This window comes from Verrucomicrobium sp. BvORR034 (assembly GCF_000739635.1).
Lineage (GTDB): Bacteria > Verrucomicrobiota > Verrucomicrobiia > Verrucomicrobiales > Verrucomicrobiaceae > Verrucomicrobium.
In genome coordinates, this window is record NZ_BATQ01000106.1 from 1 (window position 1) to 57,312 (window position 57,312).

Here is a 57,312-nt window from a genome sequence, read left to right on the forward strand (position 1 = left end):
GCCTTGTTCGTAAAAAGAACGTGCTGAGCGTGCTCGCCCAGTGCCTTGCCATCGCCGGTTTGGTCACCATCCTCTGGTGGGCAGTTGGCTACAGCCTCTCCTTCGGCGCTGGCGCTGGCGTTACCAAGGCTTTCATCGGCGACCTGAGCTTCAAGTTCCTTGAAGGTGTGGACGCTGCCAAGACCGGTGCCGGCTTCGCCTGGATCTCCGATGCCATGTGGTGCATGTTCCAGCTCACCTTCGCGATCATCACCCCGGCCCTTATCATCGGTGCCATCGCTGAGCGCATGAAGTTCATCTCCGTGATGCTCTTCGTCACCCTCTGGATGTTCGCAGTGTACTTCCCCTTCGCCCACATGGTGTGGAGCGGCACGGGTTTCATGTGCGGTCCGCTTAACCCGGACGCTGGCATCAAGGCCATCGACTTCGCTGGTGGTACCGTCGTTCACATGACCTCCGGTTGGAGCGCCCTGGTGCTTTGCATCATCCTTGGCAAGCGCAAAGGCTACGGCAAAGAGCCGATGCCTCCGCACAGCATGGTGCTTTGCATGGTCGGCACCGGCATGCTCTGGGTTGGCTGGTACGGCTTCAACGCCGGTTCCGCTCTTGGCGCTGATGCCATCGCTTCCAACGCCTTCGCTACCACTACCCTCGCAGCCGCCGTTGCAGGCTTTGTGTGGGGCATGCTTGAGTGGGTGCTGCGTGGCAAGCCGAGCGTGCTTGGCTTCTGCTCCGGCATCGTAGGCGGCCTGGTGGTTATCACCCCTGCTGCTGGTTTCGTGACCATGAACTCCGCAGTCATCATGGGCGTCCTCGCCGGTGTGGTTCCCTACTTCGGTGTGTCAATCCTCAAGAAAGCACTTGGTTACGACGACGCTCTGGACACCTTCGGTGTGCACGGCATCGGCGGCACTCTCGGTGCCATCCTGACTGGTGTGTTCGCCTCCGAGAAAGCCAACGCCCTCGTTGGTCCGCTTAAGGAAGGTCTTCTGGTTGCCCAGTTCAAGGCCGTCGCTCTGACGATCGTCTGGAGCGTGGTGGCTACCACCGTGATCGCCCTCGTGGTCAAAGTGGTCGTGGGTCTCCGCCCAACTCCAGAAGTGGAAGAAGAAGGTCTCGACATTCCGGAGCACGGCGAGGCTGGTTACGAGCTGCACTAAGACAGCGTTCGTTTCATCAACCACACTCTCCCATCCTTGGCCGGGGCACTGCAAAGCGCCCCGGCCTTTTTGTTTGGGGGGCATTCAACCGCGATCTGTGTGTCCAGCCCGGCTCTGTTCGCAGTTCAGCACTTCAGTGCGTCAGTCGCGTGACTTCGCACTACTTTCAGCAGCCATCGCGGGCGTAGTGCGGTTGTCCCAACCGGCTGGTGAGCGAAGCGATCTATAAGCCATTTCCCTGACACCACCGCCGCCCTCCGGACTCCGCTTTCGCCCGCTCTCAATGAGCTCAAGCACCACTCAACAATGCGAGCGAGGCTCTGCTCGGAGTACAGTCCCGCCTGCGGGACTGCTCAGTCGAGCGCCCATGCCGATTACCAATCTACGCTACCGGTCAACAGCCGCCGTTCACTTGCTCCGGTTCGATCCCTGCACAGGACTCTCAGCTCCGCATTACTCCATTACCCCATTACCCCATCTCTCCCGTACATCCCCCACTCCATCACGCACAAAGCGGGCACACCCCAAAAAACTCCAGCTCGTGATAGAGCTTCTTGAAGCCCGACTGCTTGGAGATCTTCGCCTCCAGCGCTTCCACCGGGCACGCGATATCCAGCTTCTCGATTACTCCGCACTCCGTGCAGATCAGATAGTCACTGTGCTTCCCGGGTACGTTCAGCGTGTAGTACGCCGAGCGGTCGTGCAGCCCCAATCGACGCAGGATCCCCTGCTTCTCAAGCCGTACCAACAACCGGAACACGGTCGCCCGGTCACAGCGGTCCTTCAGCGTGGGAGAATCCGCCAGATCCGCCAGCGTCAGCGGCTTGGCGGTCGCGATCAACAGGTTGAGCAGTTCCTCAAGGGCCCAAGTTCTCCGCAGACCTGCCTCCCGGCATCGGGTGATGGTGTCTTTGAGCAGGGTATCCTCTGGAGACGGCATAAATTTAACGTCGCAAACGTCACGCTCTTGCGCAAGCCCCACCTACTCTTCTCCCTCGTAATAATCGGCATCCGAAACCTGCACCACGCGGTACTCAGGCTTGAGCATTTTCCTCCCGGAGCGGGGGTAGCTGATGACATCCGCCCGATGATGATCGGCCAGCACGTAGTAAACCAGCGCCTCCCCACCCTCATCGGCGATGATCTGATGCACCTCGCCAGGATGGCAGATCACGTGATCCCCCGCCCCAATCACCTCCTCGGTCCCTTCGCCAATCAGGCGACCGCGACCGGAAATGATGAGGTAGTACTCCGTCTGTGCGGCATGCGCATGCAACGGGAAGTTGGCCTTGCCAGGGGGCAGCGTCACCAGTTCGACGTCAAAGGGGTGTCCGCCACCCCACGGCCCGGTATCCTTGATGCCACCCAGCGCCAGCGAGACATTCTGCCGCCGAAGTTCAAATCGACCACCCGGAGACCGGCGGTGTTCCACCGGTACCGAGTGCACGTTGACCTTCTCCATGGCATTGAGACGTTCTAGACGCCCCTCAAATCACTCTCAAACTCAATCCAGATCCAGCTCCGGCTTGAAGTCCGCAGCGTGATACGAACTGCGTACCAGCGGCGCACTGGCCACATGGCGGAAGCCCTTCTTCAGCGCGATCTGTTTGTAATTCTCGAACGTGTCAGGGTGAACGTACTCCACCACCGGCAGGTGATTGGCAGAGGGGCGCAGGTACTGCCCCAAGGTCAGCACAGTCACGCCGTGCTCCAGCAGATCGTCCATGGCCTGGAAGAGTTCCGGCTCTGTCTCACCGAGGCCCAGCATGAGGCCGCTCTTGGTGGCCACCTTGCCACCCAGTTCCACAGCCATTTCCTTGGCCCGCTTCAGCACGTTCAGACTGCGGTGATACTTGGCGCGAGAACGCACCAGTGGAGTCAGACGCTCTACGGTCTCAAGGTTGTGGTTGAAGATCTCCGGCTTCGCCTTCATCACGGTCATGAGGGCGTCGTCCTTGTCGTTGAAATCGGGGACGAGAATCTCGATGGTGATGCCCGGCTGGACCTCACGGACCGCCTCAATCGTCCTGGCAAAGTGCTCCGCGCCACCGTCCGGCACATCATCGCGGGCCACCGCCGTGATCACGATGTGGTTGAGCTTCATCCGCTGCACCGCCTTGGCCACCCGTTGGGGCTCGTCCGCCTCCAGCGCAAAGGGTTTGGCCGTCTTTACGGCGCAGAACCCGCAGGCCCGTGTGCAGCGGTCTCCCGCAATCATAAAAGTCGCCGTCCCCTGGCTCCAACACTCCCAGCGGTTGGGGCATTGGGCTTCCTCGCAAACGGTGTGCAGGCGCAAATCGGAAATCAGGGACTTCGTGCTCCAGAACACGGGGTCACGCGGGAGCTTCACACGAATCCAGTCAGGCTTCTTTTCCGTGTGCAGCGCAGGGTCAATCTTGGGCGTCATTGCAATGGTGATCGTACGCAGGAAGTACGGCTCCACAAGGACGGAAGGTGCCGGAAGTTCAGAGAACCGAACTTCCACACCTGACCACCGCCGTTTCCAGGTTGACTCTCAATGACCGCGAACCCGGGGGTGGGACGCCCTCAAGCCCGAATCATGCTCGCCGCCAGCCCATCGTGGGCGGACTCCTGCCGGCTTTGGGGTGCAGTCGTGCCGGAGGTTGCCAGGCGGCCGGTCCAGTCCTCCACGGCATCCACGAAGTGCCCTACCACCTCTGCAAATGCGGCTCCAGTGATGCCGTCGCCCTCCAGAGTTCTAAACAGGACAATCTCCCGCTCCAGCGGGTCCACCGCCAGCACGGCACCACCCGTTTCAGTGCCGAACAGATTGCCCTCCAAGAGGATCTGGAACACGTGCTCCTTGTTTTCCACCGGCACCTTGCCAATGACCGAGTAGATTTGGAGTCGAGAGCTGCCTGCTTCGTGTTCCAGGTTGAGGGTCACGGCTCCATCAAAGACGAGCCGGGCACAGCCCTGCGCGTCAAATTGGAGGCCGCTGATCCCCATAAGGGAACCAAGTTCTGAGAGGAGATTCGCTGCGTTCATTTTCGAAATGTTGGCTTAGGCCTTGTTGGTCATGGCGAGAACAAAACCGGGAAGAATGGCCAGTTCCAGAAGACTGATAATGTGGTCTTTCCCACCGGAAAACAGGCGGGTCAAATCGCTGCCAGTGAGTTGATCGGCACCGGGTCCGTTCAAAGCCTCAAGCAATGGTCTCACGAAGGAATCGTCAAAATTCAACTGGAGCTCGGAGGCACCACCCACATACTTGCCAACCAGTTCGCGGGCTCCCTCCAGCGTGGGAGCTGCCACGAACTTCGCGTGATCCTCAAGGAAATCGAGGTTTTCCTCCGCCTGACGCCCCTTGGCATACTCCCTAAAGTCCTGACGCAACACCTCACTATCGCTGGTCAGCACCTCAGTTATGTGCTCCGGCTTTGGGTAGGGCTTGAGCCAAGTTTGGGGCTTGAGGTTGTACTCAAACTCGGGCCGGCCGACCATGGAGACCGACTTGTCCGGGGCGATATCCATGGCGAACCCCAGGCTGAAGTGGCTCTGATCCTGCTCCAGTTCCTTGGGGGCCGAACCATCCAGTGCATAGTAGTGGGTGGCTTCGTCGACGGACTGATGATAGACCGCGCGGAAGCCCCCCTCGGGCTTTTTTCTCGAAGGTGAAGCTCTTGTGTTCCTCCCCGCTCAGCATCACAGGCGTGCCATCTTCCAGGCGGATAAAGCCGTCTACGGGTGAGCCCATCGCGAGTTGGAAGCACGCCACCGTGCCTTGGTGCACATATTGCGAGACCGCCCAGAGCATCTCGTCATCATTCCCAAAGAACTCGCTGAGCCGGTTCAGCGCCTCCTTCATAGCCTCATCCTTAAGCCGGGTCACCTCGGATTCCGGCGCATCTTTGGGAATCACGGGGAACTTGTAGACGTTCTCCACGCCTTCTGCGGTCTTGATCTTGAAGGCCCCGCGTTCCAGGTCGCGCTTGAAGATCGTGGAGATCCCCAACTCCTCGCCGCTGAAAAGCTTGCCCTTTTCGACTTCCGTCCCGGAGCGAGGCTCAGACAGAGATGTCTGGAGACGTCCCAGCGCCCCGTCAGGCACAGAGCCTTTGACCAGCCGGACGCCTTTTATCAAGCCCATTTCCACACCGAGCATCCCCTTGATGGCCAGGCGTGCTGCTCCGGGAAGATCTCTCTGCAACGGGACTTCATCCGTCTTCTGGAGGTCAGGCAAACCGCGGCGCTCCACCTCGATCTCTACTTTTTCCTTAATCCGGGCCAGATTCGTCCCCAGATTGGTCAGCTCCTTGGAAAGCGCATCATGGCGAAGGTCCGTTTCATCGTAACCGGCAAAGCGTGATCCAGCATCCACCAGACATTCGCCAAAAGACTGCATGCCTTTTGCCTGGAATGCTTTGAATACCTCCGCGAGTTCCTCACCGGAAGCCCCGGCCAGAGCGGCCGCGCCCGCCTCAGCCCGCCAGCGGTAGATCGCATCCGGATCATCCAGCTTACGGCCCAGTTGCATCCATCCATTCCGCACCTCATCCTCCATGGTGGCGAAGTCTGTCAGCGCCGCGATCACCCCCGCGTAGTCGCCGGAGTTCACCACCTTGGCGACCAGGAGCAATCCTGCGGTGTATTGCTTCTCCAGCTCCACCTCGCGTTTCCGGATCTCTGCCGTCAGCGCTTTTTCAGGGCCGGTCACGCCCAGAGCCTTCAGTGACGACTTCAGTTGATGCAGCTCGCGGTTCGTCAGGCCGGACAGGTCATGCGCCCCCTCTGTGAGCAGCTTCTCCATATGCGGCTTCAGGTCCTGACGTTGGGTCTCCACCTGACCATCTTCCACCAGGTCATGGATTTCACCGTGAGACTTGAGCACTCCCAGATGGCGCGTGGTGGCGTGCAGATCCTGGATCAGCTCCCCGAGTTCTGCAGTCGTCACACTCTCGCGACCGAGGATGCTGGTGGCTCCGGCGATGAACCCCTGTTCAGCGTCGATCTGCCTGCTCTCAACCAGACGGCCTATCGTGTGACGCACTTCAAACGTGGATGCACCAGTCCAGGTGTCTGGTGCCTGACGCAGTTCCAGCAGCGTTTCACTGCTCAGATGAGTCAGCGCATGCTTGAACTGGGCCAGCGGCACCGGCCCATGCTCCGGCGTGTTGACCAGCTCACTCACCGTCTCTGTCACGAGAGCGAGCGCCAGATCCGTATTCTCGCCATACTGGCGCAGTGCGTCTTCGGCGAAGGACTTCATTTTGGCGAACTCTTCCTCCACCGGATCACGCGTCACGCCCTCGGTGACCACCAGTTGACGCAGCTCTTCCAGCACGGGAGCGAATGCGGTCTTCGTCCTCTCAAGCACCCGCGATTGGATCTCCTGTTTCACTGCTTGCTGGATCACATCCAGGTGGGACTTGATGCCTTCGTCCTCAGTGAGCCCGCTCAGTTGGGCCTGCGCCACCCCGTCGCGAAGGCCTGCCAGCTCTGCCGGCGTCATGTTCTCCAGATTCACCGCAAGACGATGCGCAAAGACCTCGCTGTACTCGCCACCCCGGCGCAGCACCGGCCCCATCACCTCCGGCAGCTTGGCCAAGACGCTGCGCACCTTGGGTTCATCCACCGCATGGTCGTTGGCCTGACTCAGTGCCCCGAGCAGATTGCCCACCTCTTTGCTGGTGGCGGCCAGCCCACGGCGAAACTTGTCTTCACTTCTCACCCCGCTGGGTGTGATCGCATTCAACACCCGGCTTGCCAGATTACTCACCTTGTGCGCAAATTTCTGGAGGGACGCTCCAAAGGAACGCGGCGCCTGCGGCTGTCCCAGTTCTACCCGCCGCTTCCCGAGTTTGCCCAGGGCGTGGTCGCCGAATCCGGTATTCAGCGGAGTGGCATTGAACTGACCGATTACGGTGGGCATCGAAGGCATGACAGGAAGAGGATCGAGATTGAAACGGAAGGGACGGACGAGCCGTCAACATTCCTATCACTCCCCGTTTGCTCGCCGGAGTTACGAAGATTCCACCGATACCGTCATCAACACGATCTGCAAAAAGTTGCACTTGATCCCCGTCTGGAATGCGTTTCAGAGTCACCTTATGAAGAGAAAAGCATCTGCGATCTGGAATGGTGGCCTCAAAGACGGCAAAGGCACCCTCACCACGGAATCCGGCGTCCTCGACTCCACGCCCTACTCTTTCTCCACGCGGTTTGAAGGAGAAAAGGGAACCAACCCGGAGGAGCTGATTGGCGCCTCCCATGCTGGCTGTTTCTCCATGGCCCTCTCCATGATCCTTGGTCAGGTGGATCTTACCCCTGAGAAGATCGAGACCACGGCAACCATCACATTGGAGCAGGTTGCGGGTGGATTCTCCGTGACCGCCAGCCATCTGGATGTGACCGTGACCATCCCTGGCGCAGATGCAGCCAAGTTCCAGGAGGCAGCTGAAACGGCCAAAGCCAACTGCCCGATCTCCAAGCTCTTGAACGCCAAGATCACGATGGACGCCAAGCTCATTGCCTGAGCCAGATCATCCGATTCCTGCCGGGGTCCGCGAATTGACCCTGGCGGGACTCACTTGGTTCACATTGTCACTTGCCATTTGTGTTTCCCTTTGGGAAAACCACCACATGCCAAAGAAAGTCTCTGCCCGTCCTGCCAGTCCCACGTCCAAGCCATTTTGGATCGGATTTGACCTCGGAGGGACGAAGATGCTGGCCTGCGTGCTGGATGAGAATTACCAGGTGCTGGGTACCGCCCGCAAATCTACCCAGGGATCGCAAGGAGCCGCCAAAGGCATCAAGCGCATCGTCGCCACCATTCAGGAGGCCATCCAGACTGCCGGGGTGGATCCCGCCAATCTCAAGGGCATTGGCATCGGTTGCCCTGGCACAGTGAACTCGGCCAAAGGCATCCTGATTCATGCGCCCAATCTGGGCTGGAACAAAGTTTCTCTCGGCCCCACTCTGAGCAAGACCTTGGGCTGCCCGGTGATCATACTGAACGACGTGGATGCCGGCACGTACGGCGAGTACACGCTGGGTGCAGGTCGCGGCTCCCGCTCGCTGCTGGGTGTATTTCCCGGAACCGGACTGGGTGCAGGCTTCGTCTATGACGGCCGCATCGTCCAGGGGCGGAACGTCTCCTGCATGGAGCTGGGCAATCTCTGGCTGCCTGGAACTCATCTCGGTTCCGAGAAACCCGGAGCAGTGCTGTTGGAGGACCTCACCAGCCGGCTTGGCATTGCATCCGCCGCCAGCGTGGAGTGCTACCGCGGAAAGGCACCGGCTCTTGAACTCAAGACCGGCGCCGCCCTCAAGGAAATGAAGAGCAAGGCTCTGACCACCTCCTACAAAGCGGGCGAACCCGGCACCGTGGCCGTCTTTGACAACTCCCTCCACTTCCTGGGCATGGGCATCGCCATGGTCGTGAACCTCCTCGGCCCGGACCACATCACGCTGGGCGGCGGCCTCGTGGAGGAGATGCCTGCCCTCTATCTCAAAAAACTGCGTGAACACGTGGCCCACTACGCCATGCCTGAGATCTTCCTCGGAGTGAAGTTCTCCGTCGCCAAGCTGGGTGGCAACGCTGTCGCCATCGGCTCGGTCGCCTGGCTGCGCAATCAACCGTCCTGATTCATGTCCCAAGTCAAGTCTCCTCCCGTCTCCTCGATCCCCGTGGAGACCTCGGCGGTCGTGCACTTTGGTGCCACCTCTGTGACTCTCCTCGTCGGTGAGAAAGATGCGTCGGGGGTAGTTTCTATTCTCGACTATCTGGAGAAGCCCCTGCCTCTGGCCCGGGACATCTTTCGCAATGGCTTGGTGTCCCGCCCGGTCATGGAGCAGGCCGCCACCATCCTCAAGGAGTACCAGCTCACGCTCGAGGAGTACGGCGTGCCCGCCTCCACCTTGCGCTGCTTCACCACGAACATCCTTGCGGAAGCAACCAATCATGAGATTTTCCTGAACCGCATGCAGGTCACCAGCGGGACGCCCGTGGACCTCATCGATGATGGCGACATGACCCGCCTCATCTACCAGACTGCGGTACGTCTGCTGAAGAGCAATCCCGCGATCGCGAATGCCAACACCCTGGTATCCCACATCGGTCCCGGCAACACCCGCGCCCTGCATTTTATCAAGGGTCGCATCATCGCCTACAGCAGCTACCGCCTTGGCATCTTCCGCACCCGTGAAGCGGTCTCCCGTAGCGAAGCAGGTGCCGCCCAGCATCTGGCGCATATTGAAGAACAGATCCGTGGTGTGGTGGACCATCTCGCCACGGACTACACCGAATCCACCCCGGACTTCCACGTCGCCATTGGCTCGGAGATCCAGTCAGCCGCGCCTTTGATCGTCAAGCCGGAGCAGGGTGCCTCCCAGATCACGCTCAAGCAGTTGGAGAAATTCACCGAGGGCATCGCCGCCATGTCCGCCGATGAGATGGTGCGCAAGCTTCATCTTCACTACACCGGCAGTGAGGGCATGACGGCCGCCCTCCAGACAAACCTTGCCCTGGCCCGTCGGTTCAATGACAAAGTCATCGTCGTTCCTGAAGGCGACTTTCAAAAAGACCTTCTCATGGATCTGCTGGCCAACAACCAGCAGACCAAGACCTTCCAGGATGAGGTGTTGCAGGCGGCACGGGAGATCGCCAAAAAGTACAAGACCGACCACAGGCACGCCGAGCATGTGGGCAAGCTGGCCCAGCAGATTTTTACGGAACTGCAAGACCTGCATGGACTGGATGCCAAGTACGAACTGCTGCTCCGCGTGGCCGCCATTCTGCACGAGACCGGCATGTTTGTCAGCGCTCGTGAGCATCACAAGCACAGCCTCTACCTGATCATGAACACGGAGATCTTTGGTCTCAGTGCCAAAGATCGCACCTTCGTGGCTCTGCTTGCCCGCTACCACCGTCGCTACAACCCAGACAACAACCACCCGCACTTCTCCGATCTGTCCCGTGCCGACCGCATGACCGTCTTCAAGCTGGCCGGCATCCTCCGCGTGGCGGATTCCCTGGACCGCAGCCACTCCCAGCGTATCAAGGTTGCCAGATTCCGCAGGGAGGGTGACTCCTTCGTCATCGAGACCCCCGGGGTCGAGGACACAACTGTGGAGCAGTACGCCATCAGCGCCAAGTGCGACATCTTCCAGGAGATCTACGGGTACGAGGTGATGCTGCGTTCCACCCCCGCCTAAACGAGCCTTTTTTGCCAGTGTGAGCATGAAACCCGACCAATTCTTCAATCGTGAACTGAGCTGGCTTGCGTTCAATGAGCGCGTATTGGAGGAAGCCGTCAAGGACTCCCTGCCCGTGCTGGAGCGCGTCAAGTTCCTCGCCATCACCGCGTCCAACCTGGATGAATTCTTCATGGTCAGGGTGGGAGGACTGCAGTTCCTGAAGGACGCCAACAAACGCGTGCGGGATCTGGCGGGACTCACACCCACCCAGCAGCTCGCCCAGATCCGCGAGCGCACGCTGCATTTCATCGACACCCAGTACAAGATTCTCAATCTCCACCTGCGCCCCCTGCTGCGTGACAAGGGCATTCGCCGCATGATGCCGGATGAGCTCACTCCCGGCCAGCGCACCTATCTTCACGAATACTTCAACGAGCAGATCTTCCCGGTCCTCTCCCCCATCGCCGTGGATCCAGATGAGGAGCGCATCGCCCTGCCCGCACTCCAGATTCTGCTGATGAGCGAGGTGCGCGCCCGCGAAGAAGAGAAGGCACCGGAGACTGTCCGCTATGTGGTTTTCACCTTGCCGCCCAGCCTTTCTCGCCATGTGGTGATTCCTGATGTGGAAGGCGCCACGCATTCCTACATCAATGTAGAGGATCTGGTGGAGATGTTCATTCACCAGTACTTCCCTCAGGAGCAGGTGCATGGCACAGCCCGGTTCCGCATCAGCCGCAACAGCGACATCACCCTGGACGATGAGAGCGCCCAGGATTTGGCGGCGGAGATGGAGCAGATCTTGGTTGCCCGCCAGTCCTCCAGCACCATCCGGCTGGAGATCGAGGAGGAGAGCGACGTCACCCCCAGCCTGGTCAAGTCCATCCAGAGACTCTGCGATGTGAACTCCAGCCAGACCTACATGATCCCTGGTGAGCTGGACCTGCGCTCCTGCTTTGGGCTGGCCTCCCTACCGGGCTTCGAGAATCTCAAGGTCGCCCCCTGGCCCACCTCAGAGATCCAGGAGGCGGAGGACGCCGAGAGCATCTTCGATCTCATCCGCGAGGACGACTTGCTCCTTCACCATCCCTACGAGTCCTTTGAGCCCGTTCTGCAACTCGTGGAACAGGCCGCCGCGGACCCAAATGTGATCGCCATCAAGCAGATCCTCTACCGCACGGCCAAGAACAGCCGCATCATCAGCGCCCTCATCAAGGCCGCCCAGGCGGGCAAGCACGTGACCGTGCTGGTGGAGTTGAAAGCCCGGTTCGATGAAGCACGCAACCTGGAGCGTGCGGAGGACCTGCTCAATGCCGGCGCCCAGATCATCTACGGCGTGCGAGGTCTCAAGACACATGCCAAGATCTGCCTGGTCCTGCGGCGTGAGTCCGGGCGCATGATGCGATACTGCCACTTCGGCACCGGCAATTACAACGAGGCCACCTCCCGCCTCTACACAGACATCAGCTACCTCACCTGCCGGCCGGAATATGGGGCAGATGCCACCTCCTTCTTCCACACCGTCACCGGCCGTTCTCGCTTCGTCCACTTCCAGCGCATCAGCATGGCCCCTTTTGGCCTGAGGGAACGCCTCGTGGAAATGATCCAGAGCGAGACCGAACGCGCCCGCCAGGGCGAGGCAGCAGAGATGAAGCTGAAGATGAACTCCCTGGAGGATCCCCAAATGATCCAGGAGCTCTATGCCGCCTCCAAGGCCGGCGTGAAGGTCCACCTCTGCGTGCGGGGCATCTGCTGCCTCCGCCCAGGCGTCAAAGGCCTGAGCGAGAACATCCGAGTCATCAGCATCATCGACCGCTATCTGGAGCACGGCCGCATCTTCTGGTTCCGCCAGGGTGGCAACCCGGTCGTCTTCATCGCCAGTGCGGATTTCATGAACCGCAACCTCAGCAAGCGCGTGGAACTGTTGACGCCCATCGAGGATGCCGATGCCCGCAAGCGCCTGGAAGAGATCCTGGACACCCAGTTCGCAGACACCGTGCAAGCCCGTGATCTGGACAAGGATGGCGTGTATCTCCCGGTGAAAACGCTCAAACGCAAACCGCTGCGTTCCCAGGAGTACTTCGCCAAACAGGCTGCACGTCGCCATCGTTCCAGATCCCAGTCTCCAGATCTGTTGGTGCCTCACGTGCCGAAGTAAGGTGGCCTCCCGATGAGTGACACCCCACGCGGCCTGGCGCGACAGGCAATAGCCTCCACCCCCGAGACAACGAAGTACCACACCTTCTGGCCCCGCCTGTGGGCCTTGGTGCTGGACGCCCTCATCATGATCCCGGTTATCAGCCTGGGACAGTATCTGATGCGCCCTGAGCGAGGGCATTCGTCGATGATCTCGGGTCTGGCTCTCGCCTCATTTCTCCCGATCTGCTACCGCACCCTCATGCATGCCCGCTTTGGCCAGACCGTCGGGAAGATGGTCGCGCGGGTAAAGATTCTCGATGCCTCAGAATCCCGCCGTCCCTCGTTCTGGCAATGCCTGGTGCGGGACCTGCCGGAGTACCTTGTCGCCACATTGACGGCCTATCATACGGTTGAACTGTTCCAGTTGGGCCAGTATCAACCCGACCAACCAGACCGGAGCACCTTTGCCCAGATGGTCGATCTCAGCTACATCACGTGGTGGTTCGCGCAAGGGATGATCCTCTCCGCCAACTTCCGCCGTCGCGCCATTCACGACTGGCTGGCGGGGACGGTGGTGGTCAAATGTCCGCCCAAACGCAGAAGTCAGGCGCCAAAGGTTTGATGCGCCTCTGCCCCATCCGTCATCCCCATGTCGTCCCTCGACCTTCCCATCCGCGCTGCTACCGAAACTGCCCAGCGTCATGGCATTCAACCTGATCGCTGTGACATCCTGCAAAATGCCAGCACCCTGGTCCTTCGATTGACAGAAGACCTTGTGGCCCGGGTGGTGACGGATGTGGACGGTCCGCGCCAGGGCACAGAATGGTTCGCGAGAGAGAACGCCATCGCCGCCCACCTGACCCGTCACGGGGCGCCTGCCATCCCGCTCCATCCAGCGCTGCCCCCCGGACCCCACGAGCACTTGGGTTATACCTTGAACTTCTGGCAGTTTGTCACCATCACAGAAGACCCACCCACCAACGAGGACGTGGGCCGCACGCTGCATCAGTGCCATGCCATCTTGAGCAGCTTCGCCGAGCCACTTCCCAGCCTCGCCATCGTCCGGGAGAGCATCGATCTACTGCAGACGCTCCGTGACAAGTCGCTGCTCCCGGCACCCACCATCGAGATGCTCCGGGCCCGCCTTGAGGAAGCCCTTCAAGTCCTGGGCCACCATCCCCAGCAGGCGCTCCATGGCGATGCCCATCCTGGCAATCTGCTAAACACCACCGGTGGCCTCCTCTGGACCGACTGGGAAGATGCCTTTGCCGGGCCTGTGGAGTGGGATGTGGCCTCCTTCATCTGGAATCCCCTGCTGCTGGACAACGATGTCAGCACCGCGAACCAAATCGTAGCTGCCTATTGCAAGGCCGGTGGCGTTCTCAATCTTGAGGCGATGAACCAGTGCCTGATGGCACGCGCGGCCGTCATCACGGCCTGGTATCCGGTGCTCTACCCCAATCCCAACTCAGACCGTCAGAACAAGCTGCAGCGCCGCATCCAGTGGCTGGAAAGCCTTTCGTCACACGGCACCAATGACTTCGGCTTGATCTTGCCCTGATGGCCTCTCACTGTTGGCACCTCGCCTATGAGAACATTGAAATGGATCCAGGTCTTGCTGGCAGGTATCTCTCTCCACGGTTCAAACGTCGATGCCGCTGAGCCTGTTCGGATTTACGGGTCAGACACGTTGGGAGCCAGGCTAGTTCCCATGCTCTGTGAGGGCTACAGACGCGCCCATCCCGAACTGCGTCAGGGATTCGAGATTGTTGCAGAGGGTTCCGGCTCCGCCTTCAGTGCCCTGCTGGATGGCACGGCGGATTTGGGCATGAGCACGCGCGAAGTCCGGTCTGAGGAATCAACCGCCTTTACAGCCAAAGGTCTGAAGTTGGACCGCATGACACTCGCCATCAATGCCTTCGCCATTGCTGTCCATGAGTCAAACCCCGTTTCCGATCTCACTTCCTCCCAGCTCGAGGGCGTCTTCACTGGCGACCTGACAAATTGGAAACAAGTCGGAGGCCATGACCTGCCCATCGTGGTGATCACCCGCAACACGTCCTCCGCGAGCTACCAGGACTTCAGCGCTTTGGCCATGTCGGGTCGTCCATACGCCAAGACAGACCCAAGCTTGGTTGGGGCGGATCACCCAGCACACACCTTGGCGAGCACCCCAGCGGCCATCACCTACCTGCCGTTCGTTTACGCCAAGGCCAAAGGCATCCGAATGCTCACCCTCAACGGCAAGCCTTTCGACCCAGCCCAGCCATTGGCATACCCTCTGGCCTGGCCGAACTTTTTCTACGTTCGCAAAGACGTGTCCCCTGCCGCGAAAGCGTTCGCCGACTGGTGCTTGAAGTCGCCTGAGGCCCAAAAGATGGTCGTCACGGCAGGGTTCTTCCTGCCAGGTGAGAAATCACCTGCCAAAGATAAAACCGGTGCCCGTTGAGGGCACCGGCTTTCCTACAACACAACAACAACTTCAAGCTAACAACTGAAAAGGGTTGGGCACTTGGCCTCAATAGTAGTATCCGCGGTTGCCGTAGTACCCACCATCAGAGTAGTACCCGCGGTTCGCATAGTAGCGGCGGCGGTCATAGTTCCGCTGGTCCTGGGAATCACCGATCATGTTGCCGCCCAGGGCTCCCAAGGCACCGCCAATGGCTGCGCCTTCCAGCCCGCGACCGCTTTGGTGACCAATGATGCCCCCCACGGCAGCACCGCCCAGACCACCCACGACCGTGCCTGTTCTGGCGTTCGGACCTGAGGCGCATGAGCTCATCATCAGCGCCGCCAACGCGGCTGCTCCAAGGACGGGCATGCGGTGAAAGAGTCGGATGTGAAGGGAAGCGGTTTTCATGGCAAGTCGGGGGTTGAATTTGGACGACTGACCTCGGATCCGTGATCGACGTGATTCGCGTTAGGGTTTCCACCGCTGGCTGACGTGGGATTCTGTTCCGTTGGGAACGTATTGATTTTCGCGGCGGAAAAGCCAGGACGCACGTAGTCGGGCAGAAAACTGGGGAACTCACGGTGGACGGATTTGATCAATCGCATGCCCTCCTATGCGCAAAGCACATGCCAGTCTTGCTAAGGAAGCCTTAACACACTTATTATGAGCATATTGCAACTCAACACCACTCCGCAAGACTCCAGGGAATTGCTCTCAAGACGAAGCAATTGGCACGGTCCCAAGTGCAGTTTGCAAGATGCTTTCCTCGACGCAGGGGCGATTGTCCGGTATTTTTCGGCGATCTGCCATAGTCGCAGTGATTTTTGTCATTCCTGTAGTGAGGAATTTGGTGTTTAGAGGCCTGTGACGATGGGTGTTGCCTTGGCCAGTTCTGCTTCCAATGGGTTCCGATGGACGGGCTTTCTCAGCCGGTCTTGCGGACTGGTTGCGCTTGCCTGTTCCGTTCCTGGGACTTCGGCTGCCCAAAGTGCAATGGACCCCGCCGATTTTTCGTCAGCAGGCCCCGCCTCTGCCTTTGTCTGGCAAGCCCGATCAGACACCCCTTGGGCCACTGGCCTTGTGGCGGCACTGGGTGCGGGGGCCATCGCCGGATATCTCGTTCACCGGGACCGCAGAAAGCGCTTCGAGGTCGCCCTGGAGGGACGGCTCCGCACGGAGAAGTTCATCTCCGAACTTTCCGTCTCGTTGATCAACGTTTCCGCCGATCAGATCGATCAGGAAGTCATCCGCGCGCTGGAGAGGATCCAGAGCGTGATGTCCATCGAGCATTGTGTCCTGTTTACCTATTTCTTGAGCGCGGAGGCTCTGGTGATCACCCACGAAGCCGGCGATCCGCAGCATCCGCCGCTTTCCCAAATCAATGGCTCGAAGTTCCCATGGGTACTTTCCCAACTGACTGAAAAAGGAACCATCCGACTGAATGACACCTCACAAGATCTCCCTCTGGAGGCGCAATCTGAGCGCGCCGCCTGTGATGAGCTCGGCGTACGGTCTGCCTTGATCGTTCCTCTGCGAACGACAGACACAGAAGTGCGAGGCATTGCCTACATCACCACCAGCGGGACGCGGCAATGGTCGGACGATCTCGCCTCAAGCCTGCAGTTGATTGGGGATGTGCTGCTCTCCTCCCTTTCGGCCAAGCAGGCGGAAACGGCCCTTCGCCAGACGGAGACCAGCATGACCCTGGCGGCGGAATCGGCCATGCTCGGTTTCTGGCGATGGTATCCGGATGAGAACCGCTCCTGGCTGACGGACCAGGCCAGGGCCATCTACGGCTTCGAGAAGGACACCCGGGGCACTCATGCGGATTACCTAAAACGCATTCATCCCGAAGACCGAGCGGCAGCTCTGGCGCGATTTGCTCAGGCTATCAAAATGGACGAAAGCTTCGAACATGAGTACCGCCTGCTCTTCCCCCAAAACGATATCCGCTGGGTGGTGGTGAGAGCGCGCCTGGTGCGCAAGCCCAACGGCCGACTGCAGGAGATCGTGGGAGTGAGCATCGACGTCACCAAGGACCGCGAGCAGGAACTGCGCATGCACCGTCAGCACGAAGAAATGGCTCGCCTCAGCCGCGTGGCGGTGATGGGAGAAATGACCGCCTCGCTGGCTCATGAACTGAACCAACCCCTCACCGCCATCGTCACGAATGCCTCGGCTGCCCGTCGTTTCATGAACCGGGACAATCCAGATCCTGAGGTGATGAACGACCTCCTGCAGGACATCACCACCGCGGGGCAGCGGGCCGGGGAAATCATCCGCGGCATCCGCAGCATGGTGAAACCTGGTGGAGCTGGCAGAGAGGCGCTTGATGTGAACAGTCTCATCTCTGAGGTGCTCCGCCTTATGAAGACGGACATCATGGCCAAGTCCGGCTCTGTGGATCTGGACCTGGCTCCGCAACTCCCTCACGTAAACGCCATCGCCGTGCAGTTTCAACAGGTGCTCATGAATCTCTTGATGAACGGGCTGGAGGCCATGCAGCACTTGCCAGCAACCAGTCGGCGGCTCACGATCTCCTCCAGCAGTCCCTCCGAAGATGCAGTGCATATCTCGGTCCGCGATCTGGGAGCAGGGCTGCCCAAGGACGTTCCTCCTCGACGCCTGTTCGATCAGTTTTTCTCCACCAAACCAGATGGCATGGGCATGGGCCTCGCCATTGCCCGCTCGATCGTGGAGGGCCACGGCGGCACCTTGGAGGCCTGTGACCATCCCGATGGCGGGGCCAAGTTTACCCTCACCCTCCCCGTACGCAAAATCGGACCTCCGAGCTCCAGGCCTGCATGAAATCCACCTCCTCCCCGCCCGTCGTGTATGTGGTGGACGACGACGAACTCGTTCGCCGAAGTCTGCAGCGGCTGTTCATGTCCGCCGGTCACGATGCCTTCACCTTCTCCAGTGCAGAGAGCTACCTCAAGCTGGAACTGCCCACCCGGCCAGCCTGTCTGGTGCTGGACCTTCAGATGCCGGGACTGAACGGCTTCGCCCTACAAGACGAACTGACTGCCCGCGGCTCCCATGAGGGCATCGTCTTCATCAGCGGCCATGGCGACGTGCCGGCCTGTGCCCGCGCCTTGAAACAAGGGGCGGTGGACTTCCTGATGAAACCCTTCGGCGATGACCGGCTGCTGGCATCGGTGGAGGAAGCACTGGCCTACTCCGAACGCGCCCTGAAGCAGACTCTGAGCAGGCAAGGCGTGCAGGAATTGCTGGCGACACTCACCCCCCGGGAGCTGGAAGTGCTGCGCGGGGTGATTGCGGGATACCTGAACAAGCAGATCGCGGCCGATCTGGGCACCACCGAGAAGACCGTCAAGGTGCATCGTGGCAGGGTCATGGAAAAACTGGAGGTCCACTCTGTCGCGGAACTCGTCCGCATGTGCGCCGTGATCGGGCTCGAACCGGGTCCGACTGGAGCCGGCCGTGAAGAGGCCTTCTCCACATAGACCTGGCACCTCCCTCTTTCCTGCCCAGTTCCCCGTCCCTTCTAAAAAAACCCAAGCAACGGTCCCTATGATGACCCGCTTCCCCAACCGTGCCCAGCCTCGCGAAACTCCGATCTGCGTTGTCGAGGATGACCCGACCGTCTTAAGGGCCATTTCATGGCTGCTCGCAGCTGAGGGTTATGACATTCTGGGATTCAGCCTGCCACAGGAGTTCCTGACTCATGTCAGCACCAACGCCGTGCCGCTGGTGGTGTTGGATGTGTGGATGGAAGGGATGAGCGGACTGGAAGTGCAGACCCGCCTCCGGGCCATCTCTCCGACCACCAAGGTCATCATCATGACGGCCAATTCGGACCCCGCAACCCGCTCTCAGGCCGAGGCTGGAGGCGTTGCGGCGTTCTTCGTCAAACCCTTCGACACGGACTCCTTCGTCCAGGCGATTGCCACCATGGTGGGCAGCCAGAAGTCGGTGAAGACGCCGTGAGGCACCGCTGACATTGGACCAAGGTCCAATAGCGACGGGCAGGGCGTCGCCGCATATTGCGGCCGTTGAAGCGGTTCCTCCCATCGTTGTCAGTGCTGCGCACCCCTCTCACCCTCCTGGTGGCGGGCATCGCTGCATTGTCAGCAGTCGTCGTCCTGACGATGGCCCCCAAGCTGGCTACGCTGCCATTGGACGCTCTGTCACCCCACACCGCATGGGCCTTTGGCCTTGCCGGACTGACTTCAGCTCTGGGTGCGGGAGTCTGGCTGCTTAAAACCCCGCGTCCGGGGCACGAAGAGGTCACTTTCAGGGAGCTCCGGGATGCCTGCTCCCAAAATGATCCACTGGCTGTCTTTGCGGCTCACACCCGCTGGCTGGCCACTTTGGACGTCGAGTCGGAGGCCTCCTTGGAGATGGACCTCTTTGCATCCTTCTCAGAGTGGGAGGAAATGCAGCTCGCAGCAGAAAACGAGGCCCCCCATTGGAAGGCCGATCAGTTCCTGAGCGTGCTGGAGCAACAGCGTGCGTCGTATTTAGGTGAGCATCGCGTCTGAGAACAGGTCGCGTCTCGCCAACTAGGCATTTCCCCAGTTTCAACCGGGGCGCAGTCCCGCCACTTTTTCAGTCGGCTGACTCAGTATTGGACTTTGGTCCAATACCATTAAACTAGCTAATAGGATAGACTGTGGCATCAGTTTGAAAGAAACAGATCATCAATCCACCGACTGATGTCCCCTTCCCCACATGTCGCAAGCTCCCGCCACCACCATGGTGACGGTCTCTGCTCGGGCATGGGAAGTCAGATAGACTCAGGTACGGTGTGCACCATTTCAGCACGGGCAACGCAACTAGAGTATTCCAAAAACCAGCTGTAAGGAGTCAACAGCTTGATCTTGGATGGGTCTTGGAGATTGGAAACAGGTTGCGTTGCCCGGCGCTGAACCCTTAAACAAACGAGGGACCCTCTGAGGAGAACGGACCAACCGCGCACGTTTGGGTGGCCGCCAAGGAACCAACTCCTGGCTCAGTCGGCAGTTAATCCCCGAAGGGGATTTGTAGCACAGCCCAGTGGTTGGACGAGTCAACCCTGGGTTACCGCCGCGGAGGAGGATCAGGTGGGAAAGCCGACAGCATCCGCTTTTTCCCCACTGCCCTCAACACCTCCACGTCCGTCCTCCAGGTTCCTTGGCAGCGACATCAGCCGCCAACCATCCAGGCTAACGGCTCCCATGCCTCCGGCATCGGATGACAGGCATTGTCCCCTTAATTCAGGATGCTCTCGAACCACATGTCCGTGCGCTCCTGTCGGGCTTGAATCCGCGCCTTTCTCCGGTCCATCTTGGACTGGTACTTCTCGTTCCTCTGCTTCAGCTTGTAGTAGTACTCCGTATCATCCTTCGTGGAGGAGCAGGAGGTAAGGGCGACGCTGGCCAGAAGAAGCATGAGAATAACTCGGAAATACATGCGCATGAAATACAATGTCCGGGTTCGGAAGTAAATGCTTTGGTGAGGTTCCATCACCTCGGAAAACTGTCACTTGGGTGAGCTGCTGGACTTGGAGCTCTTCTTGGATGCCCCCCGTCCAAACTGGCCAGATAGGCCACCAGATCGCGAACCTGACGTTTGTTGAGCATGGGGCTCATGGGCGGCATGACCGAGATCGGGTCGGTCTTCGACTCAATCTGGGCAGTGTCAACCTTCTCTAGAGCGCCATCCGCGAGTCGTAGCTGGAGTGTCGAGGAAGTGTTGGCCACCAGCGTCCCGGTCAGCATTTTGCTATCCTTCAAAGTCACCGTCATGATCCCAAAGCCCGGGGCAATCGTCTTGGAGGGCGTGATCAACGCCTCTAGCAGGTAGATCCGCTCCTTTTGCTTGCCAATGAGGTTCAGCGCAGGGCCGACATTGCTGCCTTCCTTGCTCTCAAACTTGTGACAGGCGGTGCAATTCGCTGTGAGATTTTGTAGAGCGATCTCCTTGCCCGACTTCACGTCACCACCTTCCAGGCACTCCTCATAGGCAGCCGCCGTGCCAGCCTTCTCCGCCAGGACCTTGTCATGCGCGGCGAGCCGTTCCTCCAGCGCTGGAGCACTGCTGCGGCGAGTCTGGCAGGCCTCGATCAGGTCGAGTAGCACGGCAGCAGGCACCTTGCCCCCTTTGCCGGACTTCCAGGCGTCCCATTGCTCGACCAAGGCGTTATCCCCTGCCTCCAACTGCACGCGCCCCAACATGGACAGCGCCTTCTGCTTCTCCAGGGTGGTTCCGTTCTTGTACAGCTTCTTCGCCTCTACGGCTGCCTGGGCACGGTCCCGCAAGAGCACATTGTCCAATGCCGCGACCCGGAGAAGCTCCGGTGCCTTCGCCCCAAGGATGGCGTCCAGCGTCGCCACCAGATCATCAGAGCCGGGATGCTGGTCCGCAAGCAACCGGAGGGCCTCCACCCGCACCTCAGGACTGGCGCTTTCCTCCATCACTGCGGCACGCGCTACGCGAGACTCCACCGGAACGCGATGGATGGTGAGCAATTGAACCACCTTGGCCTTTAGTTCCTTCTCGGGAAGACCCATGAGCGCGTCAATCTTCGCAAGCGCTACCGTTGCCAGGGTTTTCGGATCTGCGGAACCAACAATCACCCGATATCGCCCATCCACACGGTCCAGTACCGGCGGGTCATTCCAGACCATGGCCAACTCCAAGGCCTCGACTCGTAGAGGGAGGGGCGCATCCTGACGGAGAGCGTAGGCAATCAGCCGTTCAGCATTCTCTTTGCCCCCAGTCCGCAGGCAGGCATTGAGCGCCCGGCGGGTCACAGCATCAGGCAACGCAGCGTTCTGATCCAGCAGCGCAATCAACTGGGGCAAGGCCGCCACAATGGACTCGTCATCATAGATGGCCCGAGCGGCTTCGGAAGCAATCTTGGGATCAGGATCCTTCAGGAATCCCGCCACTCCGGGGTGATTCAATCGCCGCAGAGCCAGCAGACTGGCCATGCGTACCGCCCGGTTGGGATGGGCGGCCGATCCCGCCAGAGCATCCGGCGAGGTGCATCCCACCAAACCGACCACACAAGCATGGCGAATCCAGGGGTCAAGGTCACCGTTTGACGCGGCCAGTTGGATCAGAGGCAGGGTCGCCACACTGGTTTTGCATTTGCCCAGGGCAATGGCGGCGTGGAAGCGGACGCGGGGATGCGGATCGGAAAGGAGTGGCACCAGGTGCCCGCTCTGGACGTCGTATGCTGCTGCATCCCCCATCACGCGGGCCGTCAGCGCACGGATCTCAGGGTCCTGATCCTGTGTGATATCGTCGAGAATGGTGGTGGCCGCATACTTGCCAGCTCGCATCAGCTGTCCCAATCCCCAGAGGGCGTGCAGACGTCCCAGCCGGGGCTGCTTCTTGTCCAACACAACGGATTCGAGGGCCTCATGCGCACCCCGCTTTGCCAGCTCAAACTGCGCCCCACGACGGACCCGCTGGTCAGCGTGACCCAGCAGCGCGGCAAGCGCTGGAGTCTCGCGGCTCTCAAAGCCAGCCTTCAACAGGGTGGCTGTTTCCTGACGGTCCGCCTGCCCCTCTCCTGCAGGATCATCCACCGTCCATACGGCACCGATTTCATTCAGCGGATAGTCACCGCCCCAGTCCACCATGAATAGTTTGCCGGAGGGAGCCCAGCTCATGCCGATGCCCATGACGCCACTGGCCACGACCTTGTCCTCCTTCAGCCCGAAGGACGCGCCTTCGGGCGTCACCCGCATGGCATTCATTTTCCCGGAGGGGAACTGGTTCAGGAAAAACGTATCCTTCCAACCCCGTGCCAGGGCCGTGCCAGGATTGTATGCGAAGCCCGAGGGGCCATCATGGGAGCTCGCCAGAGGCGGAGTGATGTACTCCGGCTGGGAGGCGTGAAGTGGCTGCCACAATCCCTCATCCACCCAGGGGCAATAACCCTTCATGTATTGAAAGCTACAGCGCCATCCCGAGTCGCTCTGCTCGGTGATGTACACCAGGCGCTCCTTTTCGTCCGGCTTGTCCGCATCGTTGTCCACGCCAAAGAGATTGCCGAAATCATCGAACGCCACTTCCTGCACGTTGCGAAGGCCATGGGCAAAGATCTCGAACCCGCTGCCATCGGGTTCGCACCGCAATACCGCCCCTTGATGCGGGGCCGATGCCCGCTTGCCTTCCTTGGTGATGACGTTGGTGCCCTTGTCACCGATCGTCCAGTAGATGCGCCCATCCGGCCCCACGCACAGGCCGTGCATGTCATGGCCGGCGTAGGCGATGTGGTGGCCGAATCCGTGAGCCACGATTTCACGTTCATCCGCCACGCCATCGTCATTGGTATCCCGCAGACGCCAGAGATCCGGCGCAATGGTGCAATACACCCAGCCATCATGCCAGAGGATGCCAGCCGCAATCCCTGTGACCTCTGTGTTGAATCCCTCGGCAAACAGCGTCCGTTTGTCGGCCACGCCGTCACCATCAGTGTCTTCCAGGCGGTAGATTTTTTCGGAATGCACGGTCAGGTCTTTCCAGTCGATCAAGCCGTCTCCGTTGTGGTCCTTGAGGCTGCCTTCCGGCTTCAGCATCTTCCCCGGAGCCAGCACTTCATGGTAGAAGGCCTGTTTTTGCTCGATGCTCTCCAGGCGCACATCACGCGGGATCCACTGGGTGTGCTCACGGATGTCGAGATCCGCCACCTTACGACGGGTCGTCTGAGTGACATAGACCCGGCCCTGAGGATCAACGGTGCAGGCCACGGGATCTGGCACATTGATGTCTCCTGACCATTTGTGAAGTTTCAGTCTGGACGAACCAAGCGTCGACTGCGCCACTGCGTCACTGCCGCCGCCCAAGGCAAGAAGGGCAAGTGTGAAGACCGCACCAGTCGTGCCGAGGGGGTGCAGGAATCGAGTCAAAATCATGCAGTGTGTCTTTCACCTCTTTTTGCCCTTCACGCAACCAGCGGAAACTCAACAATTGGCCGGCGGGAGTACAAGAACTGGCCTCCATCTCCTTCAGTGGGAAGCGGAGGGATTGGCATTCGTCTGAAAGGGGCGGACACCCTGGGTATCGGTGCCCGAATCATCATCTCAAACACGGCCTGGGGCGCTCCCCCCTCAACACATCCCGCTACGCTCGCACTCGAACCCGGAGGGTTCACCATGAATAGCCAAGCGGTGCAACAAGGGTAGCGAGTGAAGCTCATGGAAAACGTACCGCGGAAACTCTACCGCGGAGCGGTAGGCCATCAGCGCAGTCAAGCCCTCCCAAACTGGCACTACCCGCCCAAGGCCAAGCGCTCCAGGACGTCCTGAGGTGTTGCAACAAAAAAGCACGGCGTATTGCCGTGCTTTTAAGTGAACTTTGAGCCGCGAAGGGAGCCTTACGGAGCCTTGGGAGCTTCCGCGGGCTTGGCCTCCTCAGGAGCTTTTGGGGCTTCGACCTTGGGCGCCTCAGCGGGAGCGGATTTGACTTCGGGAGCCGCCGCAGGCTTCTCGGCAGCCTTGGGAGCTTCAGCAGGTTTCTCGACGGGCTTAGGTGTCTCCTTGGCCTTGGGCTTCGCTTCTTCGACGGCAGGAGCCGGCGTCGATGCCGGCACAGGGGCGGGTGCGGGTGCTGCCGGAATCATCGGTGCGGCCGGAGCCTTCAAGAGCGGAGGCGGCGCGGCACCCAGGGCACCTGCTGCCGGAGATTCTGCGCTGCCAGGCGCCCCTTCTGCGGACTTGTCACGAAGCACTTCCGTGCGCTTTTTGAGCAGATCCGAAACCCCGTAGCTGCTGACTTCAAACACTTTGCCCTCTGAAGCCTTCTCTTTGGCAAGCTTCTCTTCGAGCAGTTTGCCCGTCGCAGCAAACTCGTCATCAAGCCGCTTCTTGTCTTCAGGCTTCTCGTCGGCAGCGGGTTTACGCTCCTTCGGGAAGTTGCCTGAGACCTGCACCGTCAGGAAGTACTTGGGCTCTGCGTCCCCTTCCTTCTTCTCAAGGATCTGCACCTCGTAGGTGAAGCCCTTGAAGGTTTCCAGCTTCACCTTGGTTGCCCCCTTCATGAATTCGGGAGTGCCCTGCTCCTTGGTCAGCACGTCATTGAAGACGACTGCCGAAAGCGCACGGTTGAGGACATCAGCCTTGGCCGTGTCCAGCTCTTCGCCCGGCTTCGCGTCGGTGAGAAGGAAGGGATTCTGCAAGTCCTTGCGGGAGGCACTCCAGCCGTCCGCGGTGTTGGGAGGAGTGATGGTGACCGACTTGATCTCCTGCACATCGATGAAGGCTTTGTCGAGCCATTCCTTCGGATCTGCCTGAAGTTCGAAGAGGCTCTCGCCCGTCAACCACACGGTGTCGCCGTCTTTGGGGTTGCGAATCCATCTCTGCTGGCCCGCGCCGCCCATGAAGTTACCGCTGGAAGCACCACCGGTGCTTTCAACGGATTTCCCGGCGACAAATGAGCCGAGCACTTCGCCCTTCTCATCCTTCAGTTCCACCTGCAGCCCGGTCGATTCCGGACCCGCCTCTCCCGGAGGCAGCAAGCCCACCTCACCCAGCACCGATTTGCCGACGGTCTGCTTGCTGAGGAGCTTCAGGTTCGAGACGGCTGCCACCGCCTTGGAGAGCTTCTCATAGGCTGCGGGATAGTTCTCGCGCTCTTTCACCACCCACTTGTCGCCTTCGACGACAAGCGTGACGGTGTTTTTGCCTTCGCGGATCACCACCTGACGGATGTCCTTCGAGGGGAGATCCGTGAACAGAGTGGCGCGGTCCTTCACCCCCACCAGCCTGGCGGAGTTCAAGTTTTTGTCGCGCAGCTTGCCGTAAAACAGGGCAAAGCCGACGAGTCCGCCAAGGACGATCAACAATACAACTGGCTTTTTCATGGTCAGTGATTCAAGAGAAATGATACCAAGTCACGTGGACGGGTGTTAGTGAGCGGCCTGCAGAGAGCGGCGGCGGGCGGCGATGGTGACTCCGACCGCGATGATCAGCAGCGGAATGGCTGCCATGTTCAGCAAGGTGATGAGAAACTCCCGACGGTCTTTCATGCGGGTCTGCTCCTTGATGAGTTCACGTCTTTTGGCCATGAGCTCCACCTGCTTGTCCTGAAGCTGCTTCGCCTGGGCTTCGTTGGGGTTCAGCATGATCAGGCCCTGCGTCGCTTTCACGCCGCCGCCCTTGGCGATCTCCTGCACCACATCATTGAGGTCCTGCTCGATCTTCTGCATGCGAGGACGATACTGCTCCTCAATGTTGGCGTTTAGTTCCTGAAGCTTCGTGAAGGGGCGGTTCGCGGACGAACGGCTGCGGACTGCGATCAGGTCAGCACCGCCCGACAAGAGCTCCACGGTGTTGAGCAGCAGGGGCAGGTTCGAGTTGCTCATGCGCATCGACGCGCCGCCCATCGGGTCACGCTCGACGACGAACTCATCGAACTCCATGTCCACATCGCTGAAGAGGAACACGACGCCATCATTGTTGGCAGACTCTTTGAGAGAAGGCTTGGCCTCCTCTTTCTTTTCACCAGCAGGTGCCCCTGCGGGCTTGTCATCTTCACCACCCGTACCGCCGGGGAGCATGCCAGGGGGAAATCCGCCCGGGAAACCTCCGGGCATGCCAGGCATTCCGCCAGGACCTTCGGCGGCCGGTGCGGTGACCTTCGGCTGGCCATCAGGGAATGCCGTCTTAAACCGACCGGTCAGGCGCACACCCATCACCTGGGACTTGCCGCTGGCCTGGAAGTTCTTCAGGTCCTCACGCATGGCCTTCTCGGCGTCAGTAGTGTCGATCAGCTGAGATTTCTCAGATGAATGCACCAGCGTGGTGGAGGTCACATTGCCCTTGGCTGCCACATTGAAGGAGCCTGCGGAGAACATCTGGACGAGCTGCAGGGGCTCCGTCATAGGCTCCTTGTCATTGATCCCCTCCTTGGGAATGCTCAAGAAGGTCGGGACCGCCCGGCGATTGTTGGCCGTGCGGAATGTCATGTCAGCCACGACAAGGTTCTTGTCATAACCCACACCCCACTCCTTGAAGAGCGTCGGCAGATCGGAGTTCGGTGAAACGAACGAGGTGGGCGCGCGTCCCATCTGTCCAGGGTTGTTGTAGGCCCGGCTCACCAGGCAGTGAGGATCCACAAAGGCGATCACTTTCCCGCCCTTGAGCAGGAACTGGTCGATGGCGAATTCAGCACGCGGCGTGATGTCCGCAGGATGGATCACGAGGAGGATGTTGATGTCGGAGTCAACCGCTTCGCTGGACATTGGCACCTCACGCACATCGTAGTCCAGGCGCAGCTGCTGGATCGCAATCCAGGGACGTTGCTGGTTCTGCTGCATCCCCGGCGGGAAGTTGAAGGCCGGTCCGGAGATGGGCATCGGGCTCATCACACCGATCACACTGCGCTTGGTGCGCGTGACCTGGGACAGCGCCCGGGCGATCTGATACTCGAGAGTGCCTTCTTCAGCGGGAGTCAGCGTTGGGATGATCTCCTTTTTGTCGAGCGACTGGATGGCGAGGCCGAAGTAGGCCTTGTCGCCTTCTTCGTTGACGGTGTAGCCCTGAATGTCATCTGCCACCGCTTTATCTTCCTCCTCCGTGTTGGGACGCGGGTCGATGTTTTCCAGGGTGATCTTGCCGCCGCTGGCCTTGGTGATTTCCAGCAGCAGGTCACGCACGGTGTTCCCGTAGGTCTGGCCCCACTGGGGCATCAGCCGGCTGTCTGAAGTGGCGTAGAAGCGGATGGTGACCGGCTTGTCCGGGTTCAAGCCCTCAACAATGCGGCGGGTGCCGTCTGAGAGGGTGAAGATCCCCTTTTCCGTGAGGTCCATGCGGAAGTTGAGGAAGCCAAGGCCGCTGACCAGGATGTTCACCACCACAACGATGGCGATCACAAGCAGCAACACGAGGGCGCTGAGAGTAGTTTTCGATTTCATGCGCGAAAAAAGATTGGGCAATTGGGTGTCAGTGGCGCATCAGGCACGCTTGGCCTGGATCGCATAGTGGGTGATGCCGAGGCAGACGCCGACGACGCTGAGGAAATAAAGCACGTCGTCGAAGACGAGCAGGCCCTTGGACATTTCGTAGAAATGGGTCATGAAGCACAGCTCGGCGATGAAGCGCACCAAGCCATCGAGACTGGCCGGGGTGACCTTGAGAAGGAAATCCACCACCTGCTGGAATCCGAAGAGGAAGAGCAGCAGGCAGATCGCGACCGAGATGATGAAGCAGATGACCTGGCTTCGTGTGAAGGCACTCACCGCGCTGGTGATGGCCAGACAGGCCAGAGCGTACAGGTAGCTGGCGATGTAGCCGCTGATGATCGGGCCCGGATCAGGCTCGCCCAAATACGAGACGGTGAGAATGATCGGGAAAGTCAGCGCCAGACCAATCGCCCAGACCGTGGCGGCAGCGAAGTATTTGCCCAGCACCGCATGCCACGGGGAGATGGGCATGGTAGCCAGGAGTTCCATGGTGCCGAGGCGTTGCTCCTCAGACCAAAGTCTCATCCCCACCGCAGGAACAAGCACAAGGTAGATCCAGGGGTGCCACATGAAGAAGCTGCCCTGTCCAGATAGCGTGGCGTTGTTGGAGGAGAGGAAGCCTCCCACGATGAACGTGAAGCCCATGGCGGCGATCACGAAGATGAACAGGATGATGTAGGCCAGGGGCGAGTTGAAATACGAGAAGAATTCCCGCTTAAAAACCGCAATGATGTTTTTCGTTGGACTCATGGTGAGCAAATCAGATCAGCTTTGAAAAATAGATTCGGGGACATCCGCCACTCGGGAGGGCACCCGTCTTCGTTCTGGTGAACTTGGGCAGGTCAGGAGGCCGTGTCTGAGCGCGTGATGGTGCGGAACACCTCGTCGAGGCGGCCTTCCTCACGGTGCAACTCCTCCACCCTCCATGATCTGGCCGCCAGCAGCGTGCCGATTTCGCGCACCAGATCCTCTGGCTTGGCCTTGCGGGAAGGAAACACCCGGCCGGAAAAACCAAGTTCATCCATCACCGCTGCCTCCACCTTGTCCACCCCGGCAAGTTTCTCCAGCTCGGCACGCACACCGGATCCCGCGAAGCCTCGCACCGTGACCCGCACTGCGTCCGCGCCCGGCGCCCGGGTCTTGAGGGAATTCGGGGTGCCGTCGGCCACCACTTTGCCGTGGTCAATGATGATGGCGCGGGAGCAGACCGCCTCCACCTCTTCAAGAATGTGGGTCGAGAAGACGATCGCCTTGTTCTGGCCCATGCGCTTGATCAGGTTGCGCACTTCATGCTTCTGGTTGGGATCCAGGCCGTCCGTGGGTTCATCGAGGATCAGCACTTCAGGATCATGGATGATGCTCTGGGCAAGGCAGGTGCGGTGACGGTAACCCTTTGAAAGGGTGTCCACACTCTGATTGCGGACCGGCTCCAGGAAGCAGGTCTCCAGGGCCTTGTCGATCGCCTTGGAGCGGGCAGAACCGTACAGCCCGCGCATCTCTGCGCAGAAACCGAGGAAGCCCACCACACTCATGTCTGAATACAGGGGAGCGTTCTCCGGCAGGTACCCGAGGGCCCGTTTCGCGATTTCGGGCTTCTCAAGCATGTCAACGCCCCCTACGCTGATCGTTCCCGCCGTCGGCTGAAAGTAGCCCGTCACCATGCGCATCGTGGTGGACTTGCCGGCACCGTTTGGACCAAGGAAGCCGAGCACCTCGCCTTTTTCCACGTTGAAGGTGATTCCATCGACGGCCACCTTCGGACCGAACACTTTGCGGAGGTCTTTTACCTGGATCATACTTTAGGGATTCTGGTCTCTTCCTGAAATGTGCAATTCGAGCGAGGGTTACTAACGCCGATCAGACAGGATTATTGTTCTCATGTTCAAGCGCTGGGAACCACAACTTTCAAAGCAAAAAGACCTTTCCGCGCAAGAATTTTCTTTCATTCAGCTTCCTGAAAAATACCTGTCCAAATCGGCCTAAAACGCGGGTTCCTTCCCCTTTCGCCCTCTTTGCTGCCCAACCTTGGCAAAACGGAAATTCAACATCCTTGCCACCGGATGCGTCAGTTCGTATGCTGGGCGTCTTTTCTGTCCCGCTCCTGCCCCCAATGCTGACCTCCCAGAACCCAGATCCTACTGCGTCCCGGCCGTTTGTCCTTCTGCGCCCGTTGATTGCCGCCTGGCACTGGTTTTTCCCGCCGACCCAGGCCCATATGGACCGGCAGTCCCGGACCGCCCGGATCGCGGCGGGCTCGCTAATCCTGCTCTTTTCCATCGGGCTGATGGTTTTCACCGTCATGAATGCCCGGAAATGGCATGACGCCTTCCAGACATGGCAGTCGAACCGTCTCATTGACGAGGCCATCAAGCTCAAGGAGCAGGACAAGTTTGTGGACGCCTGGCTCAAGGCCCACGAGGCCTACGCCAAAGACGCGGACAATGTGAGGGTGCTCCGCGTCATGGCCCAGTTCTACACCTTCATGCAGAAAAAGGAGGCAGGCTGGTTCTTTGACCGCCTCCGTCAAAAAGGGGCCATGACCGACGAGGACACGACCTTTGAAATCGAGGCCCTCGCTTCCATTGCCGAGAACAAGCAGGCTCAAGATCAAATCGAGCAGGTGCTGCGGACCTCGAAGCCCACCCAGAAGGTCGTGGAACTTGCCGATGTGGTGTTGAGGAAGAACCAGCGCAGCCGTCAGCTCCTGCAGATTCTGGACAACTTTGTCATTCAGGAGCCCGACAACATGGAGATCAAGCTGCTCTACGGCCGCCGGTTGGTGGAGTATGGCACTTCCGATGAGATCGAGAAGGGACTGAAGATGCTTTGGGAGCTTGCCTCCGACAAGGGGGCGAACGGTCTGGCCGCCCTGGAGTTTCTCGACCGGGTCAAAACGATCAGCAGCGAGGAAAAACAGAAACTCATCGAACTGCTCGACAGTCATCCGCAGGTCAAGGAAGAGCACCGGATCGCCGCCTTGCGCCGACAGGTGGAACTGGAACCTGGCCGCAAGCAGGAGATCATTGCCAAGGCGATGGAAGACCGCCGCGGGTCCAAACGCGAAGACCTCGTGCCCCTCGCCCGCTGGTTGACCACGGAAGGCGAGAACGAAAAACTCCTGTCGTACCTCGATGCGGACATGGTCCGGGACTATCCTCCGCTCCTGGAGAACTATCTCAATGCTCTCACCCTCTTGGGAAAAAACGAGGAGCTGGCCGCTTTGATCAACGACCCCCGCACGCGTCTCACCACCGCCATTCGCGCCTTCCACAAAGCCCACCTGGCCTACGTGACGAAAGCACCCTCGGAAAAGGTGAACGAACTGCTCAAGGAAGCCCTTGCGGCCATCCAGAGCGAGGGCCGGCAGCCCATGCTTCTGACGCTTGCGGACTACGCCGAGAAACGAGGCCACCTGAAGATCGCAGAAGAAGCCTACAAGCTGGCTTCCCGAAGCAACCGGGCAGATCTCGCGGGCTACGAGGGCCTGCTCCGACTCACCTACCGGAACGGAAACACCGCTGGATTCCTGGCCGCGGCGCAGGAGACCGTGCAGCGCTGGCCCGAAAAAGAAGTGTTTGAGGAGCGCTACCTCTACAGCGCGCTGATTTCCGGCGTGGACATGGAACAATCCATCGGACGCGCCTCCCGGCTCCTCTCCTCCCGCCCTGCCGACTCCACACGGAAGTTGATCGTCGCCCTGGGCGAGATCCGGATGGCCAATCCCAAATCCGCCGCCACCGCGTTGCAACGGATTGATCTGGGAGATCTCACTCCCGGTCAAGGGGCCGTGCTTTGCGGCATCATGCAGGCGGCAGGTTACGATGACCAGGCCCGCTCCCTCGCTGGCAGAATCCCGGACGACACCCAGATGCTGCCGGAGGAAAAACAGTTCCTGATGATGGCGAAGGCTCCCCCGCGCGGTTAGCCCCCCTGCCCCGCCGTTGCCATCTCGAACTGCTGCGATACCAGATGCAAGCGGGCACTCGAGCGGAACTCAATGGGTCTCGCTGACAATTCAGGTGTCATTTCCGGCATCGGGAGTATCATCCTGCACCGTGAAATCCATTCTCGCGCCGTTCCAGCACCTGGAGATTCGCAGTCTGCCAGCCGGGGAGGTCGTCATGACCCAGGGTGAGCCGCATTGTCGGCTGCTGGTGTTGATTGAGGGCGCGGTTGAAGTGATCAAGGACGACGTCCGCGTCGCCCGCTCCCGCGAGCCGGGCGCTATCTTCGGTGAGCTGTCTCTGCTTCTGGGCGGCCCCCATACCGCCACGGTGCGCACCACCCAGCCGTCCTCATTTTATGTGCTGGATGATCCCGCCGAGTTTCTCCGCACCCATCCAGGAGCTGCCCTGGAGCTTTGCCGCCTGCTGGCCCGCAGGATCGACGCCCTCAATCGCTACCTGGTTGATGTTAAACACCAGTTCGAAGGCCAGGAAGGCCACTTGGGCATGATCGGTGATGTGCTGGACACCTTGATACATCACCAGCCGAAGACTCCTGGTTAACAGGTGAGCCCCTTCATACGCAAAGCATCCCCGTCATTCCTCGCACCCCAGGTGAAGCAACGGGATCATTAAAATGCCTACTGAGAACAGGCGCTGACGAGGGCCAGTCCTGCGAGTAAGTTGCGTATCAAACAGCCAGCATCGTAAAGACCCCATCACGGACCCTTTGCGCCTAACAGTTGACGAAATGCGCACTGGATAACGCCATGCTATACAGTGCATCACGCGAGTTGCCCTAATACGCCACCGTCTCAGCGCCCTCGCTGCTGCACCAACGCACTGTCCGGTTCTCCAGATCCACCCAAAGATGCGGAGGCGTGGAGGACATTTCATAGCCCGCATTGAAGGCCAGAGTCGCCCCCATCTTCGCCTGCCATGCGCCTCCCGCCTGAAAAGGCGCTTGGTGGACATGACCACAAAATACCAGATCAGGTTTAAGCTCCTCGATCCATTCCTGTAGCTCAGGGGAACCGAAATGCACCTTCCCCGTCCAGCTCAGAGGCGTGTGATCCGGTGGGCCATGGTGGACCCAGATCCAGGTGCCCAGTCGTTTGGAACCTGCCGCACGCAGGCCAGACAACACTGCCGCACGCTGGTCGGGGTGCATCGTCCATGGACAGATGCTGACCGTCACATCCCCGACATCTACGGTGTCACCGTCCACCTCAATCCCCGAGTCGCGCAGATCCTGCATCCAGGCAGCCGAATAGGCAGCCCCTTCTTCGGGCTGGTCCACATCATGGTTTCCCGAAGACGCGAATACCCGCGTCCCCCGGACCAGTCTGCCCAAGTACTTCTCCACCACCTGACTCTGCACATCCACACTGACATACGAGCCGATGTCCAGGAAATCACCCGCCAGGACCATGGCGTCCACCTCTGCCACCTGCCGGAGCAGCCAGTCGAACTGCTTCAGATTGTAGTGCAGGTCCGCGGTTACAAGAAGCTTCATGCGGTGGCAGGGCACAGGTGTAGATCAACTTCGCACCAGATCAAGATCGCATGAGCCAATCTTCATTGACATTGGAGCAGACTGGCTTCTGCTGGAAAGCTCAATTTCCCAGGAATGAAGTCTGCCAGCACGCCCCCACCTCCGCACCAGTTGCTCACCGCCCACTGGCCCGCCTATCGGTTGCTGGACACCGGAGCCGGCAGAAAGCTGGAGCAATGGGGCACTCACCTCATTCAGAGGGATGAACCCAAGGCCTGGTGGAAGCCCACCCTGCCAAAATCAGAATGGCAGAAGGCGGTCAACCAGCTCGATGCGAAGACCGGCGTCACGGTCGGCGGCAAGGAGATTTCCTGGACCCTGCCCCTTCAAGAGTTGCAGGTCCGTCTCCGCCTGACCCCTGGCTCCCGTCATGTGGGGGCGTTTCCTGAGATGGCACCGCAGTGGCTCTGGCTTCAGCAGAAGATCCGCGCCATGAAAGACGCCAAGCCCAAGGTCCTGAACCTCTTTGGCTACACGGGCATTGCCTCCGTAATGGCCGCAGCCGCCGGAGCAGAGGTGGTGCATGTGGATGCCTCCAGGCCATCGTTAGATTGGGCGCGGGAAAATCTCGAACTGAATCCCAAGACCGCCCAGAGCAGCACCGTTCGATGGATGCTGGATGATGCCTTCGCCTTCGTGCAACGGGAGGTCCGGCGCGGGAACCAGTACGCAGGCATCCTGCTCGATCCTCCCAGCTATGGCAAGGGACCCAAGGGCCAGATCTGGAAGGCCGAAGAGCAACTCCACGAGCTCCTCACCACCTGCAAGTCCCTGCTGCGGGAGAAGGATGCCTTGTTCATCCTGACGCTCTATAACCTCTCCATCTCCGCCTACTCCGTGCACAATCTGCTTCGCCAGGTTTTTGCCCTCCCCTCTCCCGCTATCGAGATCGGCGAGCTCAGTCTGGTGGATGAGGCAGCTGGCAACGTGCTGTCCCTGGCCAACTATGGCCGGTTTGCACGTTGAGACAGCCGGCATCAGGCCGCATCCCGCAAGACCGCCTCGACTTCTGCCGCCGTGGTCTTCCACGAGCACATGAATCTCGCTCCACCACCGATGAAGCTGTAGTACTTCCATCCTGCCTTCTTGAGCTTCTGGTCCACAGCCTCAGGCAGCTTGGCGAAGACAGCATTCGCCTCCACTGGATGGAGAATCTCCACCCCTTCAATTTGCCGGAGCCCTTCAGCCAGAGTCCGGGCGTGGTCATTCGCCTGGCGGCCATATTTCAACCAAGCCCCGCCTTTGATCAGGCGACGCCATTGGGCGGAGATGAACCTCATCTTGCTGGCCAACTGTCCGGCCTGTTTGCAGCGCCACGCGAAGTCGCGGCTCAGATTTTTGTCAAAGAAGACCACCGCTTCGGTCATTGCCATGCCATTTTTCGTGCCGCCAAAGCACAACACGTCCACCCCCGCGCGCCAGGTGATGTCTGCTGGAGCGCAGTTCAAAGATGCCACTGCATTCGAGAACCGCGCGCCATCCATGTGAATCGCCACCCCCTTGCTCCGGGTCACGCCCCATAGTTCCTTCAACTCCTCAGGCCGGTAGACCGTGCCAAATTCTGTGCTCTGGCTGACGCTGAGCGCCCTCGCCTTGGGATAGTGCAGATCCTGCCGATGGGTGATGAGCCGGGACACATCAGCGGGATGACACTTCCCCATCTCCCCTTGGGCCAGGAGGATTTTGGAGCCGTTTGAGAAGAACTCAGGAGCCCCGCACTCATCGGTCTCCACGTGAGCCACCTGATGGGCAATGACACTGTGATAACTCTGGCAAAGGGACGCCAGGGAGAGCGAGTTGGCGGCCGTGCCGGTGAAGACAAAGTACACATCGCAATCGGTCTCAAACAGTTCACGGAAAGCATCGCAGGCCTCGCGGGTCAGGTGATCGTCCCCATAGGAGGGTTGATGCCCCTCATTGGCCTCTTGGAGCGCCTCCCAAGCCTCGGGACAAATTCCTGCGGTGTTGTCACTCGCAAACTGGCATCCTGGTACGATCATAAGAACATGATGGAGAAGACGCCAGGGTTGGAAAGTCAAATTGCGGGCTCCTTGTGGGGAGCCGTGGTGGGAGACGCCTTGGGAGTGCCCGCAGAGTTCCGCAGTCGCCAAGACCTGGCCCTGAATCCGATCGTGACCATGACCGGCAACGGCACGCACCACCAACCACCCGGCACATGGTCGGACGATTCCTCCCTGATCTTCTGCACGCTGGAGTCCCTGCTGGAGTGCAATCATCTGGTCGCCCAGGACATGGCCGAGCGGTTCCTGCGCTGGCTGCGCCGCGGCTACTGGACGCCCTATGGGGAGGTGTTTGACCTGGGCATCGCCACCCGTCAGGCGCTGGCTCGGTTTGCGGAGGGGCGGCCCGTGGCACGCTGTGGCGGGAGGGAGGAGTTCGACAATGGCAACGGCTCCCTCATGCGCCTCATTCCCGTCTCACTTTGGGTCTGCAACACGACCCCGGAGGAGGCCGTCGCCTCCTCTCACCTGGCGTCCATCATCACGCACGCCCACCCCCGCTCTCAGATGGTGTGCGGCTTTTTCACCATTATCGTCCGCGGCTTGTACCAGCAGCTATCGCCTCTCGATGCCTTGAAACAAGCCTGGTCACAAGCCGAAGCGCTGTACTCCACCGATGAGGAATTTCACAAAGAATGGCCCTCACTGCACCAGATGCACCCAGACATCCTCCCACACATGAGTGAGGCGGAGGTGCCCAGCAGCGGCTACTGCGTGCATACCCTGGAGGCTGCGGTCTGGACCCTGCTGCATACCACCAGCTTCGAAGAATGCGTTCTGCGAGCCGTCAATCTCGGTGAAGACACGGACACTACCGGCTGCGTGGCCGGTGCGCTGGCGGGCTTGGTTTACGGCATCGAGGCCGTGCCAGCACACTGGACCAGGGCGCTGGCAAGACACGAGGATGTGACAGAAATCATCTCCAGGTTCACCGAAAGGATAACCCGGCGTTGACGAATCCATTTGCGCCCGTCATTCCACATGACACACTCCGAGGAAACGAACCCTTATGCGCTGCCCCAAGTGCGGAACTCTCGAAGACAAAGTCATCGATTCGCGTGAAGCGAAGGATGGTAGCTCGGTGCGCCGTCGTAGGGAGTGTCTTTCCTGCAACCACCGCTTCACCACCTACGAGCAGGTGGAACACGAAGAGTTGAGGGTGATCAAGCGCAATGAATCGCGGCAGCCTTTCAGCAGGGAAAAGCTGATCGACAGCATGAAAAAGGCCTGCGGCAAGCGGCCAGTCGGCATTGAGCTGCTGGAGCACGCTGCAGACGCCATCATCACCGAGATCAGCGCCGCTGGCTACCGTGAGGTCCCCTCCCGTGTGCTCGGCGTGAAGGTGATGCAACACCTGGAGGCCATCGATCACATCTCCTATGTGCGGTACGCCTCCATCTATCGCGAGTTCCAGGAATTGGGTGAGTTCATCAGCGAAATCAACTCCCTGGAAACCCGGGTGCCACGTGATGTGAAGCAACCGGAGCTCTTCCGCAAAATGTAGGTGCGAGACCGCCCCTTCCCTGCTCCAATGGCGGGCATGACGCTGTTCCAAAAGATTCTGGCCCGCGAGATCCCCGCCACCATTGTTTACGAAGACGACGACTGCTTCGCGATCAAGGACATCAATCCCCAGGCGCCCGTCCATGTGCTCGTGATCCCCAAGACGGTCATTCCCCGTGTTGGTGACGCCGTGCCTGCGGATCAGGCCACTCTGGGCGCCCTCCTCCTCGCCGCGGGCAAGATCTCCACCCAGTTGGGAGTCAACGCCACAGACAAGGGCTTCCGCCTGGTGATCAATCACGGGCGCGATGCCGGCGAGACGGTGCCTCACATGCATGTGCACCTGCTGGCGGGTCGTGATCTGACCTGGCCTCCTGGTTGATGCAGAACAAGCGGTTCAGGAGACTATCTACGGCACAAAAAAGGGCGGTCGTGAAGACCGCCCTTTTTCATTGGAATCTCAACTCAATCCACTCACACCGCATCCGGCAGCCGGACATACGGACCTTCCTTGAGAACGGAAGGCTTCAGACCGCGGAGGATCTTCACCCACTCCAGAACGCAGCCAATCACGATCGTGGTGACAAAGATCAAAAACAGCGAAGTGATTCCGATGTCCACCTTGGCATTGAAGATCACGGTCTGGGCCTCCTTGATCTGTGCCGCGGTCAGCGGAACGTTGTTGAGGACGCCCGCAGCGAGCACCGCCTCCTGTTTCACGATCTCAGGCAGGAAACCGGCCGCCAGTGGGGAGAAGATCTTCAGGTAACCCGCGCTGAAGGTCACACAGAGCAGGAACACCAGCGGCACCAGGGTGCACCAGGCGTACTTGGCCCGCCCCATTTTGATGATGATAGTCGTGCCCAGGCAGAACGCGATCACCGAAAGCAGCTGGTTGGCAATACCGAAGATCGGCCAGAGGCTTTTGGCAATGCCGTAGGGATCAATGGCACCGTTGTAGAGGAAATAACCCCAGGCAGCAACGAGCGCCGCGCTGGCCACAATGTTTCCCAGCCAGGAGCTTGTGTCCCCCAGCGGTTTGTAGAAGGTCCCCAGCAAGTCTTGTAAGATAAACCTCCCCACCCGGGTGCCTGCATCCAGGGTCGTCAGGATGAACAACGCCTCAAACATGATGGCGAAGTGGTACCAGAGATCCAGCAACCCGTGGCCCATGTTGAACTTCTTGAACACCTGGTCGAACATGGCGGCCATGCCGACAGCGAAGGTCGGAGCGCCCCCCACCTTCCCGATCAGCGTGGGTTCCCCCATGTCCCGGGAGAGGTCTTCCATCTCCTTCATGGTCACGGGGAAGCCGGCATCATTCACCTTCTGCACCGCAGCCACCATGGTCTCAGGTTTCGCGTAGTTGGCAGGCGTGTTGATGGCGAAGTACTGGCCGGGCTGCAGCGCGCATGCGGCGATGATCGCCATCAGAGCGACGAGCATCTCTGTCACCATGGCCCCGTATCCCACCATGCGGATCTCCTTCTCTCGACTCATTAGCTTCGGCGTGGTGCCAGATGAGATGAGTGAGTGGAAACCGGAAATAGCTCCGCAGGCAATCGTGATGCAGACAAACGGGAACACCGTGCCCGGCACCACCCAACCGCCTCCGTTCACAAACTTCGTCACGGGCGGCATGTGCAGCGGCGGCGCCACCAGCACGATGAAAATACCCAGCAGGGCCACTGTGCCCAGCTTCATGAAGGTGCTGAGGTAGTCACGCGGAGCGAGGAGCAACCACACTGGAAGCACCGAGGCACAGAAACCGTAGATCATGATCGCCCAGGCCAGCGACGTATCGCTCCAGGTGAGCATGGCGTTCATCTCTGGCGTAAGAAGGCGTCCGCCCCACACGCACCCGAGCAGGCCAATCACACCAAATGCGGAGACCGTCCCGACCTTCATCCCGGCCCGGATGGCCAGCCCCATGATCATGGCCAGAGGGATGGTCATGGCGATGGTGAACAGGCCCCAAGGGCTGTGCGCCAGAGCCTTGACGACCACCAGACCAAGCACCGCCAGGATGATGACCATGATCGCCAGCAGGCTGATCATCGCCACCAGACCGATGAACGGGTTGATTTCGTCCTTCAACATCTGGCCCAGCGACTTGCCCTCGCGTCGCATCGAACTGAACAAAACGACCGCGTCGTGCACACCGCCTCCCAGCGTGGCCCCGATCAGAATCCAAAGTGTCCCGGGAAGATAGCCAAATTGGGCTGCGAGCACCGGGCCCACCAGCGGCCCCGGACCGGCGATGGCGGCGAAATGGTGGCCGAACACCACCCACTTGTTGGTGGGCACAAAGTCTTTGCCATCGGCTTTCGTGACCGCAGGAGGAGCGCGATGGTCATCCAAAACCAGCACCTTTGCCATCAGCCAGGCACTGTAGAACCGGTAGCTCACCGCAAATGCACAGACCCCAGCCACCACCAGCCAGAGCGCGTTCACCGGCTCCCCTTGTTGGAAAGCTGACACCGCCACGGCCACTGCACCCAGTACAGAAATGGCCAACCAAATGAGAATACGCCAGAGTTTTGACATGTGGAATATGTATAGGAAGAGGAAGCGCGAGTGGCAAGGCTTCCGTGGACGCATTATGCACCCCGATTTGAGCCTTCTGGCAAACGCCCGCCATTGATGATTTATTGCAGCATGAGGTCTTTCAACATCCTGCCCGCCCTATTGCTTGTCTTCACGACAGCTTTCCTGCACAGGCTGCCCGCAGAAACGAAGGTTACCTCCGCCCCCACCAAGGAGGACCTGGAGTTTGTGGAGGTCATCAAGATCATCCCCAATCTCGTGGTGGATCTGCCCTATGCCTCCGAGCAGAACTTCTTCAAGAAGCGCTTCTATGCCGCCAACCGCTGCTTTCTCCGCCGGGGCGTGGCAGAGAAGCTCGCAGAGGTCCAAAAATCGCTCAATGCGAAAGGCCTCGGCCTGAAGATCTGGGATGGCTACCGTCCCCGCCGGGTGCAGTGGGAATTCTGGAAAGTGGTCCCGGATCCGCGCTATGTCGCCGATCCCAAAGAAGGTTCTCGCCACAATCGCGGTGCAGCCGTGGATGTCACCTTGGTGGATCTCACCACAGGGGCGGAGCTTCCCATGCCCACCGGCTTCGATGATTTCAGCCCCAAGGCTGCCTCAGATTTTTCGCTGCTCCCACCCCTGGCGCTCAAGAATCGCACGTTGCTGCATGAGGAAATGAGACGGCAGGGTTTCAGTCCATTGCCAAGCGAATGGTGGCACTTCGATGCCCCGGGCTGGCAGCAGTACCCGCTCGAAGATCGAGACCTGCTGGCTGAACTTCCTTGACGTCTGCGCCAGTCCTGCCCTTTTTTCCTTGTTCCTTTCTCAAATCTCGGGATAGTCCACCTTCCCATGTTTGTAGATCAGATCCGAGTATTTGCCCGCGCCGGAAGAGGCGGCGACGGCAGCGCGCACTTCCACCGCGGCAAGTTCCGCCCCAAAGGCGGCCCAGACGGCGGCGACGGAGGTAATGGCGGCAATGTGATCTTGCAAGTGGATCCCAGCACCGACAGCCTGCGCACCTTCTTTTACAACGCCAAGATGATTGCCGAGGACGGCAAACCCGGAGCAGGATCCCAATGCACGGGTCGCTCCGGAACCCATGGCGTCTACAAGGTACCTCCGGGCCTCCTGGTGAGCCGGATCGAGGAGCGTTTCGATGAGGAAACCGGAGAGATGGTCACGGAGACCACTCCTGTGGCTGACCTCACTGAGACGGGACAGGAGTATGTCCTGTGCAAGGGGGGCAAAGGCGGCAAGGGCAACGTGCACTTCAAGAGCCCGACGAACCAGGCCCCCAAGGAATTCACGCCAGGTACCGATGGCGATTCCGGCTTCTACCACTTCGAGCTGCGCAGCATCGCTGATGCTGGCCTGGTTGGCTTCCCCAATGCGGGCAAGTCCACCCTTCTGACCAAGCTGTCCCACGCCAAGCCCAAGATCGCCAACTATCCTTTCACGACCCTGCAGCCGCATGTGGGTGTGGTGGAATTCACTGAGACCCGCCGTGGCACCGTGGCAGACATCCCAGGTCTCATCGAGGGCGCTCACGCCAACGTCGGCTTGGGCCACGACTTCCTGCGCCACATCATGCGCTGCCGCATTCTCCTCTTCGTGGTGGACACGCCAGGCAGCGAAGGTCGCGATCCAGTTGCTGACATCTCCACTCTGCGTGAGGAAATTTCCCTCTACAGCAGCGAACTCTCCAAACGCCCCTGGTGCATCCTGGCCAACAAGATGGACCTTCCCGAGGCTGAAGAAAATCTCGCCCTCCTGAAGGACCGCTTCAAGCGGGTGAAGGTGATCCCCATCTCCGCAAACGAAGGGCATGGCATGGATAAACTCAAAACCTTCCTCTCCGAGAAGATCGGCCACGAGACCGAGTTTTGATCCTTCAGCAATCGAGCTCGGGGCGTAGGGATGCCCCGATGCTCATTCTGGTTATTTTTGACAATGTAAATCCGGATGCAGGCCGCTGGCGAAAAAGCAGGGTGACTCCCCTCTTCGCCCATGTGCCCCTCAGCCCCGCCTGGATCCAACTCCCCGGCCAAACTCTCCGAGACCCATCCTCTCAATCATTCGGACTCTCCGTCCGACATCCCCACCCTCAGTGTGGAGGTGGTCACAGATGATTACTGGAGCCAGGTGGAACCCCTCCTGCCCTCCGTGGCCTTGGAGAACCTGCAGAAGATCACGCACTCCGGGGCCGGGCGCGGGCGAAAGCCGGTCCATCCCCGACACATCTTCAGGGCGATCATCCACGTCATTGTGAACAGGATCTCGTGGTATGAGTTGCCCGAGACCACTTTCGGCCTTTCCTATGGCACGGCCGCCATCGCTTTCCGCCGTTGGAGTCGGGATGGCTTCTTCGCCCGCCTGCACCAAGCAGGACTCGCCTCCCACGAACAATGGGAGGGCATCGCCTGGCAGTGGAACAAGGCGCAGGCACCCTGGCAGCAGACGACTCTGCCCGGGAGCTCGCCCATCAAGCCAGTCAAGCCCCGCTCCAAAGGAACATCACGGGTGCCCTTCGCGATGCCAGCGCAGGATGCTGACCGCGCCGCCTAGAACGCTCACCAACGTTGAACGTGTAAATATTTATGGGGGCACAGACCCCCATTCTACTATTTTGCAATTGCATGATTTTATGTAATAGCTAGACTGTCGGTGGCTTGGTTGAAAAACCTTTTAGTTTCTCCGACAAGTTTGGGCCGACTCTTCGGGGGCAAACGTGCGATTCCCCTCGCTCGAGCATGGCACCCCAACCTTCCATTGTCGCAGACGAAGACCGGCTAATTCTCGCCGCAGTCGCGGCCGGCAGCGAGGAAGCCTTTGTTCAGCTTTACGACCGGTTCTCAGCCCTTCTCTGGGCGGTGGCGATGCGAATTCTGCAGGATCCTGCTGAGACCGAGGACGTAGTCCAGGAGACGTTTCTTTACATCTGGAAGAAAGCCTCGGCCTACAATCCGGAACTGGCCCAGCCCAGCACCTGGATGTGCCTGATCCTTCGAAATCGCTGCCTGGACCGCCTAAGATCCCGCCATCGTCGGGAAAAGCTCATGACGGCGGTGAACAACTCCAATCCCGCTGGCAAAGAGCCGCAGTCCGATTTGGTTGGGGCCTCCGTGCAGTTGCGGGAACTGGGGCAAAAGGCACGGGAAGCCATGGCAGGCATTCCAGAACTCCAGCGCAAGGCCCTGGAGCTGGCATATTTTTCCGGTCACAGCCATTCAGAGATCGCCCTGGCCATGCGCCTGCCGTTGGGCACCGTTAAGACGATGATCCGGCAGGGCCTGATCTTCCTGCGCGGTCACATGGAAGAAAAGTGGGGTTGAACGGTCGCCCGCCTTCGCTGGGGGCCTAGATTTGTTTGCGTTCACAAAGCGTTTCCGCGCTGGCATTGGGCACGATTGTGGCTACCTTGCGCCCCCGTCTCACCGGAGGTTCCGGCTGACGGCGCAGGCCCCCACAACCCCTCATGATACCCTCTCTCTGGCTTGGCATTGTTCTCTCAGTTGGACTGAACGGAAACCCCGCCGTACGCCGATTCCCAGATCTGGTGGTCACCACGCCCGCCTCTGCCGCCGCAGCCAGACCCTCCGCCATGTTGCCCGGGGTGGAGATTCTTCCCGGACTAAGGGACACGGACCATTTTGAAATTGCCAAGGTGCCGCCGCCTTCCGTCAAGGCCAGCTATTCCACGGTCCACATGACGCAACCGTATGTTGCGATCACCTTTGACGATGGACCGCATGCCACCAACACCCCGCGGTTGCTGGACATTCTCGCTGAGCGCAACATCAAAGCGACCTTCTTCGTGGTGGGCAAGAACGTCCGCGAGTACCCCGCCATCCTGCGCCGGATCATCGCGGAGGGGCACGAGGTAGGGAACCACACCTGGAGCCACATGGCTCTCTCCACGCTCACTCCGGACAAGGTTCGGCAGGAGCTGAGCAAGACGCACGATGCGGTCCTCCAGGCCGCCGGCTACCAGATGCGACTCATGCGTCCGCCCTACGGCGCAACCAATCTGCGGGTAAAACAGATCTGCTTCCAGGAGTTCCACTACCCGAGCATTATCTGGACGGTGGACCCGCTGGACTGGAAACAGCCGGGATCCTCCGTCGTCGCCCAGCACATCGTGGCCGGGACGCGCTCAGGTGCCATCATCCTCGTTCACGACATCCACGCCGCGACCATTGATGCGATGCCGGACACCCTCGACACCCTCCTGGCGAAAGGCTACCACTTTGTGACGGTCAGCCAGCTCCTGAATCTGGGCGACAAGTACCCCGTGACCTCCACGGTCCCCATGGCCATTCCTGTACCGGAGCCAGAGCCGACCATGCCCATTCCGGCCGCTGCCGCCGGTAACGGTGCAGGTACCAGCCTCGATTCCACGATCCCCAGCGGTGCGGTCAGGCCCGTGACGGGTTTGCCCGGCGACTCAAACTAACTCGCTCGCTCCAAATCAAAATCGGCGGACAAAAGGTCCGCCGATTCAGTAGGTTGAGGAAGCGGCCAAATGGCGGCTTCGATGGGCATCAGGAAGTTCCAGCCCTAGTGCTTCTTGTCCCGGCCTTTGTTGGCAGGAGACTCGTGACGGGCTTTCCCCTTCTCGAGCACTTTGGCGATCTCGACCTGATGCAGACTCTGGTCCGACTGGTGAAGCTGGTCCGTATTCCGGAACTTCGCGGCCTGCTGTTCGAGTTCTGTCGTAGCGTAGCGTGACGGCATGGTAAATCACCTCCTTCCGTTTCAAGGTTAAACGTTCCCCAGGCCTGTGCCGGACGCTTGAAAAGGGACATTCCCGGGCTGAATTGCGTTCTCCAATCCACTTGTCACTTGGGCAGGAAAACGCTTTACTCCGTGCCCGTGACGAAAATCCCCAACGCGTTTCAGCGTGCCACCCTTTGGGCCGCCATCACGGCGCTTTCGATAGCGGTGATTGGCAGCCTCTCCGTCGGACTCATCTGGTTGATCACCCGGGTGATTTCCTTCCTGCAGCCCCTCCTCATTCCGTTCGCGGTTGCAGGTGTCCTGGCCTACTTGCTGGAGCCGCTGGTCTCCCGCCTCATTAAATGGGGGCTGAGCCGGCAGCGAGCCGTCATGCTCGTGTTCGTGCTCGCCACCGCCGCCATCGTGGGGGTGTCTTTGGTCATTGTCCCCGCCTTTGCCCGACAGAGCGTCGATTTTGCCAAAGAGGTCCCCGCCTACGCGGAAAAGGTTCGCACCCAAGTTCTAGGTTGGGCCACCTCGCTTAATACCCGCCTCATGGATGATTACGGCGTGGACATCCTGCACTGGAGCGTGCCCCAGTCTCATCCGACATCCAACGATGCAGGCGCTGGCCTCCCCACCCCTGCGACAGCTCCTGCCCTCCCCGCCACCAACCCCGTCCCACTGACCGTAGACGTCTCGACCTTGACCGATGAGCAGGCTCAAAACCTTGTGACTGGAGCGACGACTCTTCGTGATGCGGCCGCAGCAGAGGCATCTTACTTCACGCTTCAAGACCTCCTCAGCGGAGATTGGCTGAAGAGCACCCTCCCGAAGGTGGGGCAGAACGCCTGGAACTTCATCCGGGCGGGTGTCGGAGGGTTCCTGGGAGGGTTTGGCTTCCTGTTGTCCCTTGTTATCGTGCCGCTGTATCTTTACTATTTCCTCACTGAGAGCCCCAAGATCGCAGAGGGCTGGTCCCACTATGTTCCTCTCAGGGCCTCTCAGTTCAAGGACGAGGTCGTCAGCACCCTGGCAGAGATCAATGGATACCTCATCGCCTTCTTCCGAGGGCAGTTGGTGGTGAGCCTGATCAACGGGGTCGCCACGGGCCTTGGGCTGGTTATTGTGGGCGTTAAGTTCGGCTGGCTGATTGGCCTGTCGCTCTGTGTGCTCGGCATCATCCCTTACCTCGGCATCGTGGTCTGCTGGATTCCTGCCGTCATCATCGCCTCGGTCCAGGGGGGCAGCTACCTGATCCCAGCCTCCAGCCCATGGTGGGTGTTTCCGCTGGTGGTCACCGCCATCTTCGCCGTCGTTCAACAGATTGACGGCCTGTTCATCACCCCAAAGATCGTCGGCGAATCAGTCGGCCTCCACCCTATGACCGTGATCGTATCCGTGTTCGCCTGGTCCCTGGTCATGGGCGGCCTGCTTGGCGCTATTCTGGCGGTGCCTATGACGGCCGCAGTCAAGGTGTTGTTTCAGCGCTACGTCTGGCAACGGGCGATGATTGCCGGCCGCGTGGAGCCGGAAGGGCTCTGACGTGTGCATGCGCTTCAATTTCAGCAAATTCCTGCTCAATCTAAACTAACACTGGCGTTGGAGACGTTGTCTCACTAGCGTTCCTAAATTGTCACATGGATTCAGCCTCACTTTCTCCCGCTCCGTCCGAAAGCTCCGTAACCGCCGATGACATTCGCGCTGCATCCTCCTGGGTGGAGCCGTTGCGGGAGGAGATTGCCCGGGTTCTGGTGGGCCAGAACGACCTGGTGGACCGGCTTCTCATTGCTCTGCTGACCAACGGCCACGTGCTCCTGGAAGGCGTGCCCGGCCTGGCCAAGACCCTGACCGTGCGTACGCTTGCCTCCTGCTTGCATGCACGCTTTCAGCGGATCCAGTTCACACCGGACCTTTTGCCGGCCGACGTGGTCGGCACCATGATCTTCAACCCGCGGGAAGGCACCTTCTCCCCTCGCTTGGGCCCGGTGTTCGCCAACCTGGTGCTCGCGGATGAAATCAACCGCGCCCCTGCCAAGGTGCAGAGCGCCCTGCTGGAAGCCATGCAGGAGCGGCAGGTCACCATTGGAGACACCACCTACAGTCTGCCCAATCCCTTCGTGGTCCTAGCCACGCAGAACCCCATCGACCAGGAAGGTACCTACACCCTGCCGGAGGCCCAGCTCGACCGTTTCCTGCTCAAGATCCGGGTGGACTATCCCACCATCGCGGAGGAGCGGCTCGTGTTGGACCGCATGGCGACGTCCAAGCCCAATCTCGAAGTCTCCCCCGTCATTCAGATTCAGCAGATCGCCAACAGCCGTGCGCTGGTCAACGGCATTCACATGGATGACAAGATCAAGGACTACATTGTCGGCCTCATCTATGCCACGCGCCATCCAGAAGGGGTGATCAGCCACCTGCGCAATTTGATTCGCTGCGGGGCATCTCCGCGTGGCACCATCAATCTCGCGCTTGCCGCCAAGGCCAACGCCTTCCTCGCGGGTCGCGACTACGTGACACCGCACGACGTCAAAGCGTTGGCTCCCGACATCCTCCGTCACCGCATTCTCCTCACCTACGAGGCGGAGGCTGAAGGCGTCACCACGGAGGACATTGTTGGCCAGTTGCTGAGCAAAATGCCTGTGCCCTGATTCTGGACCCATCCTTGTCATGCTTCCGCCTCCCGACAACGAAGCTCGCATCAACCGCATCCTCAAACGGGTGCGTAAGATTGAGCTGATCACGCGTGGGCTGGTAAAAGAAACACTCGGCGGCGCCTACCACAGCCGTTTCAAGGGCCAGGGCATTGAGTTCGATGACTTTCGTGAATACCAGCCGGGAGATGATGTGCGTTTCCTCGACTGGAATGTCACCGCCCGTCTGAATGAGCCTTACGTCCGCAAGTACGTGGAAGAACGGGAGATGACCGTTCTCCTCCTCGTGGATGTGAGCCGGAGCGGCGACTACGGCAGCGGAGAGGACAGCAAGCGTGAGCGCGCCGCGGAAGTGGCGGCAGTCTTTGCCTTCAGCGCTTTGCAGAATCAGGACAAGGTGGGGCTGGCCATGTTCTCCAGCGAGGTCGAGTTCTACCTGCCCGCCCGCAAGGGCACCGGACAGGCGCTGCGCATTGTCCGGGAGATCCTCAACTTTCAACCCACCCGGCGCGGTACTGACCTTGAACCCGCGTTGAACCTGGCCGTCCAGCGAATCCCGCACCGGGCGCTCGTGTTCGTAATCTCTGATTTCATCGCACCAGGCGGCCCCGCCGCCTGGGAGAAGGCCCTGCGGGCCGCCTCCAGCAAACACGACGTGGTGGCCGTGGAAGTGGTGGACCCACGGGAACTGGAGCTCCCCAGCGTGGGACGGGTCTGTCTGGAGGATCCCGAGACCATGCAGCAGGTCATAGTTAACACCTCCAACCCGCGGGTGCGTCGTGAGTTTGCCGCACGCGCCCAGGCCATGCGGGAGAACCTGACGGGAATGTTCCACCGGAACAACATCGAGAACATCGTCATTCACACCGACTCCGACTACCTCCCGGCCCTCCGGAGTTATTTCCGTTCCCGCCGTCGTCGCTGATTCCGCCCCATGATCCACCGTCTATCCAGCATGGCGATCCTGGGCGGGCTGCTTTCCGCAGCCTGGGGAGGCACGGCGTTTGCCCAGCAGCGGGAGCCGGTGAATCTCACGCCCCTGCCCTTTCCGGAGATCGACACGCCCCATCTGCCGGAGCCGGGCATGTCCTGGTGGCTCATCGCTGGCGGAGCAGTTCTCCTTGTCGCCCTCGTGGCCCTGCTGGTGCTTCTGCTCCTCCGGGCCAAAGGCACCCGTCCTCCCACGCCACCACCCCACCCGCTCAAGCATGCCCTGCAGCGGCTGGAGACGCTTCGAGCTTCGCTTGACTCCATGAACCCCGACGCGGTGGGGCATGAAGTTTCCGTGATCCTGCGGGACTATCAGCAGGCGAGATACCGGGTTCCCGCCCCCTATCTGACGTCCGAGGAACTGTACGGGAGCGACGTGCTGGAATCTCGTGAAGAGGTCCGGAGTCGCTTCAGCCCGCTCGCGAAAATCTACGATCGATTGTCCTTTGGACGGATCCCGGCCACTCGATCCGAGGCGGAAAGGCTGGTTCAAGACGCCACCGCGGCCTTGCAGGAGGAACGTATCTATCTTCCGGCAGCCAGCGCCTCATCGCTTGCAGGTCCCGATGAGGAAGTCCCTGACGCACCGGAATCCGTGCTCCAGCCCCCACCCTTGCCGATGGCGAAGCCTGTTCCCACTCGCGAAGAAAAGCCCGCCAGCTTGAGCTGATCCATCCACCCTGTACCATGCGCATCCCCTTCATGCCTGAACATCAGCTTGCCAGTCCCTGGTGGCTGTTGTTGCTGCTGGCCCTGCCTGTTCTGGCCTGGCTGCGGGGACGCGCGGGGGACGCGCCCGCCATGTCTTTCCCGATGACGGGGTTGCTTGCCGAGTTGGGTCGCCCGACGCGGAGCCGCCCACGGGGACTCGCCTTCAACCTTCTGCACCTGGCCATGGTCCCGGCCATCATTGCCCTCGCCCGGCCTCAAAAGGTGATTTCGTACGACGAATTGAAGTCGGAAGGCATCGGCATTGTTGTGGCGTTTGACGTGTCGCTGTCCATGCGGATCCGGGACTTCTACATCGGAAACCGCCAGGTGGACCGGATGACCGCCGCAAAGCGGGTGCTGGTAGACTTCATCAAGGGGCGGCCGAATGATCGCATCGGCATCGTGGCGTTCGGTGGCGCCCCCTACAATCCGTGCCCGCCCACGCTGGATCACGACTGGCTGCTGAACAACATGGACCGGATTCAGACCGGCATCATGGAGGACGGCACGGCCATCGGGTCCGGCATCGCCGCCGCCGCCCGCCGGCTGGATCAGCTGGAGGTTAAGAGCAAGGTCATCCTCCTCATGACTGACGGGGCCAACAACAGCGGCAAGCTGAGCCCTCAAGATGCCGCGCGTCTGGCCGCCACCCTTGGCATTCGCATCCACGCCATCTCCATCGGCACGCCCGGTATGCACCCTATTTACATGCCCAACGGCCCCCCCATCAATTCGGGTCGCCAGGAGTTCGACCCCGAAACGTTGCAGGAGGTCGCGAACATTGGCAGCGGCAGCTTTTTCCGTGCAGAAGACCTCTCCACCCTGGAGCGCATCTTCAAGACGGTTGACGAAATGGAACGTACTGAGATTGAGCGTCGCAAAATTGTCGAAACTGAGGACGTCTATTTTTGGTTTCTTCTGACAGCTGCCGTGCTGGGAGGAGTCTATCTTATCTGGAAACAGTCCGCCGGCCACACGGCCCCGTCCATTGCCTAGTAACCCATGAACTTTGGAGCGCCCAGTTTTGCCTACCTGCTCTTCCTGCTGCCCTTGCTGGCGCTGCTGAAGATCGTGGCGGACGCCCAGGGCCAGAAGGCGGTGCAGGCCTTCGCCATCTCTGAAAGGCTGCGCAATCAGCTGCTGGGGGGCGCTTCCCGCATGTGGTCCAGCCTCCACTTCGGCCTGCAGTTGCTGGGCCTCGGTTTCTTTTTCATCGCCCTGACCCGCCCGCAATACGGCGTGGAAACCCGCATCGACGAACGTTCGGGGCGGAACATCTTCATTGCCATCGACACCTCGAAGTCCATGCTCGCGGACGATGTGTCTCCCAACCGGCTTGGGCGCGCCAAACTGGCCGCTCAAGATCTGCTGGAAAGGCTGCCCAATGACAGGGTCGGCATTATCGCCTTTGCCGGTCGCTCCTACCTCCAGGCCCCGTTGACCAACGACCACGAAGCGGTCGTCGAGTGCATCCAGTCTCTGGACCACACGACCATCCCTCGTGGTGGCAGCAGTATTGCCTCCGCGATTCAGCTCGCCGTCGAGACCATCGACAAAGTGAAAGGGCGTGAGCATGGCATGGTGCTGTTCACCGATGGCCAGGAGACCGATGAAGCCACCCTGACAGCCGCCCGCATGGCCGCGCAAAAAGGCCTGATTGTGGTCCCAGTGGGTGTGGGGACTGCCGAAGGGGCGTTGATTCCTGATCCGGACGAGCAAAGCACAGGCGGCTATCTGAGGGATGAGAACGGCAACGTCATCAACACCCGTCTTGAAGCGCCCCTGTTGCAGGAAGTTGCCAAGATTACGGGGGGAGAGTTTGTGCCACTCGGCACCCAGGCGCTGACCCAAAATCTTGTGGAGCGCCTGCTGGGCCAGCTGGAACGGCAGAAGCTGGACTCTCAAAAGGATACCCGTCCGATCGAGCGATACCAGTGGCCCCTGGCCTTGGGGATCGCCTGCATCTGCCTCTCTCTGATGATGCGCCCGTCTTCCCGGCGTCGGATCAAGGCGGCGCCGCTGCCGGTGGAATCTCAGGCCACCATTCACCACCCTACCACCCCTCCACCCCTGCCCGCCATGGCCCAATCCGCAGCTCCCACCGCCTTGCTGGCTGGAAGCCTCCTCTTGTTGGGAACGTCTTTGCAGGCCGCGACCCCCATGGATCTGGAACGCGCCCGTCGCGCCTATGAAAGCGGGCGCTATGAGGCCGCCCGTAATTCCTACCAGCAACTGCTGGCAGATGAAAAACCTCCCATCTCCAGAGAAGACCTGTCCTATGGCCTGGGCGCATCAGACTTCCAGCTCAAGGATTACGACCATGCCGTGAAGTCCTTCAGCGATGCGGTCAAATCGCGAAACAAAGGCATGCAAAAGCAGGCCCTCCGCGGTCTTGCCTCGGCTTTGTACAACCAAGGGGACCTGTCCCTGAGCAAACAACCGGACTACACCGTGCGGGCTTGGACGGATTCACTGCATCACTTCGACACCGCTCTGGACCTCGACAAGGACAACGTTGAGCTCAAGACCAACCGCGACTTTGTGCAACAGCGACTCGATGAGCTGAAAAAGCAGATCGAGATGCAAAAGCAGCAGCCCAAACCTGATAAGGACAAACAAAACGGCAAAGGCAAGGGTGAGGGCGAGCCCAAGGAAGGTGACCAGGAGGGCAAACCCGATCAACCCCAGGACGGACAGTCGGACGAGAAGAAGCAGACCGATGCCATGGAGCAGAAGTCTGGCGACCTGCCTGAAGGGGAACTCCGCGCCGGCGAGGCTGGCAAGCCCGATGACAAAAAACAGGGGCAGCAGCAGGAACCCGGGGATGAAAGCAAGGTGAATGACAAGACCGGCTTCAGCCCCCAGGAAGCTCGCAATCAGCTGCGCAACTACGCCAACGACCAGCAGTCCGTCCAGTATCTGCAGCGCCGTGAACAGCCTCATGGCGGCAAGGACTACTAGCCGCCATATCGTCTCCATGAATTTGAAGCCTACTCCCTATCGCTTGCCGGCCTTCTGCCTGTTGTTGGCGGGTCTCATGGCCTTTCTGGCCACTGGTGCCCTTGCCAAGGAGCCCAAGGTGAGCGCCACCATCGAGCCCGATGCGATCCAGCCGGGTGGCTTTGCCCTTTTTGTCATCACCATTGAGGAAGGCAATGCTGATGAAGCGTCTCCACTGGTGCTCCCCGCCAATGTAGAGCTGGCTCATCCCCTGCCTTCTACGGGCAGACCACAGAGTGGAGGCCGGTTCCAATACGCCTCCACCATCACCTGGCAGATCACCTCAGACGTTCCAGGCACTCACACCATCCCAGCTCAGGAGTTGCATATCAACGGGGTCCCTTTCAAGACCAACGCCACCAAGCTGGTCGTTCGTGATGATCCGGATGCAGGCAATCAGCTGGAGCCCTTGATGACCTTGGAGACCGCCAAGCGTCAGATCTATGTGGGCGAGGTGATTCCGGTGACCGTCAACCTCTACGCCCACCGGCAGACCTTTGTCCGCCGCATCGGACTCATTGAGCTGCCCAAGGACAACTTCGCCATCCAGCGCTTCCCCACGCAGCCCAACGAATCCGTCATCACCATCGGAAACGTCCCTTACCGGGCTTATGCGTACCAAAGCACGCTCTCGGCCCTCAAGCCGGGCAAGTTCAAGCTCGGCCCAGCCACCGCAGAGGTGATTCTGGACATCCCCTCCAGTGCCCGCGAGCCGTTTCTCCATCCGCTGCTCAACCAAATGGAGCCAAGGAAGCTGCGCCCCTCCTGTAACGAAATCGAGATCCAGGTCACACCGCTCCCTGAAGAAGGTCGACCGAAGGACTTCAAGGGCGTGGTGGGCGACTTCGAGATCACCATGACGGCCGATCCCAAGAGCCTCAACGTAGGAGACCCCATTTCAGTGGACATCACCATCACCGGCACCGGCAACTTCGACGCCCTGATGATGCCCAACATGGTGGAGCAGAACGACTGGAAACTCTATCCTCCAAAACGCTACAACACAGAGTCCCCCAACGAACCTTCTGACACTTCCGGCCAGCACATCGGTTTCAGCCAGGTCATCGTTCCCAAGGCTCCGTTGAAGAACATACCGCCGTTCGAGTTCAGCTTCTTCAGTCCCATCAAGAAGCAGTACGTCACCCTTCGAACGAAGCCGGTCGCGATTCAGGTCAAAGGTGTGGCCCCTTCCACACCTGCGGCCGCAGCAGCGTCGGCCGCCTCCACCGGAGGAGTGCCCTCAGTCGGTAAACTGCCGGATGAACTGGAGAAGGTTCCCACGGTGAAGCCAATGGTCACGGACATTCTTACCGTCATGCCCTCACAGGCAAGCCTGCTGGCCGCCCGCCCCGCCCTGTGGCGCAGCCAGCGATTCCTGGTAGCGAATGCCGCCGCCTTTGGTCTGCTTGCCTTGCTCATTATCGGCAAGATCCTCACCCAATGGCTTCGTGAACGCCGCAATCTGACGGACGCCGCCACCCGCAAGCTCTGGCGAGATCTGCATGCCCGTGGTCTCTCCCGCGAGCAGTTCTACACGCTGGCCACGCGGTACGCAGAGGCCCGGCAGCTGACGGGCGAGCAGATTGCCCCCATTCTGGAGCACCATGAGAAGTACTCGTTCTCTCCGGGTGCCGCAGAAACGGGCCGCGAGCCAATAACGCCAGTGGAGAAGTCCTCCGTATTGGCCACTCTCCGCTCCGCCCCAGTTCTCCAGGCCTGACGCTTTTCCCGCGATCCATGTTTCGTCATTTCCTCTTCCTTTTCGCCGCCTTCGTCCTCGCCTCCACGGCCCTCGCACAGGAGGAGTCGGCCCAGACGCGATACGCCGATGCCAAGGGTGCTTTCGACAAGGGCGATTTTCAGGGTGCCCAGAAGATGGCGGAAAAGATGCTGGCGCAGGGTCAGCTCAGTCGTGAGGCCTTTCAGTTGCTGGGAAATGCCCATTACCGTCTCGGCCACCTCGGAGAGGCCTCCTTGTTCTTCAGGCGCGCGAACTTGTTCCCTCCCGTTGAGCCGGAGGTGAAGCAAAACCTTGCCCACATTCGGGACCGGACCGGTCACGTGTCGTTCCCTCGCAGTGCCTTTCGTGAACAGTATGCCGGGTTCCTGGGCAGAACGCAGTGGTTCATTACCGCAGTCTGCGCCGCCTGGGTGGCCATCGGTTCCTTCGTCCTGGCCATCTTCCTCCGCCGTCATAGCCCTCTCAGAGTCGGCCTTGCTTTCGTACGGGTGCTGGCGGTGATCGTGGCCGTGCTTGCAGGATTCGGCTGGTACTGGCGGCCCAGCTTTGAACGCATCGAGAAGGTGGCCATCATCACCGTCCCAGACACCAAGGCCTATACGGCCGCCACCGTCACAGCAGGAACCGTTTCCGCCCTGCCTCCGGGCAGCGAGATCCGTAGGCTGGAAGATCGGGGCATCTGGAGCTACGTGGAAATCCCCGGGGAAGACCAGAATCGCCGGGGCTGGGTGCAAAATGCCGCCTTTGAGCCCCTCTGGCCTTACCAACGTGGCTACCTGGAGTAGACACTCCAGGTAGGAGCCTTAGCGGCGCTACCGAGATGTCGCGCCGCCGTCAGGGTGAATATCCGGACGGGATGACCTGTTCTCGCCTGTTGCGACTCTTTGCAGTTGCATCCGCCGTTCCTCCCGCCTTTGTTCCGGTCAATGGCCTCCCGCTTTGTACACCGCGATATTGTTCAGTTCTCAGATACGGACATGGCGGGAATCATGCACTTCGCGAACTTCTTCCGCTTCATGGAGCGGGCGGAGCACGCCTTCTTCCGATCCCTCGGCTACAGCATCATGGAGCGCCGAGAGAAGTTCCCTGACGATCAACGGGTGGGATGGCCACGGGTGCACGCCTCGTGCGACTACGTCTCCCCCCTCCGGTTCGAGGATGAGGTGGAAGTGGAAGTGCTGGTCGATGAGATTCGCACCCGTTCGCTCAAGTACATCTTCCGCGTCCGGAAGACGGATGGCACCCTCGCTGCCGAAGGAAAGATCGCAGTCGTCTGTGTACGGAAAGATCCCGAGACCCGCCAGATGAAAGCGGTGGCGATTCCCGCTCACATTCTGGAAAAGATCGAGGTCGCTCCGGAAGAGGTGCGGAAAAGCATCCGTCCGCAAATTGCATCGTAATACGAAGTTCTTGTCCAGAACGCGCCTTGGCTGACGTCTTCTCCCCCCGCCCCCATTTCCTCAGTCAACGCTCCACCAAACCATCAAGTGAACGAGAAAGGCAGCAATAAACGCATGAGCTGGCAGATATTCGCAGTGACCACAATGCTCTTCTGGGGCGTGTACGGAGTTCTACTTCACACTGGACGTCTGGGTATGATCGCAAGTGACGCGGGCAAGGCCGATGTGGCCAATGCCTCCATGAAGGCCTTCCTTCTGGTGGGTGCCGCGTACTTTGTTGTCGCCGTCGTAGGACCACTCATTGTCCTCGCCAAGAACAACACGAACTGGAGCTTCACCGGAAAAGGCGTCACCTGGAGCTTCGTCGCTGGCACTGCCGGGGCGATTGGGGCTTTCACGCTGATTCTGGCGCTGGCGGCCGCGAACCGTGTGGGCTCATCCCCTGCGGCGGTCATGTCCATCGTCTTTGGCGGTGCGCCCATCATCAACTCCATCGTGGCCCTGTCCATTCATCCGCCAGAAGGTGGATTCAAAGCCATCCCAGTGCCCTTCTTTGTTGGCATCCTCATGGCTGCATGTGGTGGATTCCTGGTGGCGAAGTTCAGCCCGTCCAATGCCGCAGCGAAAAAACCCGTTGCCGCCGTCGCTCCGGGAGCCCAGCACTAGGGATCTCCATCCAGCCCCTGACTCAGCAGATGTCGGGGTTTGAAATTTGAAGCTTGGAAATTGGCGTTTTTCCCATGTCGTCTCCACTGGATCAAACCATGCGCGTTCACCTTCCGGGGAACGCCGTGAATTTGCGCCAGCGGCAGTGGGAAAAGCTGCGGACCCTAATGTACCGCACGGCCAAGACGGACAACTTCAACACCCGTCGATTCAAGGAGCATGGGATTGATCCCTTCTCCATCCACACGCTGGAGGACTACATCCGCAGGATCCCTTTCACCGCCAAGGGCGACCTGCTGAACGACCGGCTGGCCCACCCGCCGTTTGGCACCAATTTCACGGAACCGCTGGACCGGTACACCCGCTTCTGCCAGACCACAGGTACTGCCACGGGCCAGCCCATGGCCGTGCTGGACACTCCGGCGAGCTGGGAAACCATGCTGGCCTGCTGGCGTCAGGTGTATCGTGCTGCCGGCATCAAGGCAGGAGACCGCATCTTCTTTGCCTTCTCATTCGGTCCTTTCCTCGGATTCTGGACCGCATTTGAAGCAGCCGCCCGCGACTGCCTGGTGCTGCCCGGCGGTGGACTGTCCAGTCAGGCCCGCCTGGAGATGATGGCCCGCTACAACGCCACCGCCTTGTGCTGTACACCCACCTATGCTTTGCGTTTGGGTGAGAGCATCGGTGCCCCCAGCGGAGTCAACCTCAACCAGCTTTCGGTGAAGCGCATCATCGTGGCGGGCGAACCCGGCGGATCACTTCCCACCACCCGTGAGCGAATCCGTCAGCTCTGGGGCGGCGCGAAGTTGTTCGACCACCATGGCATGTCCGAGGTGGGCCCTGTCAGCTATGAGGATCCTGAGATGCCCGCCAGTCTGTGCGTCATCGAGGACTGCTACTTTGCCGAAGTGGTGGACTCGGCAGGGAATGAGGTGCCCGACGGTTCCGAAGGTGAACTCATTCTCACGACCCTCGACCGCAGCGCCTGTCCGCTGTTCCGCTACCGCACGGGCGACTGGGTCTGCAAGAAGGTCTTCAATGACCGGCTCTACCTTGAGGGCGGCGTCTTGAGCCGCTGCGATGACATGGTCGTCATTCGCGGCGTGAACATCTACCCGAGCGCCATCGAGAACATTGTGCTGAGGTACCCGGAAATTGCCGAGTTCCAGATCGAACAGCACAAGGTGGAGAACATGGACGAAGTCACCCTCACGGTGGAACTGGCCGCTGGAGTGGATGACTCCCTGCTTCATCGCCTGCAGGACCGCCTGCGCGACACCTTTTCCCTGCGCATCCCTGTGAAGCTTGCGCCCCAGGGCTCGCTTCCTCGTTTTGAGTTCAAGGCCAAGCGTTGGCACAAGGTTCTTTAACCAAGAACCAGTGCATCAAACGGCTGTTCGTTTTCGTAACGGTTAGGGGCCGGTCCACTGACCTGTGGCTCCCGATCACCTCCCCCTTTGTCCCACATGCCCCTGATCCAGCTCACCAACGTCTCCAAGGCTTACCGCGAACCGGTGAGCGGGCACTCCGTTCCCGTACTCAAAGGCATCAACCTGCAAATCGAAGCAGGAGAGTCGGTGTCCATTGTCGGTCCTTCAGGCTGCGGTAAGAGCACCTTGCTCAACATCCTCGGAACGCTCGATGAACCGGATACGGGTGAGTACCGATTTGAAGGTGACAGCCTTCAGGGCACAGGGCCCACGAAACTGGGTCAGCTCCGCAGCGCCAAGATCGGGTTTATCTTCCAGCTCCATCACCTCATGCCCCAGTGCACGGTCCTGGAAAATGTCCTCCTCCCCACCTTGGCCCTCACGCCCAAGCCAGATCAAAAGGCCGCTCAAGACCGGGCCATGGACCTTCTCAAGCAGGTCGGTCTCGATCATCGGGCCAGCTACAAACCCGCCGAACTTTCGGGCGGCGAACGCCAGCGAGCCGCCGTGGTGCGGGCGCTGATCAATGCTCCAAAATTGATTCTCGCGGATGAGCCGACCGGGGCTCTGGATGAAGCGAATGCCGATACTTTGACTAACTTGATGATCAACTTAGT

Annotated in this window: 52 protein-coding genes (1 of these 52 only partly in view); 35 read left to right on the forward strand and 17 right to left on the reverse strand. The window is 60.0% G+C overall.

All coding sequences use genetic code 11. The features are described 5' to 3' along the window. Positions 1-1,160: ammonium transporter (locus tag BV034_RS17515; protein WP_050028290.1), on the forward strand; the 1,160-nt coding region annotated here is incomplete at its 5' end. 502 nt (positions 1,161-1,662) lie between these two features. Here the strand turns inward: BV034_RS17515 and BV034_RS17520 are convergent. The 6 genes from BV034_RS17520 to BV034_RS17545 all read right to left on the reverse strand — a co-directional run bounded on the left by BV034_RS17520 (position 1,663) and on the right by BV034_RS17545 (position 7,062). Continuing rightward, positions 1,663-2,100 (reverse strand): Fur family transcriptional regulator, encoded by a 438-nt coding sequence (locus BV034_RS17520; protein ID WP_050028291.1) that lies wholly within the window; start codon positions 2,098-2,100, stop codon positions 1,663-1,665. Between the two features lie 42 nt (positions 2,101-2,142). Next, the gene (locus tag BV034_RS17525) at positions 2,143-2,622 is read right to left on the reverse strand and encodes a cupin domain-containing protein (RefSeq protein WP_050028292.1); all 480 of its coding nucleotides are present in this window, start codon (positions 2,620-2,622) and stop codon (positions 2,143-2,145) included. A gap of 42 nt (positions 2,623-2,664) precedes the next feature. Next, entirely contained in the window at positions 2,665-3,567 is a 903-nt protein-coding gene (gene lipA, locus BV034_RS17530) for a lipoyl synthase (RefSeq protein WP_050028293.1), read from the reverse strand. 140 nt (positions 3,568-3,707) lie between these two features. Then, entirely contained in the window at positions 3,708-4,169 is a 462-nt protein-coding gene (locus tag BV034_RS17535) for a type III secretion system chaperone (protein WP_050028294.1), read from the reverse strand. Between the two features lie 15 nt (positions 4,170-4,184). After that, complete coding sequence (locus tag BV034_RS17540; RefSeq protein ID WP_081887890.1) at positions 4,185-4,655, reverse strand: hypothetical protein; 471 nt, start codon at positions 4,653-4,655, stop codon at positions 4,185-4,187. Beyond that, on the reverse strand, positions 4,603-7,062 hold the full coding sequence (locus BV034_RS17545) for a hypothetical protein (protein ID WP_265593125.1): 2,460 nt from the start codon (positions 7,060-7,062) through the stop codon (positions 4,603-4,605). The genes BV034_RS17540 and BV034_RS17545 overlap by 53 nt, the downstream gene beginning before the upstream one ends. Before the next feature lie 169 nt (positions 7,063-7,231). On the opposite strand from BV034_RS17545, the gene BV034_RS17550 reads away from it, so the two are divergent. From BV034_RS17550 to BV034_RS17580, 7 genes are all read left to right on the forward strand, one after another. Continuing rightward, positions 7,232-7,657, forward strand: coding sequence for an OsmC family protein (locus BV034_RS17550; protein WP_050028297.1), 426 nt, complete (start codon positions 7,232-7,234; stop codon positions 7,655-7,657). A gap of 106 nt (positions 7,658-7,763) precedes the next feature. Beyond that, positions 7,764-8,768: an ROK family protein gene (locus BV034_RS17555; RefSeq protein WP_050028298.1), complete on the forward strand. Its 1,005-nt coding sequence runs from the start codon at positions 7,764-7,766 to the stop codon at positions 8,766-8,768. A 3-nt stretch (positions 8,769-8,771) separates the two neighbouring features. Beyond that, positions 8,772-10,337 (forward strand): HD domain-containing protein, encoded by a 1,566-nt coding sequence (locus tag BV034_RS17560; RefSeq protein ID WP_050028299.1) that lies wholly within the window; start codon positions 8,772-8,774, stop codon positions 10,335-10,337. 25 nt (positions 10,338-10,362) lie between these two features. Beyond that, positions 10,363-12,474, forward strand: coding sequence for a polyphosphate kinase 1 (gene ppk1, locus BV034_RS17565; RefSeq protein ID WP_050028300.1), 2,112 nt, complete (start codon positions 10,363-10,365; stop codon positions 12,472-12,474). Positions 12,475-12,486: 12 nt separating this feature from the next. After that, entirely contained in the window at positions 12,487-13,077 is a 591-nt protein-coding gene (locus tag BV034_RS17570) for an RDD family protein (protein ID WP_050028301.1), read from the forward strand. Between the two features lie 27 nt (positions 13,078-13,104). Beyond that, the gene (locus tag BV034_RS17575; protein ID WP_050028302.1) at positions 13,105-14,016 is read left to right on the forward strand and encodes a phosphotransferase; all 912 of its coding nucleotides are present in this window, start codon (positions 13,105-13,107) and stop codon (positions 14,014-14,016) included. Positions 14,017-14,043: 27 nt separating this feature from the next. Then, positions 14,044-14,904 carry a phosphate ABC transporter substrate-binding protein gene (locus BV034_RS17580; protein ID WP_081887891.1) on the forward strand — a complete coding sequence of 287 codons (861 nt, stop codon included), beginning with the start codon at positions 14,044-14,046 and terminating at the stop codon, positions 14,902-14,904. Positions 14,905-14,973: 69 nt separating this feature from the next. Here BV034_RS17580 and BV034_RS17585 read toward each other — a convergent pair whose 3' ends face one another. Next, on the reverse strand, positions 14,974-15,315 hold the full coding sequence (locus tag BV034_RS17585; protein ID WP_050028304.1) for a glycine zipper domain-containing protein: 342 nt from the start codon (positions 15,313-15,315) through the stop codon (positions 14,974-14,976). A 585-nt stretch (positions 15,316-15,900) separates the two neighbouring features. Between BV034_RS17585 and BV034_RS17590 the strand changes: the two genes are divergently transcribed. From BV034_RS17590 to BV034_RS17605, 4 genes are all read left to right on the forward strand, one after another. Next, positions 15,901-17,715, forward strand: coding sequence for an ATP-binding protein (locus tag BV034_RS17590; protein ID WP_050028305.1), 1,815 nt, complete (start codon positions 15,901-15,903; stop codon positions 17,713-17,715). After that, entirely contained in the window at positions 17,712-18,374 is a 663-nt protein-coding gene (locus BV034_RS17595) for a response regulator (RefSeq protein WP_050028306.1), read from the forward strand. Before BV034_RS17590 ends, BV034_RS17595 begins: the two co-directional genes overlap by 4 nt. A gap of 67 nt (positions 18,375-18,441) precedes the next feature. Beyond that, complete coding sequence (locus BV034_RS17600; RefSeq protein WP_050028307.1) at positions 18,442-18,858, forward strand: response regulator; 417 nt, start codon at positions 18,442-18,444, stop codon at positions 18,856-18,858. Positions 18,859-18,923: 65 nt separating this feature from the next. Then, complete coding sequence (locus BV034_RS17605) at positions 18,924-19,412, forward strand: hypothetical protein (RefSeq protein WP_265593126.1); 489 nt, start codon at positions 18,924-18,926, stop codon at positions 19,410-19,412. Between the two features lie 709 nt (positions 19,413-20,121). Here BV034_RS17605 and BV034_RS17610 read toward each other — a convergent pair. The 6 genes from BV034_RS17610 to BV034_RS17635 form a co-directional block, all read right to left on the reverse strand. After that, a complete protein-coding gene (locus tag BV034_RS17610) occupies positions 20,122-20,322 on the reverse strand; it encodes a hypothetical protein (RefSeq protein ID WP_265593127.1) in 201 nt (66 codons plus the stop codon). A gap of 53 nt (positions 20,323-20,375) precedes the next feature. Continuing rightward, a complete protein-coding gene (locus BV034_RS17615; protein WP_050028310.1) occupies positions 20,376-23,780 on the reverse strand; it encodes a PVC-type heme-binding CxxCH protein in 3,405 nt (1,134 codons plus the stop codon). Between the two features lie 461 nt (positions 23,781-24,241). Then, entirely contained in the window at positions 24,242-25,726 is a 1,485-nt protein-coding gene (locus tag BV034_RS17620) for a DUF4340 domain-containing protein (protein WP_050028311.1), read from the reverse strand. Between the two features lie 45 nt (positions 25,727-25,771). Further along, the gene (locus BV034_RS17625) at positions 25,772-27,778 is read right to left on the reverse strand and encodes a GldG family protein (RefSeq protein WP_050028312.1); all 2,007 of its coding nucleotides are present in this window, start codon (positions 27,776-27,778) and stop codon (positions 25,772-25,774) included. Between the two features lie 39 nt (positions 27,779-27,817). Then, positions 27,818-28,576: an ABC transporter permease gene (locus BV034_RS17630; RefSeq protein WP_050028313.1), complete on the reverse strand. Its 759-nt coding sequence runs from the start codon at positions 28,574-28,576 to the stop codon at positions 27,818-27,820. Positions 28,577-28,668: 92 nt separating this feature from the next. Continuing rightward, positions 28,669-29,622, reverse strand: coding sequence for an ATP-binding cassette domain-containing protein (locus BV034_RS17635; protein WP_050028314.1), 954 nt, complete (start codon positions 29,620-29,622; stop codon positions 28,669-28,671). Between the two features lie 278 nt (positions 29,623-29,900). Between BV034_RS17635 and BV034_RS17640 the strand changes: the two genes are divergently transcribed. Together BV034_RS17640 and BV034_RS17645 are read left to right on the forward strand one after the other, a co-directional pair. Then, positions 29,901-31,751, forward strand: coding sequence for a hypothetical protein (locus tag BV034_RS17640; RefSeq protein ID WP_265593128.1), 1,851 nt, complete (start codon positions 29,901-29,903; stop codon positions 31,749-31,751). Between the two features lie 130 nt (positions 31,752-31,881). Beyond that, positions 31,882-32,334, forward strand: a complete 453-nt coding sequence (locus BV034_RS17645) for a cyclic nucleotide-binding domain-containing protein (protein WP_050028316.1) — start codon at positions 31,882-31,884, stop codon at positions 32,332-32,334. A gap of 235 nt (positions 32,335-32,569) precedes the next feature. On the opposite strand, the gene BV034_RS17650 is transcribed toward BV034_RS17645, so the two are convergent. Then, positions 32,570-33,286 (reverse strand): metallophosphoesterase, encoded by a 717-nt coding sequence (locus BV034_RS17650; protein WP_050028317.1) that lies wholly within the window; start codon positions 33,284-33,286, stop codon positions 32,570-32,572. A 114-nt stretch (positions 33,287-33,400) separates the two neighbouring features. Here BV034_RS17650 and BV034_RS17655 point away from each other — a divergent pair, with 114 nt between their 5' ends. Then, positions 33,401-34,291 carry a class I SAM-dependent methyltransferase gene (locus BV034_RS17655; RefSeq protein WP_050028318.1) on the forward strand — a complete coding sequence of 297 codons (891 nt, stop codon included), beginning with the start codon at positions 33,401-33,403 and terminating at the stop codon, positions 34,289-34,291. 11 nt (positions 34,292-34,302) lie between these two features. Here BV034_RS17655 and BV034_RS17660 read toward each other — a convergent pair whose 3' ends face one another. Then, positions 34,303-35,325: a low specificity L-threonine aldolase gene (locus BV034_RS17660; protein WP_050028319.1), complete on the reverse strand. Its 1,023-nt coding sequence runs from the start codon at positions 35,323-35,325 to the stop codon at positions 34,303-34,305. Between the two features lie 6 nt (positions 35,326-35,331). Here BV034_RS17660 and BV034_RS17665 point away from each other — a divergent pair, with 6 nt between their 5' ends. Genes BV034_RS17665 through BV034_RS17675 form a run of 3 tightly spaced genes read left to right on the forward strand, consistent with a single transcriptional unit; the run spans position 35,332 to position 37,231 of the window. Continuing rightward, the gene (locus tag BV034_RS17665; RefSeq protein ID WP_265593129.1) at positions 35,332-36,300 is read left to right on the forward strand and encodes an ADP-ribosylglycohydrolase family protein; all 969 of its coding nucleotides are present in this window, start codon (positions 35,332-35,334) and stop codon (positions 36,298-36,300) included. A 55-nt stretch (positions 36,301-36,355) separates the two neighbouring features. Beyond that, complete coding sequence (gene nrdR / locus BV034_RS17670; RefSeq protein ID WP_050028320.1) at positions 36,356-36,850, forward strand: transcriptional regulator NrdR; 495 nt, start codon at positions 36,356-36,358, stop codon at positions 36,848-36,850. Between the two features lie 27 nt (positions 36,851-36,877). Then, on the forward strand, positions 36,878-37,231 hold the full coding sequence (locus BV034_RS17675) for a histidine triad nucleotide-binding protein (protein WP_050028321.1): 354 nt from the start codon (positions 36,878-36,880) through the stop codon (positions 37,229-37,231). Positions 37,232-37,323: 92 nt separating this feature from the next. Here the strand turns inward: BV034_RS17675 and BV034_RS17680 are convergent, their stop codons facing one another. Then, positions 37,324-39,396, reverse strand: coding sequence for a carbon starvation CstA family protein (locus tag BV034_RS17680; RefSeq protein ID WP_050028322.1), 2,073 nt, complete (start codon positions 39,394-39,396; stop codon positions 37,324-37,326). A gap of 111 nt (positions 39,397-39,507) precedes the next feature. Here BV034_RS17680 and BV034_RS17685 point away from each other — a divergent pair, with 111 nt between their 5' ends. The 5 genes from BV034_RS17685 (at position 39,508) to BV034_RS17705 (ending at position 43,837) form a co-directional block, all read left to right on the forward strand. Next, positions 39,508-40,167 (forward strand): M15 family metallopeptidase, encoded by a 660-nt coding sequence (locus BV034_RS17685; protein ID WP_050028323.1) that lies wholly within the window; start codon positions 39,508-39,510, stop codon positions 40,165-40,167. Between the two features lie 66 nt (positions 40,168-40,233). After that, positions 40,234-41,271 (forward strand): GTPase ObgE, encoded by a 1,038-nt coding sequence (gene obgE, locus BV034_RS17690; RefSeq protein ID WP_050028324.1) that lies wholly within the window; start codon positions 40,234-40,236, stop codon positions 41,269-41,271. Positions 41,272-41,391: 120 nt separating this feature from the next. Beyond that, positions 41,392-41,949 carry a transposase gene (locus BV034_RS17695; protein ID WP_050028325.1) on the forward strand — a complete coding sequence of 186 codons (558 nt, stop codon included), beginning with the start codon at positions 41,392-41,394 and terminating at the stop codon, positions 41,947-41,949. 185 nt (positions 41,950-42,134) lie between these two features. After that, positions 42,135-42,716, forward strand: a complete 582-nt coding sequence (locus BV034_RS17700) for a sigma-70 family RNA polymerase sigma factor (protein WP_050028326.1) — start codon at positions 42,135-42,137, stop codon at positions 42,714-42,716. Between the two features lie 143 nt (positions 42,717-42,859). Next, the gene (locus BV034_RS17705; RefSeq protein ID WP_050028327.1) at positions 42,860-43,837 is read left to right on the forward strand and encodes a polysaccharide deacetylase family protein; all 978 of its coding nucleotides are present in this window, start codon (positions 42,860-42,862) and stop codon (positions 43,835-43,837) included. Between the two features lie 104 nt (positions 43,838-43,941). On the opposite strand, the gene BV034_RS36120 is transcribed toward BV034_RS17705, so the two are convergent. After that, positions 43,942-44,118, reverse strand: coding sequence for a hypothetical protein (locus BV034_RS36120; RefSeq protein ID WP_265593131.1), 177 nt, complete (start codon positions 44,116-44,118; stop codon positions 43,942-43,944). A gap of 132 nt (positions 44,119-44,250) precedes the next feature. On the opposite strand from BV034_RS36120, the gene BV034_RS17710 reads away from it, so the two are divergent. The 12 genes from BV034_RS17710 to BV034_RS17765 all read left to right on the forward strand — a co-directional run. After that, on the forward strand, positions 44,251-45,645 hold the full coding sequence (locus BV034_RS17710) for an AI-2E family transporter (RefSeq protein ID WP_063768814.1): 1,395 nt from the start codon (positions 44,251-44,253) through the stop codon (positions 45,643-45,645). A gap of 95 nt (positions 45,646-45,740) precedes the next feature. Then, on the forward strand, positions 45,741-46,754 hold the full coding sequence (locus BV034_RS17715; protein ID WP_050028329.1) for a MoxR family ATPase: 1,014 nt from the start codon (positions 45,741-45,743) through the stop codon (positions 46,752-46,754). Between the two features lie 19 nt (positions 46,755-46,773). Further along, on the forward strand, positions 46,774-47,682 hold the full coding sequence (locus BV034_RS17720) for a DUF58 domain-containing protein (RefSeq protein ID WP_050028330.1): 909 nt from the start codon (positions 46,774-46,776) through the stop codon (positions 47,680-47,682). Positions 47,683-47,691: 9 nt separating this feature from the next. Then, positions 47,692-48,417 (forward strand): DUF4381 family protein, encoded by a 726-nt coding sequence (locus tag BV034_RS17725; protein ID WP_050028331.1) that lies wholly within the window; start codon positions 47,692-47,694, stop codon positions 48,415-48,417. 17 nt (positions 48,418-48,434) lie between these two features. Continuing rightward, positions 48,435-49,454 carry a VWA domain-containing protein gene (locus BV034_RS17730; protein WP_050028332.1) on the forward strand — a complete coding sequence of 340 codons (1,020 nt, stop codon included), beginning with the start codon at positions 48,435-48,437 and terminating at the stop codon, positions 49,452-49,454. A gap of 6 nt (positions 49,455-49,460) precedes the next feature. Continuing rightward, positions 49,461-51,419 carry a VWA domain-containing protein gene (locus BV034_RS17735; protein WP_050028333.1) on the forward strand — a complete coding sequence of 653 codons (1,959 nt, stop codon included), beginning with the start codon at positions 49,461-49,463 and terminating at the stop codon, positions 51,417-51,419. A gap of 16 nt (positions 51,420-51,435) precedes the next feature. Further along, positions 51,436-53,178 (forward strand): BatD family protein, encoded by a 1,743-nt coding sequence (locus BV034_RS17740; RefSeq protein WP_265593132.1) that lies wholly within the window; start codon positions 51,436-51,438, stop codon positions 53,176-53,178. A gap of 17 nt (positions 53,179-53,195) precedes the next feature. Continuing rightward, a complete protein-coding gene (locus BV034_RS17745; protein WP_050028335.1) occupies positions 53,196-53,984 on the forward strand; it encodes a hypothetical protein in 789 nt (262 codons plus the stop codon). A 141-nt stretch (positions 53,985-54,125) separates the two neighbouring features. Continuing rightward, positions 54,126-54,599 (forward strand): thioesterase family protein, encoded by a 474-nt coding sequence (locus BV034_RS17750; RefSeq protein ID WP_050028336.1) that lies wholly within the window; start codon positions 54,126-54,128, stop codon positions 54,597-54,599. A 114-nt stretch (positions 54,600-54,713) separates the two neighbouring features. Next, complete coding sequence (locus tag BV034_RS17755) at positions 54,714-55,265, forward strand: hypothetical protein (RefSeq protein ID WP_063768816.1); 552 nt, start codon at positions 54,714-54,716, stop codon at positions 55,263-55,265. Positions 55,266-55,363: 98 nt separating this feature from the next. Then, positions 55,364-56,635 carry an AMP-binding protein gene (locus BV034_RS17760; RefSeq protein WP_050028360.1) on the forward strand — a complete coding sequence of 424 codons (1,272 nt, stop codon included), beginning with the start codon at positions 55,364-55,366 and terminating at the stop codon, positions 56,633-56,635. A 96-nt stretch (positions 56,636-56,731) separates the two neighbouring features. Then, a protein-coding gene (locus BV034_RS17765; RefSeq protein ID WP_050028337.1) for an ABC transporter ATP-binding protein crosses the window boundary here: on the forward strand, positions 56,732-57,312 show its 5' portion. 103 nt of this gene lie beyond the right edge of the window; 581 of the gene's 684 nt are visible here — the first part of the coding sequence; it begins with the start codon at positions 56,732-56,734; its stop codon lies beyond the right edge, outside the window.

Bases quoted from the DNA above. Each gene is read 5' to 3' on its own strand.
- BV034_RS17615 (WP_050028310.1), bottom strand. From the start codon at position 23,780: ATGATTTTGACTCGATTCCTGCACCCCCTCGGCACGACTGGTGCGGTC.
- BV034_RS17580 (WP_081887891.1), top strand. From the start codon at position 14,044: ATGAGAACATTGAAATGGATCCAGGTCTTGCTGGCAGGTATCTCTCTC.
- BV034_RS17760 (WP_050028360.1), top strand. From the start codon at position 55,364: ATGCGCGTTCACCTTCCGGGGAACGCCGTGAATTTGCGCCAGCGGCAG.
- BV034_RS17735 (WP_050028333.1), top strand. From the start codon at position 49,461: ATGAACTTTGGAGCGCCCAGTTTTGCCTACCTGCTCTTCCTGCTGCCC.
- BV034_RS17715 (WP_050028329.1), top strand. From the start codon at position 45,741: ATGGATTCAGCCTCACTTTCTCCCGCTCCGTCCGAAAGCTCCGTAACC.
- BV034_RS17725 (WP_050028331.1), top strand. From the start codon at position 47,692: ATGATCCACCGTCTATCCAGCATGGCGATCCTGGGCGGGCTGCTTTCC.
- BV034_RS17550 (WP_050028297.1), top strand. From the start codon at position 7,232: ATGAAGAGAAAAGCATCTGCGATCTGGAATGGTGGCCTCAAAGACGGC.
- nrdR (WP_050028320.1), top strand. From the start codon at position 36,356: ATGCGCTGCCCCAAGTGCGGAACTCTCGAAGACAAAGTCATCGATTCG.
- BV034_RS17750 (WP_050028336.1), top strand. From the start codon at position 54,126: ATGGCCTCCCGCTTTGTACACCGCGATATTGTTCAGTTCTCAGATACG.
- BV034_RS17560 (WP_050028299.1), top strand. From the start codon at position 8,772: ATGTCCCAAGTCAAGTCTCCTCCCGTCTCCTCGATCCCCGTGGAGACC.
- BV034_RS17685 (WP_050028323.1), top strand. From the start codon at position 39,508: ATGAGGTCTTTCAACATCCTGCCCGCCCTATTGCTTGTCTTCACGACA.
- BV034_RS17675 (WP_050028321.1), top strand. From the start codon at position 36,878: ATGGCGGGCATGACGCTGTTCCAAAAGATTCTGGCCCGCGAGATCCCC.
- BV034_RS17610 (WP_265593127.1), bottom strand. From the start codon at position 20,322: ATGTATTTCCGAGTTATTCTCATGCTTCTTCTGGCCAGCGTCGCCCTT.
- BV034_RS17655 (WP_050028318.1), top strand. From the start codon at position 33,401: ATGAAGTCTGCCAGCACGCCCCCACCTCCGCACCAGTTGCTCACCGCC.
- BV034_RS17650 (WP_050028317.1), bottom strand. From the start codon at position 33,286: ATGAAGCTTCTTGTAACCGCGGACCTGCACTACAATCTGAAGCAGTTC.
- BV034_RS17620 (WP_050028311.1), bottom strand. From the start codon at position 25,726: ATGAAAAAGCCAGTTGTATTGTTGATCGTCCTTGGCGGACTCGTCGGC.
- BV034_RS17755 (WP_063768816.1), top strand. From the start codon at position 54,714: ATGAGCTGGCAGATATTCGCAGTGACCACAATGCTCTTCTGGGGCGTG.
- BV034_RS17595 (WP_050028306.1), top strand. From the start codon at position 17,712: ATGAAATCCACCTCCTCCCCGCCCGTCGTGTATGTGGTGGACGACGAC.
- BV034_RS17700 (WP_050028326.1), top strand. From the start codon at position 42,135: ATGGCACCCCAACCTTCCATTGTCGCAGACGAAGACCGGCTAATTCTC.
- BV034_RS17525 (WP_050028292.1), bottom strand. From the start codon at position 2,622: ATGGAGAAGGTCAACGTGCACTCGGTACCGGTGGAACACCGCCGGTCT.
- BV034_RS17540 (WP_081887890.1), bottom strand. From the start codon at position 4,655: ATGGATATCGCCCCGGACAAGTCGGTCTCCATGGTCGGCCGGCCCGAG.
- BV034_RS17695 (WP_050028325.1), top strand. From the start codon at position 41,392: ATGTGCCCCTCAGCCCCGCCTGGATCCAACTCCCCGGCCAAACTCTCC.
- BV034_RS17590 (WP_050028305.1), top strand. From the start codon at position 15,901: ATGGACCCCGCCGATTTTTCGTCAGCAGGCCCCGCCTCTGCCTTTGTC.
- BV034_RS17625 (WP_050028312.1), bottom strand. From the start codon at position 27,778: ATGAAATCGAAAACTACTCTCAGCGCCCTCGTGTTGCTGCTTGTGATC.
- BV034_RS17545 (WP_265593125.1), bottom strand. From the start codon at position 7,062: ATGCCTTCGATGCCCACCGTAATCGGTCAGTTCAATGCCACTCCGCTG.
- BV034_RS17745 (WP_050028335.1), top strand. From the start codon at position 53,196: ATGTTTCGTCATTTCCTCTTCCTTTTCGCCGCCTTCGTCCTCGCCTCC.
- BV034_RS17520 (WP_050028291.1), bottom strand. From the start codon at position 2,100: ATGCCGTCTCCAGAGGATACCCTGCTCAAAGACACCATCACCCGATGC.
- BV034_RS36120 (WP_265593131.1), bottom strand. From the start codon at position 44,118: ATGCCGTCACGCTACGCTACGACAGAACTCGAACAGCAGGCCGCGAAG.
- BV034_RS17730 (WP_050028332.1), top strand. From the start codon at position 48,435: ATGCGCATCCCCTTCATGCCTGAACATCAGCTTGCCAGTCCCTGGTGG.
- BV034_RS17720 (WP_050028330.1), top strand. From the start codon at position 46,774: ATGCTTCCGCCTCCCGACAACGAAGCTCGCATCAACCGCATCCTCAAA.
- BV034_RS17630 (WP_050028313.1), bottom strand. From the start codon at position 28,576: ATGAGTCCAACGAAAAACATCATTGCGGTTTTTAAGCGGGAATTCTTC.
- BV034_RS17575 (WP_050028302.1), top strand. From the start codon at position 13,105: ATGTCGTCCCTCGACCTTCCCATCCGCGCTGCTACCGAAACTGCCCAG.
- BV034_RS17600 (WP_050028307.1), top strand. From the start codon at position 18,442: ATGATGACCCGCTTCCCCAACCGTGCCCAGCCTCGCGAAACTCCGATC.
- ppk1 (WP_050028300.1), top strand. From the start codon at position 10,363: ATGAAACCCGACCAATTCTTCAATCGTGAACTGAGCTGGCTTGCGTTC.
- BV034_RS17705 (WP_050028327.1), top strand. From the start codon at position 42,860: ATGATACCCTCTCTCTGGCTTGGCATTGTTCTCTCAGTTGGACTGAAC.
- obgE (WP_050028324.1), top strand. From the start codon at position 40,234: ATGTTTGTAGATCAGATCCGAGTATTTGCCCGCGCCGGAAGAGGCGGC.
- BV034_RS17640 (WP_265593128.1), top strand. From the start codon at position 29,901: ATGCTGGGCGTCTTTTCTGTCCCGCTCCTGCCCCCAATGCTGACCTCC.
- BV034_RS17635 (WP_050028314.1), bottom strand. From the start codon at position 29,622: ATGATCCAGGTAAAAGACCTCCGCAAAGTGTTCGGTCCGAAGGTGGCC.
- lipA (WP_050028293.1), bottom strand. From the start codon at position 3,567: ATGACGCCCAAGATTGACCCTGCGCTGCACACGGAAAAGAAGCCTGAC.
- BV034_RS17680 (WP_050028322.1), bottom strand. From the start codon at position 39,396: ATGTCAAAACTCTGGCGTATTCTCATTTGGTTGGCCATTTCTGTACTG.
- BV034_RS17665 (WP_265593129.1), top strand. From the start codon at position 35,332: ATGATGGAGAAGACGCCAGGGTTGGAAAGTCAAATTGCGGGCTCCTTG.
- BV034_RS17740 (WP_265593132.1), top strand. From the start codon at position 51,436: ATGAATTTGAAGCCTACTCCCTATCGCTTGCCGGCCTTCTGCCTGTTG.
- BV034_RS17570 (WP_050028301.1), top strand. From the start codon at position 12,487: ATGAGTGACACCCCACGCGGCCTGGCGCGACAGGCAATAGCCTCCACC.
- BV034_RS17585 (WP_050028304.1), bottom strand. From the start codon at position 15,315: ATGAAAACCGCTTCCCTTCACATCCGACTCTTTCACCGCATGCCCGTC.
- BV034_RS17660 (WP_050028319.1), bottom strand. From the start codon at position 35,325: ATGATCGTACCAGGATGCCAGTTTGCGAGTGACAACACCGCAGGAATT.
- BV034_RS17535 (WP_050028294.1), bottom strand. From the start codon at position 4,169: ATGAACGCAGCGAATCTCCTCTCAGAACTTGGTTCCCTTATGGGGATC.
- BV034_RS17555 (WP_050028298.1), top strand. From the start codon at position 7,764: ATGCCAAAGAAAGTCTCTGCCCGTCCTGCCAGTCCCACGTCCAAGCCA.